Origin of the sequence: Vibrio sp. 10N.261.46.E11 (genome assembly GCF_041472735.1) — a bacterium.
Taxonomy (GTDB): domain Bacteria; phylum Pseudomonadota; class Gammaproteobacteria; order Enterobacterales; family Vibrionaceae; genus Vibrio.
On record NZ_JBFRQW010000060.1, the window covers coordinates 1 to 57,671 of the forward strand.

Consider the following 57,671-nt stretch of genomic DNA (forward strand, 5'->3'; position numbering starts at 1 on the left):
TTCTAACTGATCGGCATTACTCCTTGTGAGGCTCTTTTTGTATCGATTTATCAAATGACTATGGATTTACATTGCGGTTGATAGGGTTCTGCAATGAAATCAATGTCTCAGTTGATTGAACCTCGTCAATCGCCTGCAATTTATCAATCAGTACGAACTGCAACTCTTCGATTGATTTACACATCAGTTTAACGAAAATGTTGTAGGCGCCAGTGGTGTAGTAAGCCTCAACCACTTCATCTAATGCATTAAGCTTGGCAATGGCTGAATGGTAATCACGGGCTGCATTGAGGTTGATACCAATAAAACAACACACGTCGTAACCAAGCTTCTTGGTGTTTACCACAACCTCGGTTCGTTCAATGATGTCTGCCGATCTCATTTTTTCGATACGAACGTGAATCGTCGCGGGGCTGACATCAAATTTCTTTGCCATTTCAGCATAAGGTGTGCGCGCATCTTCCATCAAGGTTTTGAGAATGGCACGGTCTAGATCATCCAGACGAGCTGTAGTTGTGGACATGCATAATCCTTAGGGTGAATAAAAAACATACCGGCTTTAGTACACATCATAGCCAAGGGTGATAATATTAGCAGCAACTATAGTGTTAGGGTGAATTCAGTGCGATTTTCGTTGTTTTTGATAGTTATGTGTTGGAGTGTTTTCGTTTCAGCTCAAACAAAAGATGTGTTGGTTATTCACTCTTATCATCAAGGTTTTTTCTGGACTGATGATTTCCATAAAGGATTATCAGAAGAGCTGGACCGCGATGGGTTATCGTATCGAGTTGTTTATTTAGATAGTAAACGTACTCAAAATCCAGAATATTTAGAGCGCGTTTATCAGCTTTATCACACCAAGTTGATGCATGAAGAATTTGCAGCGGTTGTAGTGAGTGACAATAACGCCCTTAATTTAATGAAGCGCCTTGCGCCCGATCTCAAAGATACGCCAGTAATCTTTGGTGGCATCAACAATTTCTCCCCTGAAATGATTGAAGGTTTGAACGCGACAGGCATTACTGAAGATATTGATTTGCTGGGTAATATTGAGCTAATTAAGCGCCTTCAAACAAACGTAAAGAAGATATACATTGTTACCGACCATTCCGTAACGGGTGAGGCTATCCGCTCACAAATCGATCGTTCTATTGAGGCTCACCCCAACTTTTCTAATTTGGTGGAGCACTATGTTCCTGATTCTTACCAAGAGTTAATTGCGTTTTCTCAGCGAACCGATCTAGATCAGAGCTTACTCTTTTGGGCCTATTATCGCGATGCTAAAGGTAACGTGAGTAGCGTTGAAGACTGGCGACAATTGAACATTAAAACCCAAATGCCACTGTATATGGTGCACGATTTGGGGCTAGGGTTTGGGGCGATAGGCGGTGTGATTCAAAGTGGTGAAACGCAAGGTCGAGATACGGGACGTGTTTTACTAAAGGTATTAGCAAACCCAAATGAACCTCTGCCTTTAGTCGCTCCTGGCGCATCGGAAATTAAACTCGACTACCAACAGATGTCACGCTGGGGGCTGGGAACTGAGAATGAAGCTTCAATTACTTTTCTCAACAAGCCTCAGTCATTCTTGGTGCGTTATCACGATGAAATTCGAACAATAGGTTTGCTGTTTCTGGTTATGTCGTGTGTTATTGCGACCTTGGTTTACTACCTCAACCGCCTTAAGAAAAGTGAACGTGCTAGCCGACAAAGCCAGCTGTTACTGGAGTCAATATTCGATCAAAGTCTACAGTACATGGGTATTCTTGATAAAGACGGTGTACTGCTGTCGAGCAACAGTAAGCTGCATGAGCTTCTTTATAATCAAGGTTATAAATTGGGAACACCTCTCCAAGAATATTGGGATGATGCCGCGGGCGAAGTGCTAAAGGAGTATTTTGCTGAAAGAAATGATTATCCAACCCTACGATTTGAGGCTGAGGTATGGTGCCGTGATCGTGGTGGAATGGTGCTAGATATCTCTTTGAAGCCGATGCCGATCAGTGAAGAGGAAACCATTCAGTTCTTATTTGAAGCTCGTGATGTTACCTCGAGAAAGCTTGCTGAGAACAAGTTGTTCCAACGTGAAGCTAATCTCAAACTGTATTACGACAAGCAACCGGTGATGATGATTACACTGGATGTCAACAATCGTATTCAACAAGTGAACCAGTTTGCTGAAGAGCTACTAGGTTATCCACTTGATCAGCTGTTAGGGCATCGCCCTAGAGAATTTTATGTGGATGAGAACGCGATGATTCCTCGTCATATCTTGTTGCAACCACAGCACAAAATTCGCGGCGTGTGGCGTCGTGATATCGAGTATCGTCATGCGGACGGTAGAACGATCTGGATTCGTGAAAATATTCGTCCATTGGTCGACTCGGGTCAGCTGTTGATTGTGGGAGAGGATATTACTGAAACCCGCGAACTTTCTGAAAAGTTAGAATACCAAGCGCGTTATGACCTGCTTACAGACACTTTCAACCGCAACCACTTTGAGCAAGAGCTACAAAAGGCGCTGAAAGAGGTTGAGAGTCATATGAGAACTCATGCGATGTTGTTCTTAGATTTAGACCAATTGAAGGTACTGAATGATACTGCTGGGCATGAAGCGGGTGATGCCGCGATCTTATTTAGCGCTAATCTGATAGAAGATGTGCTTCCTTACAATGCTGTGTTAGCTCGGATGGGGGGAGACGAGTTTGCGGTACTCATCAAAGACTGTACTGAGCGAGATGCTGTCAATGTCTGTCACAGTATTATATCGATGATGAGTGAGAATCCATTCTTATGGGGTGATATTCACCTCAATCTTACTTGTTCTATCGGAATTCGATTGATTGACCATACTGCCGCTTCATCACAAATGGTGCATGCACAGGCGGATGCCGCTTGCCATGCCGCTAAAGAGGAAGGGCGAAATCGTTATCACCTTTATCATCTAGATGATGAAGATCTGCGCCGTCGCCATTTAGAAATGGAATGCGTTAACTTGGTACACGAAGCCTTAGCCAATGATCGCTTGGAGTTATTTGCCCAACGTATTCTTGGTCTAGAGGAAAATAGCAACAAAATGCACTTTGAGATACTGGTGCGGATCAAGAACGTCCAAGGTGAGTACATTTCACCGGGGATCTTCATGCCAGCCTCCGAGCGCTATAACATCGCGCATTTGATTGATCGCCAAGTCGTCAGTCAGACGTTGAATTGGTTGGAGCAACGCCCGCATCTCGTTGATGATTTGGGGATGTGTTCGATAAACCTTTCTGGTCACTCGATGGGTAACCGAGAGTTTGTAGAATTCTTGATTGAAAGTTTGGCGAACTCATCAGTGCCTTGCCATAAGATTTGTTTAGAGATCACTGAAACGGCCGCCATGAGTAATATGAAGCAGGCAATCAAGTTCTTTACTCGAATTAAAGAGCTCGGCTGTTTGATTGCTCTGGATGATTTTGGTTCAGGCTTATCGTCATTCGGATATCTGAAGGCATTGCCCGTTGATATTGTGAAAATTGATGGCCTGTTTGTGCGTGATATTGATGTTAACGAGATGGACTATGTGATGGTTCGTTCGATCAATGATTTAGCGAAGCAGATGGGTAAGCACACGGTAGCTGAGTTTGTTGAAAATACTCAGGTTCTCGATAAGTTGATTGAACTCGGTGTTAACTACGCTCAGGGCTATGTTATTGGCCGACCGAAGCCACTGGCCGAGCTTGTTGAAGAGTTAAGGCAAGAACGAGAGATAGAGTAATTGGTTTAGGTAAGAAGACTGAGCTGTGAATACTTTTCACCGCTAATATGTATTGTTGAGGCAATCAGGTAAACTGGTTGCCTCTTTTGTTTTGAATACTACTGTCTGTTGGAGACGACCTTGCAACTACAACTGATTTGCGAAGATGCTACCCAAATCGATCATTTGAATGACTTAGCGACCCGCTGGAACTTATCTCATGATGAAAGCAGTGATTTTGCTTTGGTACTGACTCGTGAGCGACTTGAGCTACGTAAAGTCGATGAACCTAAGCTTGGCGCTATTTTTGTTGATTTAGTCGGAGGCGCAGTCGGTCACAGACGTAAGTTTGGTGGTGGTAAAGGTCAGGCAATTGCTAAGGCGGCAGGTCTAAACAAAGGCGCAACGCCAACTATTCTTGATGGTACTGCAGGCTTAGGGCGTGACGCGTTTGTGCTGGCTTCGTTGGGCTGTAAAGTACAGATGGTAGAGCGACATCCAGTTGTGGCTGCATTATTGGATGACGGTCTGCAGAGAGCACAAAAAGACCCAGACATCGGCGGTTGGGTGAGCGAACGTATGAAGTTGATTCACGCATCCAGTCATGACGCGTTGGATAAGCTGAGCAACGATCCTGACTTCGAACAGCCAGACGTGGTGTATCTCGATCCTATGTACCCACACCCAGAGAACAAAAAGAAGTCGGCTTTGGTTAAGAAAGAGATGCGAGTATTCCAATCTTTGGTTGGCGCCGATCTGGATGCCGATGGCTTGTTTGAGCCTGCGATGAAGCTGGCAACGAAGCGCGTAGTGGTCAAAAGACCGGATTACGCAGCATGGTTAGACGAGCAAAAACCGAGCATGGCAATCGAAACTAAAAAGAACCGTTTTGACGTCTATGTGAAAGCATCAATGACTTAGCTTAAGCATCAATAACTTAGCTACACACTAAGAAAATTTCCTGTCATAAATACGATAAATCACCATTTAACACTTGCGATAGTCGCGTTACGGATGTATATCTAACTAAGAATCATTATTATTCTTAGCTGGAGTTGTAGCATGGCTAAACGCTTTTGTAAGTTAAACCGTCGAGATATCACCGAACACCTAGGAGAGATCCATAGCTTGGTTACTGAACCTAAGTTTGTGTGTCGTTCTTGTGCGCGTTCTTCGGCGGATCAAGCGAACCTATGCAAACCAACCGCAATTCCACCTCTTGGCTGTCAAAATAAACCCGTTGAAGAAAAAGCCGCATGCGGCCTGTTAGCGGAAACATTACCTGCACCCGAGCTATCACTTGCTGAAATCAACGAGACCCTTGAACCTGTTGTTCAAATGTTCGATCCAGCCGTTGCTGATATTGCCGCTGATGTTGTAGATAAAAAAGCATCACAGAAAAAAGCCAAACTGAAAAAACGAATCGCTAATGCGAGTGGTGATGAGAAAGCCGAGCTCAAGCGAGCGAAGAAAGCGGCCAAGAAACAAGAGAAGTACAACAAAAAACTCGCGAAGATGATTAAGAAGCAGCAAAAGCTGTTTAAGAAAAGTCAAAAACTTGAAAGTGATCTTGAACGTATTAACCTACAACTGGATGATGTAGCCTTCACTGAAACCAAGACTCAGGTAGTGAGCCACAGTCACATTCACTGAAACAGATACAAACAGCTTATCGCTACAACGATGATTTAAAAAGAGCGACCTTATAAGGTCGCTCTTTTGCTTTTTGGGGTTATCCGAGCCAATTCATTTAGCTCTGTTCATTTAGCTTAGTTTATTTCACTTAGCTCAGTGAAAGCGGTTAGGCGTTGCTTGTGGATCTCGCAACACGCTTTTTCACCCATGTTTCGTTGACGAACAGAGAGAACAAAATAACCGCGCCGCCAATAGCTAATCGAACTAAATCGACGTCTCTGTTCCAAATCAGGATGTTCACCACAAGGCCGGCTGGAACTAAGGCGTTGTTCATTACGGCCAGTGCACCCGCATTCACCATGCATGCACCTTTATTCCACATAAAGTAACCTAGCCCCGAAGCAATCAAGCCAAGGTAAATCAGGATGCCCCATTGAAGCGTGGTTGTTGGCAGCTTCTCAGGGTTACCTAAGAGTATGAAAGCAACCGAAGCGACGCATAACGCACCCAAATAGAAGTAACCAAATACTGTGCGCTGAGGTAACTCGGTCGATTCCTTCTCCATCACTACTTTGTAAGCAACTTGGCCGATAGCAAAGCACAGGTTCGCACCTTGGACTACGAGGAAACCGACTAAAAAGTTTTCGTTGATACCCGCGAATTTAATGAATACAGCGCCCAATACAGCAATCGCCGCTGTCACTAAATACCACGGAGAGAATTGTCCTTTGAGGAAGTCATAAATAAGCGTGACGTAAATTGGGGTAAAAACGGTAAACAGAAGGACTTCAGGAACGGATAGCAGCAAGAAAGACTGGTAATAGAAGCAGTACATCAGCCCAAGCTGGATACCACCAATCGCCATCAACTTAGCGATCAGCTTACGCGAGATACCTCGAAACTTCAGGAAAGGAAGAAATACAATGCCAGCAAGGGCAACACGCATTAATACAGAGAACCAAGAATCAACCTGACCAGCAAGGTAAACGCCGATCAGGCTAAAAGAGAAGGCCCATAAGAGGGTAACACTAGCTAAATAGCTCATATAAAAACTTCGTTAATAAGATATGAGCTGTATGTTACCTAACCTTAATTCATTAGTCTTCTGAATCTCTTAGAGGCACGACCAGCATATCAACCGGCGAGGCATTGATCAGTTGTCGTGTTGAAGAGAGCAACTTGCTCCAAAAATCTTGATGGTGCCCACAAACCACTAAATCAACATTGAATTCATTGATGGTGTCACACAGTTCATGACTCAGATCGCCGCTGCCCACTAAGGTGTGGGTAATAGGGTATTGAGCGTGTTCTGCAAAATTTTGTAGCTGAACTCGAGATGCTTCCATCGCGTTGTGCTGGGTTTCTGCCATGTTGATATCAATAAGGCCTGTATAGAGCTCTGCATAATTAATATCGATATGGATAAAAGAGACTTTGGCTTCCAATGGCTTAGCCAATGCTACCGCTTTATCCACAAGTAATTTGCTGTCATCTGATAAATCGACTGCGACCAAAATATGTTTGTAACTCATATCGCTACCTCTTCTATTCATTGCCTAACTAAAGACTAGCACTATGCAATGCCTTTTTTTGCTGAAGTGATCTCATATCCACTGTCTTGCGTAATGTTTGCACGAAATATTGGTTAACTAATGGCCTGCGAGATATTCATAAAATAGTGATATAGTAGAGAAAACTGAAGATGTAATTAGGAGTCTTAAATGCTATCAAAAACTATGGTAGAGCAACTGAACGATCAAATTAATCTAGAATTTTTCTCATCCAACCTATACTTACAAATGAGTGCTTGGTGTGAAGACAAAGGATTTGAAGGTGCAGCAGAGTTTCTGCGTGTTCATGCAGTAGAAGAAATGGAACACATGCAGCGTCTTTTTACTTACGTAAGTGAGACAGGTGCAATGCCAATTTTAGGTGCGATTGAAGCGCCAAAACATGAATTTGATAGCCTTGGGGCTGTGTTCCGTGAAACTTACGAACATGAGCAAATGATTACTCAAAAGATCAACAAACTGGCTCACGTTGCTTTCAGCACACAAGATTACTCAACCTTTAACTTCCTGCAATGGTACGTTGCAGAGCAACACGAAGAAGAGAAGTTGTTTAAAGGTGTATTGGATAAGCTAGAGCTTGTTGGTGAAGACGGTAAAGCATTGTTCTTTATTGATAAAGACCTAGCGCAATTGGCAAAAGATGGTTCATCTTCAATTATGGAAGCTCCTGCCGTTTAGGTAGTACGAGAAAGACACTGATTATCTTTTTCTTTTGAGTTTTCTTATGAAGATGTAAGGAGGAAAGGATGATCAGCGGCGACACTATTCTATTTGCACTAATGGTTGTGACTTGTGTGAACTGGGCGCGTTATTTTACTGCGCTAAGAACACTCATTTATATTATGCGAGAAGCACACCCTCTACTATATCAACAAGTAGATGGAGGCGGTTTTTTCACAACCCATGGCAATATGACCAAACAGGTTCGTCTGTTTAGTTACATCAAAAGCAAAGAGTATCACCACCATCACGACGAAGTTTTTACGTCGAAGTGCGATCGTGTAAGGCAGTTATTCATACTCTCTTCTGCTCTGTTAGGTGTAACCTTGCTGTCTTCTTTCATCGTCTAAGTCATTTACTACGATTGAAGTAGAGCTTAGATTTTTGGTGTAAAGCTTCGGTTGTTGGTTCGCCAAGCCAAACAGTGGCTTGCTGCTGTCTGCAAATCGTACAATTGAACATCAATTGCAAAGTTTAAAATTGCCGCTAAAATAGCGAGCAATTAGTAAGGATGTGCTGTTTATGCACATCCTTTTTTATTGATGGCATTTCGAGAACAGGGCGTACTCGGGCTGCACAAGTGAAGAAAAGCAGAACCACATGAGTGAAAAATTTGATGTAATCGTAATTGGTGCGGGCGCCGCGGGCTTAATGTGTGCTGCGGAAGCGGGCAAACGCGGCCGACGAGTGCTGGTGGTTGATCATGCAAAGAAACCGGGCAGAAAAATTTTAATCTCAGGCGGCGGTCGTTGTAACTTTACTAACTATGATGTTTCAGCCAACAATTTCCTGTGTAACAACCCTCACTTCGTGAAGTCAGCTTTATCTCAATACACCAACTGGGATTTTATCTCGATGGTGAGCAAGTACGGCATTGAGTTCGAAGAGCGCGATCACGGTCAGTTGTTCTGTGTGAATGACCACACAGCAAAAGACATCGTGAGCATGCTGCTTGACGAGTGTAAGCAAGCGAAAGTCGAACAACGCTACCGTTGTGATGTTCACTCCATCGAAAAGACCGATTCTGGCTTCAAGATGCACCTCAATACCGACGAAGTTGAGTGTGACTCACTCGTTGTAGCGACCGGTGGTTTATCAATGCCTAAGCTGGGCGCAACGCCATTTGGCTACAAGATTGCCGAGCAATTTGGTTTGTCTGTGATGCCAACTACCGCAGGCTTGGTGCCATTCACTCTGCATAAAGAAGATAAAGAAGCTTTCGCTGAGCTTTCTGGCATCGCAATTCCTGCCGAGATCACCGCGCAAGACGGAACCTTGTTCAAAGAAGCGTTGCTCTTTACCCACCGCGGCCTATCGGGTCCTTCAGTTCTGCAAATTTCTTCGTTCTGGAAAGCGGGTCAGTCGGTTTCGATTAATCTAGTACCTGAAGTCGATGTAGCTGAGTTGCTGGCGAATTCTCGCGAGAAGCACCCAAACCAGAGCCTGAAAAATACCTTGGCGAAAGCACTACCAAAGCGTTTTGTGGAAGTGTTGATTGATCGTAAAGAGATGGAAGACAAGCCGCTCAAGCAGTTCAATGAAAAACAGCTGAATGACATCGTAGAGCACTTAGAAAATTGGAAAATCGCGCCAAACGGTACCGAAGGCTACCGAACGGCCGAAGTAACTCTAGGCGGCGTGGACACCAATCACCTATCTTCAAAAACTATGGAATGTAAGAGCGTCTCTGGCCTCTACTTCATCGGTGAAGTGATGGACGTAACAGGCTGGCTTGGAGGTTATAACTTCCAATGGTGCTGGAGTTCTGGCTTTGCTGCAGGCCAGTGGGTTTAAGTTTTGTGTAGAAACAATAAAGTTCGCCCGTAAGCACTAAAGTTTGCCCGCAAGAGCATTTTGATACAATAAAGTTTGCCCGTAGTGGCTCTGCTTACTATGATTAGTTTAGGCGAACTTTATTGGATGTAGCATGGGACGTGGCCGAAAAATCGAGTCGTTGGATGATTATCAACGGCACTTAAAGAACAAATACGGTATAGGCCAAGGCGCTAACTATAAACCTTGGCTTAGGATTCAGGATGTAAAATCTAAAGGTATACGCTCACTGATTTATGGTAGGAAATCTCAAAGAGACCACCATATGATGTCCTCAATAGAAAGTGAGCACTTTTATCTTGCTGAGTTTTCGAACTGTGTAGTTGATATCAGAGAACAATTTCCTATCTTCCCTCTAAATTTTACGCAGAAAGTTGCTAAAATCCTTGGGGTTAAACACCCTACCCACCCTCATACGAAAGAACCTATTATCATGACAACGGATCAGTTGCTCACGATAGACTCTCCTCAAGGTATTATATATCGCGCTGTTTCTGCTAAATCAGAAGAGGATTCTAGTGATCTACGTGTACTGGGAAAAAATGACATCGAGAGGGTTTGTTGGGAGTTGCTTGGGGTTAAATTCAGTTACTTTACTGGGAATGAATTAACGAGAGTCCAAAGCAGCAACCTTCAATGGGCTACCTCACCTTTCCGTAAGAACCCTGTGGGGTTTTCATCCGAGCATGTTAATTGTGCGCTCTCTATCTTAACCGTTCGGCAGTACTTTATTGAAGACCTTTGTAATCAACTAATCTCATTGAATGTCACTACTCATGAAGATGCTCTATTACTAATTCGTTTCCTAATCGCTGATAGATACATTGAAGTGGATCTTTCTACAAATATGGTTGAATCAGGGCTTATTGACGTAACGTATGTGACTGAACAGCAAGGCGGTATTCTATATGGAGCTTCCTAGAAATAGTGTTTGGAGAGTGAATAATTCGGATCTGCTTGAAGATGGGCTTTATCGTTTGCTGGATATCATGCAAGTTGTTGAGTCTGTCATTTTATACTCGCTAGAGGTTACAACGGTAAGACCTATAGCAGTTTCTCTAGAAGGTTTCATTGAGCTCGTTTCTAGCCGTAAAGCTAAACAAGCTCAGTATGAATTGCCAGCTTATCTATTGGTTGATGAAGAAAACATCCCAGATGAGCACATTGGCCGTAGAGACAAGAATTATAACTTAATCAAAGGTGTTATATCAGATAGTACTTTTATTTTTGATTATGCCACTAAGAAGCGCTCACCTCTGCTTGCTGAATATGCGAAACAAGTTAATGTTGACCGTAAGTCTTTAGCCCGACTACTTTCTCAATATTGGCGAAATGGACAGGACAAAATGGCTCTGCTACCCGCATTTTCGAACAGTGGAGGTTCTGGGCTAGAGCGAATTCCAACAACGAAACCATTGGGAGCACCAAAACAACCAAGAACTCTAGCTGTCGATAGAGTGGCTAAGTATATCGTGAATGATGATGACAAAATTAAATTCAGAAAAGCGTTAAAAAAGTACTACCTTAGAGAGTCAGGTCTGACACTAGCAAAAACCTATGACAATTTACTCAAAGATAGCTATTCAAAAGAGATAAATTTGGCTGAGGCCTGTGGTAGACCTCCTTTAGTCCCAACCCCAAAGCAGTTTAGTTACTGGCGAACAAAGCTATTCAGTAAAGAACAAATAGTCAAACAACGAACCTCAGAGAACGATTACCTCAGAAATAAAAGAGCGGCGCTAGGCAGTATAACTGATCGAAGTTACTTACCTGGAGCTCACTTTGAAATTGATGCAACAGTTGCTGATGTGCATATCGTATCTGAGCTTGGGTCTCAGTATGTTTTAGGGCGTCCGACGATTTATATCGTTGCAGACAGAGCGAGTCGAATGATAGTTGGTATGCATGTATCGCTCTATCATGCTTCATGGCGAGCAGCTCGTCAGGCATTGACGAATAGTTTCTTACCTAAATCGACTTACAGTAAAAGCTTTGGCGTTGATATTGAAGATTCAGAATGGCCTTGTGCCCACATCCCCAATGAGCTGGTTTGTGACAATGGTGAAATGATAGGGGTGCATCCCAATAAAGCACTGACGCCAATGACGAAACTATCGTTTACTCCACCATATAGGCCAGACTGTAAAGGTGTGGTAGAGAAGCGCTTTGATATTCTCAATAAAGAAGTACTTCATGAGTTACTGGGTACAACGAGAGGTGGACAGGTTATACGAGGGAGTCGAGACCCACGAAAAGACGCGATCTATACGCTTAAGGAAGTTACCGCTGAAATAATAAAAGCGGTATTAGAGCATAATCGTTCGATTCTTGATGGTTTAGCTTTTTCTAGCCCTTTGCTTATCGAGAATGACCTATCTCCGACACCTCTTAACTATTGGAAAATACATATCGCAAAGCATCGTCATGAACTTCAATCAGCTAATGGTGATGAAGTTATAGCTAGGTTGTTGCCTTCAGCAGAAGTCAGTATGACTCGAAGCGGAATATATTTTAATGGTATGTATTACTCGTGTTCAGAAGTTGAAGAACTTAATTTGGCATCTGTCGCTAGGTCATCAGGGCGCTGGAGACTAGAGGCGCGTATTGATGAAAATACAACGAATTACATCTATGTTCGCTTAGATAAAAATCGAGAGTTCATTAGGTGTAACCTGCTACCTCGAAGTCGAATGTTGGGTGATAAGTCTATGTATGAATCTAACTTCATTCAGGACTGGCTCGATACCAAGAAAGAACTAACACCAATATCAACGACTTCAATTGATGATCATAAGCATCGCCAAGAAGTAACCCGACAAGCGAAGAAAAGAAGCAAAGATATAGAGAAGGTCTCTTTTAGGGATAATACTGCTAATACTCGTCAACGCCGAAAAGAAGAACTAGAAGCAACCACAAATATGATGGCATCCACCCCTGAGCCTTCAACCACTAATAAAGTGTCTGCTCCCTTATCTACTGGTAACAAAGTTATTCCGTTGCCAAAAGGAAGGAAAAGAAGAACTAGTGGAGGTGAGTCATGAGAATTGAACCTGCTACATATCAAGATGCAATTCTGCCTGAGCATCAAGATAACCCTCTTATAGAAGCGCTTCCAGCTAAGAAAACCTGGGAAAGTGTCATGGAGATTTTTAGCAATTATCCTGACTATTCAGAAGAAATTGCAGATCACCCAGATCCACTGGTACGCGATGAATATCTAAATCGTATTGAAGAAATTAGGCAGCCACTAACTGACTATGAAGAGTGCTTTAGAGCGGTAGAGCGAGCTATAAAAAAGGGTTATTCCGCAAAGAACCCGCTAAGCCCAACCACAGCACAGTATTTGCATTATCTTGTTGATGAAAGGCCTGATATAGAACCACGCACAGGCTTCTTTCGGCCTAAAGGTGACGGACTTACTCTGATTGGTGACAGTGGTGTTGGTAAAACTTCAATGGTGGAGCAAGTTTTAAATTACTTCCCGAATGTTATTGAGCATGAATTATATAAAGGTCAACCATTAGAGCTAAGGAAACAAGTTGTTTGGCTAAAAGTTGACTGTCCTAGTAATTCAAGCGTAAGGGACTTATGTGAAGAGATTTTATCGACATTAGATCTGACCCTTGATAGGGAAAAAACTAAGCCAGCAGGAACAATAGGTGCTTTAGTTCGCCAGTTAGAGCAGAGTATGAAATCAAGTTTTATTGGTATGCTCGTTATTGATGAAATGCAGAATCTAAAGTTCAAGCGAACAGGTGGAGAAAATAACTTATTAAGGTTTTTACACAGATTGATGAATAAACTAGGTGTTCCACTCTTTTTCGTAGCAAATCCTCCATTTGATGAATCATTATTTAAAGAACTTAAGGCGGCCCGCCGCGCTGAAAGTGGCTATCACCACACTATGTCTGTATTGGATCGGGACAGTGCTTCGTGGAATGCCTTTGTGGAGCAGCTATGGAATTACCAATGGACAAACGTTTATACAGAGCTTACAGAGGAGCTTAATGATGCACTTCATACACTTTCGGTTGGCAATATAGATATGGCGAGCCGTACTTACCGAGAAGCACAACGGTTAATTATTGGCGCTGATGATGAGCGAATTACTCCAGCAGCATTAGAGGCAGGCAATGCTGCGGCATGCGGTCTATCAAGACAAACCAGCGAAGTAAATATTCTGAAACGTGCAACATCTTTACCCAAAGGTAAGCAACGCAGCGTACAAAGAACAGAAAAGCCAACTATAAAGACTGTCGACAAAACCGGTGATATCACTAAGCCACAGCATCCGGAGTTTGCTTCTAAAGTTATTGAATTAGTTGACTCAGTTGATCTAAAAAGCCGAATTGATGACCCTGACCTGTTCCAGCAAGCTGCAGGGTTAGAGGACCCTATGCGTTACCTAAGATCCCGAGAAATCGTTATTGACGACCCACTCTCAGAACTCGCCTATAGTTAATTAATAGGTTTATCTAAACAGGAGGTTCATCATGCGGTTGCCTAAAGCACTACCTGATGAGTCTCTATTCAGCCGTATATGTCGTTATTTTGCTATTTGTGAATGTACCCTTGAACAAGCTTTGCAACAACTTGTAGGTGATGGGAGAGCTTCTATTCATCCTTACCTAACATCAAGCATACGTACCATTGCTCAGTTGACAGATGAACCGCCAGAGGTGCTTTTATCACGTCAAACTCTCCGCCCTCTATTTGCTTATTACTTACCACAATACTGTACCGTTATTGAGGAGGTCACTGCTGCTTCAAATGACATCATAAGAGCGAGTCAACTCTCTACATTTCGTGATAAAGAACCTTTATCTGTAAAGTACTGCCCTTTATGCGCTAAAGATGATGTATACAGTTTTGGTGTTGCTTATTGGCACCTAATTCACCAGGTTCCTGGTGTTGAGGCGTGCCCAAAACATGGTGTTTGGTTAGTTCACAATGAGCTTTCAGATCGTAGCCATGCTAATGGTCATTTACTTCCTGATACCGGAATACAACCTATTAGTTGTAATGAGCTAGCGAGGGCATTCTCACTGTTTGTATTCAACAAAGTAAAAAGTATTCAACGTGAGAAACGAAGCGATGAGGTTTGGTCTGATACTTACCTTCGAAATCTGCATTTCAATGGTGGTTTAACACAAAGTGGTCGAATCAAAAGGAAAAAGATAGTAAAAGAGTTATTTGAATTATCAGAAGAGTTGTTCCCCACTTATTCTGATTTCCCCCCAAAGTCATCAGAAGACTATCGTTTTGTTTCATCCCTGCTTTCTGGGCTGTACTCTCAACATCCATTTAAGCATCTATTGTTCGAGTTCTATTTATCTCGTTGTCAGCCTGAATCTAGTATCTTGAACGCTCAGGAAGTTCCAACAAACAAAGAGGAACAATGCTGTGATTTGTTGAAGTCTGGATTATCAATGGCAGCAGTAAGTCGAGAAATTGATAAAAGTAGGTGTTATGTGAAAAGTATCGCTTTGAAGAACAACATTCCTGTTAATTTGAAACCCAAGACAATCACTAAAACTTTAAAAGTTTCGGTAGTTAAGTTAGCCCAAAAAGGCTTTCATCGAGATATTTTAGCTAAGCGTCATGGTATTTCAACGGGAAGTGTAGAACTAATAATCTCTACGACTACAGGGTTGGTTGAATGGAGAAAACGATGCAAGGTAGAGTCGTTACGGCGTAGGTATCGTTGTCAAATAATGCGGTTTGTTGCTGAAAACCCGAGTGCTTATCGGCAACAAATTAAGATTGCTCATGAAGCCGCATTTTATTGGTTGTATATCCATGAGCATGAATGGCTCGAAAGCGTACTTCCAGAAGCAACTCGAACACAGCGTGTTGACAGGGTTGATTGGCATCAAAGAGATAATGTGCTTGTTGACACAATTAACCAGATGTTGCTCTTTTCAAGCGGTAAGCTATCTAGAACTGGACTGGATAAACGGTTAGGTGGGCATGGTTGGCTTATATCAAAGCTAGATAAATTGCCTAGAACAAAAAGGTTACTCATGAAATATAACCGGATTAATTGATGAACAATATATCTCGTTTTAAGTAACCCTATATTATGAATGGATCTTTGCAGAGTATTTTTCAATGTTCTTACAAAAAGATGAATCGCTTTACAGCTTTCTTTTTCGAGTGGCGGAAGTCTATGGTTTGGAACCTGAGCTGTCATGCCTGTTAGGAGCCAATGGTTATTGGCTCGGTTCCCCCAGATGGCCAGAATCCTATTGCTATCTATTAAGTAGTGTCCCCGATCTAGAACTAATTAGCTTAATATATCGTAGCGGATTAGGAAAACCGTTAGGCTTGTTTGAATCTCCGCAATATTTGCGATTTCCTATAGTTGATATTTTTGGTTCAAAGCCACCTGATTCTATCGTGTATAGAAAGGGAAAACATTCAATTCGATATTGTGAATTTTGTATAGAGGATTCGGTCATTAAAAATGGCTTTGGCTATTTAAAAGCTCACTGGATTAATGCTTTTCAATGTAGCATTCACGAGGCTGACTTATGTGTATTACCTGAATCGACCAGAAAAAAAAACAGCGGAGTCTCTAAGGTTATTACTAAGCGGGCGGAATGTGCCTAATTTACAAGGTGACTGTAACAATGTTGAAGATAACACTAGTGAAGAGCGTCACTTTTTCAAATATTTTCAATGGATTGAAGGGCCAATGATGCCATGCTTAAAGGAAGAGTTTAGGGCCTGGTTACGTAGATTTGCAAAACCATATAGGTACATAGACTCCGTAGAGGAGAGCAAACTTGATTTAAGTTATCTATACACCGACTCAGGGGTTTACATGGCATTTATCTATGGGGAAGAGTACTGGGAATTTGCTTTTGAAGAAATGTCCAAGCATTTACCAAATGAGTTAAGAAAATTTGTTGAAGTTAGTACACAGAGGTTTTCGATTTTTGTAGATGTCTTTTCTAAAAGAAAGGTGCCAATATCAGCATTGAAAGTTCAGGATAAAGATTGTTCACGATGCACTTTGCAAGGTGATTTCGGACTATATTGTGTTTCTAGCTCTGTTATTACTCATCGAGAGCTTTCATCTTTTAAGAGCCGATATGTCAATTATACCTTTTCTAAAACCTATTGTGACGTTACTTTAGAACTGCCCGATATCATAAACAAAAATCGGATGTTAGGTGTACTAATTCAGACCTGATCTGACAGTTACCCGCTTTTCGACTTGGTGCCTGTCAGATTATATCTGGGCTAGATTCTTTTCAGCCCAGATTGATTTTCCATCCTCTAATGTCTCGATTGGCGTTCGGCCGCAGCACATTTTTCCTTGATGGGTACGATGATTGTTGTAGTAGTCCATCCATTCGTCCAGATCTTTCTGCAACTCTTCCATTGATCCATACAGTTTCTTTCTGAATGTTACTTGGTAGAACTCATTTAATATAGTCTTGTGGAAGCGCTCGCAGATACCGTTTGTTTGTGGTGACATTGCTTTTGTTTTTGTGTGGTCGATATCATTAATGGCCAGATAGAGTTGATAGTCATGCTGATCAACACGGCCACAGTATTCAGTTCCTCGGTCTGTCAAGATTCTCAACACTGGAAGTTCATGATTCTCGAAGAACGGCAGAACTTTGTCATTCAACATATCTGCTGCGGTGATTGGTGTTTTTGTCGTGTAGAGCTTTGCGAAAGCTATTTTGCTGTAGGTATCAACGAACGTCTGCTGATAGATACGCCCAACACCTTTAAGGTTGCCAACATAGAATGTGTCTTGAGAGCCTAGATAGCCTGGGTGTGCGGTCTCACCACAAGCTTCATCATCATGCTTCTTGCGTTCGAGAGCAGCGACTTGCTCTTCCGTTAGAATGATACCGTTCTCAGCAACTTGTTTTTCTAAGGCTATGAGGCGTTTTTTGAAGTTTTCTAGGTCATTGCGAAGCCAGATTGAGCGCACGCCACTTGGAGAGATAAAGACCCCCAGTTTACGCAGTTCATTGCTTGTTCTAACTTGCCCATGAGCAGGAAAGTCGATGGCGTATTTTAGGACGGCTTGTTCAGTTTCACTATCGACTCGGTTCTTTAAGTTTGGTGTTCTTCTGCTCTGATTAATCAGAGCATCAATACCGCCAGTTTCAACTAACTCTTGATAGCGATAAAACGTGTCTCGAGAGACCCCCATAACCTTGCAGGCTCTAGATACATTACCAAGCTCTTCTGCAAGATTGAGAAGCCCAGCTTTGTGTTTAATGATTGGATTGCTAGTATGATGCATGAGAGTTACCTCTTATTTGTCTTTGATTGATGACTAAGCACCTTTAATCAAAGTGGGTAACTCTCTTCTTTTCAAATTGAAGTGTCAGATCTAGTCTGAACTAATACATGTTAGGTTATTTTTAGTGTCTCAAAAGCAGTATTAATCTTATCCACCTTAATAGGAAACCCTTGCTCTACGTGTTAATGGCGGTAGCGTATATAATGATGTAGCAGGCATGCTTTTACATGAGCGCTGACAAGGGTAATGAAGTCTGACTGAAACAATAAAGATTGATCATTTTTAGAGTCTATTGAGCCACTAAAGAGTTATCCATTAATTTGCTAATGTTCGATTTCTCGAAACTCATTTCTGTCCAAAATCGTCATAGGCTGAATTCTTATCCGTGGTTCTTTCTACCTCGAATGCCCCAAAATTTGTTTCAGCGAATTCGTTCTAACGGCAGTCTAGCTGATTTTGCTATACTGCAACTAAACTAAATATTCTGTCAGGTTGTAGCGATGAGCAAGAAAAAGTTGACCGAAAAAGAGCCTGATTGGGTGTCTTTCACCGACAAGGAAGAACGGGTTACTGATGATTTCATTGCTAATCGAAATGAGGTTAGCAATGAGCCTAGTTCAGATTTTGTGAACCCTGATATTTTTCTTTCAAACCTCAAGTTATCGTTTGATAGCCTTCCTGATGGGGATATTGAGCTTTGTGACTTGGGTAATGAAATTGGTCGGGTTATTGCTCATTTGAACTCACCCAATAAGACACTCTTACGTGAAGTAATTTATGGTATTGAACATGGTTTTGATTTGATTAGAAAAGAAAGAGGAGCTTTAAATGAGTAAGCTTGATGCATGGGTTGACAACAATATGACATTAACCAGTATCATTATAATGGTTGCGGGATTAATACTCGGATACATCCTTTTCTAACGTCGATTGCTAGGGGGTCGACGACAACCTGAGTTGTTGAAAAATTTATATTTTCAGCAACTTGTTGGCTAAATTGCAAAACAAGTTGTTTCGTAAATTATCTCTGCCCCAAAACGTGTTTGGGGCTGATAGTTCCCACAAAAATAGGACTTCTATTTATCTATGCTATGTGTCGTGTTCTTAGTCAATACGCCACGTCTGAACCGCTTGCTCAGCCATCCATTTTTGTTGTTCATTAACGGTGTCTAAATTCCATTCTGCGTATTCAGTGACTTTCTGAGCCAAATGGTATTGAGCTTTATCATAGGTATCTTTCTTTTGTTCAAAAGTTGCCCGTTTCAAGTCATCTTTATCAAGTAGGAGCATATTACCCAGACGATCTTTAACATCATTTATACCTTCACCGAAGCTGTCCACCCATTGCTGTTCTGGGTTATAAGGACAAATATGTTCCAACGTTGTTTTATTAAAGTCACAATGGAATCCAAGATGATTTTCAATCTCAGCAAGCAGGAACCTAATTTTCTTCGCTGTTTGCCTACTTGGCATTCGATGAAATTCAAAAGCATTAAAGAACGTATCGTCATTTGGGTATAATCTCTTGAACTCTTCACTATTCTTTATATGACTTGCTCTTTTATACTCTTTTCCTGATACTTTTATTGCTATTTGGTTATAGAGCGATTCTTGTTCACTTGGCGACAAATGACAAATCACGTTATATCGAATAGACAGAACGTATAAATATTTAACAGTTTTTACAAACTCTTCTGGTGTGAAGTGCTTAAATGCAGGGAGTAGAACAGCTAGTGGTTGTTTAATATTGAACAACCTAATACCAACTAAGAACTTAAGCGCATCTCTATACACTTGGGGTTGTTCAACCCACCATGAATCACTAGGGTTTATGAGTGACGCATAAATCGGGGCATACTCGATTAGCTCTTTAAGATAAGCGTAAGCCTCTGGAGGGTTAGTAACAACTCTACGCATAGATGAAAAAAGCTCTTTTTTAGTGACCATTTTTCTATGCGAGTTATGATGGTATCGGACAAAATCTGACACATTACTTTCACCTAACTGAGCAATTAGCTCAGACCAATTCTCATCCAAGTCGTCTAACTCTTCATCTTCAATGTCGCTGTTTTTAGTAACTATTGAAAACAAATAGTTTTTTAATAGATCTGGTGTTGAGAGTTGAACCCCACGCGCATTAAGAGTTTCAAAAACTTTGTATGCGTTTAAATCGTCTTGCACAATAATCTTTGTAAAGATCATTGCAGAGGAGAACTTCATTATGAACTGAGCAATGTCAGCACCAGTAGTGCCGAACTCTTTTGTGCTAAAGAAGTCAAAACATTTTCTAATTAGCTTATTTGTAGATGTGATCCCCCGATGGTTTGGAGCTTCGAGAGTCGAGCATATCTTCTGGAAGTATCTGTTATTATTTCGATTTAATTCTAGTTTACTGACAACTTTTAATGAAACTAGATTTTTATTACCAACAAACTTCTTGGTAAGTTCATCAAGTCTTTCCTTGTTATCAGCTTCATCTTCACCTCTATCAATCATATCTGAAAGAGCCTTCATTGCAGCGAGAACAATTAATGAAAGTGTCACTAACCTCTGCTGGCCGTCAATCACTTCAAACTGATACTGCTCTGTTTGTTGCAAAACTATATAGCCCATGTAATGGAAGCCTTCTTCGTCTAGGGCATTTATGTCATTCCAAAGATCTTCCCATTGTTCAATATCCCAAGCGTAATCACGTTGGAATCTAGGAACTAAGTATTTACTTGAGCCACCAATTAACTCATTAAAATTCTCATTTTTTGGTTCCATTAACATAAACTGCTTTGCCATACGAAGTTCCCATATAAGTCATTGATGTAAAGATATTATCCTATATATGAGTCACTATCATGTTTTATCTTTAATCCATATGACGAAATTGTATATTGAAACTAATTTATGTCCAAAACTACCAGTTTCAAGAGCAAAAGTGATCAATCTTTATTGTCTTTCGACATTGCGTAACCTTTTAGAGGGGAGGCTGTACCCGGAAATGATGTCCTGAATCCAAGTTTATTCTTAGTGAGGAACCCTAGATAGAGCCTTTGCTATTTCTGGGAAAAGGAAAAGAGAACTATATAATTTATATAAAAGGATTATGACAAGTAGAGTGATTGTAAATAGCTTTATAGAAGCAGATAGATATGAAATGGAGGCTAAAAATTGAAAGGACTTCTATTTTACGTTGTTAGGATTCTATGATGTTATCTCATTTTCCTTTCTCTACTTAATTATACTTCGATAAATTAACAATCTTCGCCCATGGTATACATTGATACCTCTCCAGAATAAGCTGAGAAAAAGTTGAATTTCCTGTTGTATATATTGCAGATTGTTAATGATGGCTTGTAAATTTTTTCATTTGGCTGATATCCACTTCCTGTATCAATGTTTAGGTTGAATCCATTGTAATTAGGTTTTTTTTGTGGTGTGTGTCCGGTAATTAGTAGGTCTAGTTCTGGTATTTTAGGTTGATCTGAATTTCTACCCCATAATATTCTTTTTGTGTCTATTTGGCTTTTGTTTATATTTGTTATAGGCCACGTTGAATGTGGGTAATTAGAATGAACTAACCCTACATTGCCAAAGTCAGATTGTACTTCGAGAGAGAAAGTAAAGTTATCATTAATTGTTTTCTTTAGATCTTTTTGTTTATTTTTATCTAAATCAAACCACCAATCTCCCCCATTCATGCGCCAGATTTTGTTTGCATAAATATTATCATTGTTAAAATCTAGAATAAAAGACTCATGATTTCCTATAACAGGAAAGAACCAGCTGGATCTTGATAGCTCAATGCACTCGATTGATTTTGGTCCTCTATCACATACATCGCCAACAGAAAATAATCTATCTTTGTTGGAATCAAAATTAATATGATTTAAAAGTAAAATTAATAAATCATACTCCCCATGAATGTCGCCCACAAAATAGTCGTTTCCAAGGCTGTTTTTATTAAACCGTTCATACATGCGTATATTGTGCAACTTGTTAATTTTATTCAACTTTAACAATCTCGTGGTAATTTTACCCTGAACACACTATAATAGAACATATAAAAATTTCGTCAATGACTTAAAAACACGATGAACATAGCGATATCTAAATGTAATAATAATAGTACCGAGCAATTTGTATCTCCGTTTGCAAGTGAGTTGGAGCTAGTTAAAGGCTTTGAGGAGCTTGTTCTGTCAAACAGTTCAAAAAATTTGAAGTTGGAGCTGGAGTTTGATTGTGGGTTTGGGGTCGCTGATGCTGTACTTTTTAAGTCTCGAGATGTTGAAGTGTATAGCTTGTCCAAGATAAACCCTAGTTGGGCTTATACACTAAAATCATTGCCTTACAGAAAGAATTTTTCTCTTGAAGATATTGTTGAGATCTCTGGTGCATCAACACAAGCTGCAAAAGCGGCATTAAAACAGTTTGTTGAAGCTGGCTATTGTGTAGAAAAAAGAGATAATCTTTTTGTTAAGTTAAAGCAACCTAAACCTGTAAGCAATAAGATAGTTGCTATTGAAGCAAAATTAAAAAATTGGAAGCGTGCTCTTTGGCAGGCTAGTCGGTATAAAACGTTTTCTCATGAGTCATGGGTGTTACTCGATAAAAAAAATGTAAAACCAGCATTAGCAAATATAGATATTTTTCAAAAGTTTAATATTGGTTTGGCAACATTTTCTACAGATACGTGTTATGAAGTGTTTTTTAGGCCTAAGATAGATATACATAAATCAGAGATCGCTTATTGGAAAGCTAATACTATTTTAGCTCAAAGAATAATTAATTAAAAACAAGCCATTGTTACCACAATGGCTTGTTTTAACTACTTGCTAAATAATTTAATTGAGTTTTTCCAAGGGAGGATATGTTTATCTGAGCTGTTATTATCAAGAATTAATATGTCGCTAATTCTGTTGTAGTAGTTAGTAGCATTATCTAACCAATGATTAAGAGTTATATTTCTTTGGTCTATTGTTAGGTTACTTAAATTGGCAACTTGTTCACTGAATGTTTTAAAATAATGCTTGTACAATGTAGGTGTATTAAATGCTGGATCTTTCGTTTTCGAGAACGCATCTCTTGAATATGCTGTTTCTGTATAGATATCATTCCATAAGCTTTCATCATATTGTTTAATTAGTTTTGCCTCTTCAAATAGAATCCAATTCATTAATTTTGGAATGTAGATTCTAGGCTTTGGTCCTCGTTTCCCCTCATCAGATACGACAAATTTATCTAATGAAAATATCCTTGTATTTTCAAACGCCCCCACAGTTAGAGATATCTCACCGCATAATGAATATAGCAAAGATTCAGTGTTTGTATATCCAACAGTTACCTTTAATCCCGTTTCACACGTTGATTCAATTATGTTCATGTAATTTACGAGAAATGACGTATCAAGAATTTGTTTTGTTTTTCTATCATGTTGGCAGATTAGATATATTCCGTCAATTTCTGGGTAACTAGTTATCCAGTTTAGAATGTTATTTTTATAGCTTTCAATATTAAGCATGTGTGATGTAATTGGAACTGTTAGAAATATTTCTTTCTTTCCAATCGCGTTATTTTCCGCAATGGCAGTAAGAAATGGATTTACAAAAGCTTCAGATTGACTTTCTATGTAATTAGGATCAAAGTGTTCGAATGCTCTTGTTGGAATAAGTAGCTTTCCGAAATCTTGTTCTAATTGAAATTTCACGCACCTTCTTGCTGACTCTAGAGCGACTACCGAATAGTCAATCGTTGAAAACCCGCTGCCTAGATGCTCGTTCATAATAGTATTTGGGAAGAAATCATAAGTTTTAAACTTGGGTTTTGCAGAGTTTGGTAAGTAAAATTGAGGGTCAAATAGAGATGTTGTCTTTAAGTTTTTGCTGAAACCATTAATTCTATTAAAATCATCATGGACAGGGCTATAAATGATGCCATCTCCAACATTATCTTTTGTGAAAGACTCTCTATTCCAATTAGAATTGTGTCCCGCTTGATGTAATAAGCTTATTGCCATGATTATTCCTTTATGCTTAATAGTTCGTTAATCAAAAGTTGCGGTGTTCTATGTCTTCTATAGGGTTCTTTACTAATCATTTTTTCAATGGTGTTAGCTAGGTCTAATGGAATACCTTTCGTTGATAAGTGCTCTGGGTCATGAGAGCATACCCGCTCAAAGATCTCATCTATTAAATTACTTCCATTAAGTTCAATAAATGGGTGGTATCCAGAAAGCATTTCATAAGCAATGATACCTAGTGAAAACATGTCACTTTTGAAGGAGATATTTCGTTTTTCGTTGAGGATTTGCTCCGGACTGCCATACGACGGAGTACAAGGTCCAAAAGCAGCAAAGCTATTTGTTACCCCCTTATCACCTTGCTCTCTCAATAAACCAAGATCTATGATAGATATGCTACTGTCATTTTTTATGAGAATATTATCTGGTTTTAAATCCCTATGAATGAGCTTTTGAGGGTGGAGCCACAAGCTTTTTAAAGAATTAGTACACTGAAGAAGGAAGTCAATGACTTTTGGAGCTGTGTTGTAGTGATGAATAATCTCAGTAAGGGGGACGCCTTGTATTCTCTCTTCTATGCTGATGTAAATAAGTGGAGATAGAGCTTCTTCGGTAAATGGGTCATGAGTTATAACTTCACCGTAAAGTGATTTGGGATAGGAAGAGCTGTTTAGCTGTGACAATATTTCTGTTTCTTTTTGAACATATGCAATTGCTGATCGTGTGTTCATTTCAGAAATTTTTAGTACGACTTCTCCCCATTGATTGGAATCGATTGGTAAGTCATCAGATGGTTTATCAACAGCTCCAAAGTATACAACTCTTTGCCCTGATTTCTTTTTTACAACGTTGTCTATTCTAAAACTTGGTAAGATCTCCGCTATAAAGAGGCGTAATGATTGCGAATCTTCTAACAAATCTATCTCCCTTTAATATGTGTGAGGTATTACATGCATTCATGATTATATATGTTTAGGTTTATCTCAAGATAATTAGTCGGTTATGGTCTTGGAGAATCAAACAAACTTGAAAGAAGTTGATGTACATCATGTTAGAGAGATGCTTGGATTGCTTAATCCATGTTCTTTGTTGCTGACTTAGGCGTTCATTAGAGCACTTTTAGCAAATGTCCCATCCTCTGGAATTTGAATGCTAATTTTTATTTTTCAGCCATGATGAATGTTAGCGAATAGAGGTAGTTCATTTAGCCAATACTTCTGCTAATCGAAACTCGTCTGGAGTGAAATTAACTACAAAAATTACCTTTTCTTTGGTCTATTAACGTTTTTATAACGGAGCGCTACGGGCAAACAGTATTGTCTCATGTTTCTCTTACGGGCAAACTCTATTGTTGCTGCACAAGTTTTCCCATAGATTTTAAATTACATAAAAATGGCGAGTCATACGACTCGCCATTTTTGTATCTAGCTTAGCGTTAAAAGTCATTCAATTGATGGTTTTCGCGATCAATCGAGTCTTTTCGCTCTTATTTACGCAGCTTTGTTTTTTGAAAACTTGATCTGTTGAATCACCAAACCAGCAATAATTAGCAGTAAACCAAACAGTGTCGCTGGGTGAATCTCTTCGCCAATAATGGTTGAAAGTAGCATTAGCGAGATAAATGGTGAGGCAAAAATTAGATTGCTGATACGTGCCGTATTGTTGGTTAGCTTGAGTGCTGATAGCCACAAGACAAAGGTAATTCCCATCTCGAACAGGCCAACATAAGTCACGGCCATCCAACCTTTCGCTGTGATTTGGCTAAAGCTCTCGCCTTCGTAAAGGGTTAAACCAATTGCGAATGGCAGTGCCACTAAGAAACCAAGCAGTACGCCAACAACCGGGTCAGCTTTATTTTTGGTATTGAGAATCCAGTAGCCTGCCCAAAGCAATGTTGAAAGCAGAGCCAAGGCCACACCGAGTGGGCTATCGAACTGCATGCCTAGCACATCGCCTTTGGTGGCAATAACTACCACACCCGCATAGCTGAAGGTACACGCCACCCAATCTTGTTTACGAATCTTTTGCCCTAGAAAAACCGCTGCCATTAGAGTCAGCGTGATCGCCCAACTGTAGTTGATGGCTTGTGCTTGAGATGCAGGCAACAAGTCGTAGGCTTTGAATAGAATCAGGTAGTAGGCTAGAGGATTCACCAAACCGAGCAGTAAGTAATACCAAGGGTTTGAAAGAAACGTGGTACTCAGTTGAGAAAGCTTACCTTGAAACGCGCAAACGGCGATCAGCGCAATCGACGACACAATGCTGGCGATGGTCAGCATTTGAATCGGTGAAAACTCAGCAAGGGTCAGCTTAAAAGCAGTAGCGACTGTTGACCACAGTAATACCGCAGCAAGGCCAAAGCCCAAGGCACGACGTTCGTTCATAGCAACTCATTCTAATTTGATGGGGCAGAATAGGGAGCGCTTAGTCTATCTGTCGAATTTTAATACGGCAAACTGGACATTTATCCAGTATCAAAATACCATTTAATGAGTTATTCCCAATTAGGCTAAATCATTATCATGCAATGGATTATCGAACATCAGGCAACGCTTATCGCTGCAATTTCTGGCGCGCTCGTCAGCGGCGGTGTCGTGGGTTGGTGGATCAAACAGAAGTTCTCTTTTCAGCAGCGATTGCTCGAGCAGCAACTAGAGTCCGATCGTTTGTTGCATGAATCTCAGCAAGCTCAGCTCAAATCATCACTCGCAGAGGCGCAACAAGAACTCAATGAGTTAGATGATGACCGAGACAAAGCGGCATTCGAGCTCAAGCAAGCACACGGTAAGGTGATGGCTGCGATGGAAAAGCTGCGCTACTTTGAGGCAGTAAAGCAAGAGCGCCAGCAGTACGCTGATGAGATCAATGTGCTTAAGGATCATAAGTCTGAATTAGAAGCCGAGCTGCGCGAACAAGAAGCAAGGCATGATCAAGAAAACCTCGCCAATAGCGAAAAGCTGCAGTTGCTAGAACAAGCTGAATCTCGACTTAAGCAGCAGTTTGAATTGTTAGCGAACCAACTTTTTGAGAGTAAAACCGCCAAGGTCGATCAGCAGAACAAGCAGAGCCTAGAAGGTTTGTTGTCTCCACTAAGAGAGCAGTTGGAAGGCTTTAAGAAACAGGTTAACGATAGCTTTAGCCAAGAAGCCAAAGAGCGCCACACCTTAGTGCATGAGCTTAAAAACCTGCAGCGCCTTAATGAAAGCATGACGCGTGAAGCGGTTAACCTGACTCAAGCACTAAAGGGCGATAACAAACAACAAGGTAACTGGGGTGAAGTGGTGCTGGCGCGTGTGCTTGCTGAATCAGGCTTGCGAGAAGGGCATGAATACCAAACGCAAGTGAACCTGCAAAACGATGCCGGCAAGCGTTATCAACCCGATGTGATTGTCCACTTACCACAAGATAAGCAAGTAGTAGTCGATTCGAAAATGGCGTTGGTCGCGTTTGAGCGCTACTTCAATGCTGAAACCGATCAACAGCGTGATGCAGCACTGCGTGATCACTTGGTGTCGCTGCGCGCTCATATTAAGGGTTTGAGTCAGAAAGATTACCATCAGCTCAAAGGCATCCAGAGCCTGGATTATGTGTTGATGTTTATCCCAGTTGAGCCTGCATTCCAAGTGGCGATTCAAGCCGATCCTAGCTTGGTTAAAGACGCGATGGAGCAAAACATTATCTTGGTTAGCCCAACCACTCTGCTGGTGGCACTGCGTACCATTGATAACCTGTGGCGCAACGAAAGACAGAACCAGAATGCACAAATCATTGCAGAGCGAGCGAGCAAACTTTACGACAAATTACGCTTGTTTGTGGATGATATGGAAGGTCTGGGTAGCTCATTAGACAGAGCCAACCAAAGCTACCAAGGTGCAATGAATAAGCTAGTCACAGGGCGTGGTAACGTGATTCGTCAGGCAGAAAGCTTTAAGCAATTGGGTGTTGAGGTGAAGAAACCTATCTCGGTTGGCTTGGCGGAAATCGCTCAAAATGAGGCTTTTTCAGAAAATGCCTCCTTAGTAGAAAGACAACCCGCTGAGGATAAAGTAAACTAATCGGCCGCAGCGCCTCTAAATACAAAGAGCGCTGTCGATGAGAACTTACCATGGTAGATAACAGCATTATGGACACAAGCGTGCAGACAAATTCAGCAGTAGAGTCAGAAACCACACACTTTGGTTTCGAAACAGTCGCAAAAGACGAAAAAGTCGCGAAAGTAGCAGAGGTATTTCACTCTGTAGCCGCTAAATACGACATCATGAATGACTTAATGTCGGGTGGTGTTCACCGCTTGTGGAAGCGATTCACGATTGATTGTAGTGGCGTACGCCCGGGTCAACGTATCCTAGACCTTGGTGGCGGTACTGGCGACCTTACTGCGAAATTCTCGCGTATCGTTGGTGAAAAAGGCCACGTGGTTCTTGCTGATATCAACAACTCAATGCTGAATGTTGGCCGTGATAAGCTGCGTGATAGTGGCATTGTTGGCAACGTACACTACGTACAAGCGAACGCTGAAGAGTTGCCATTCCCAGATAACTACTTCGATTGCATTACCATCAGCTTCTGTCTGCGTAACGTAACCGATAAAGACCAAGCGCTGCGTTCTATGTACCGCGTACTTAAGCCGGGTGGCCGTCTGTTGGTTCTTGAGTTTTCTAAGCCAGTGCTTGAGCCACTATCAAAGGTTTACGACGCATACTCTTTCCACCTATTGCCAAAAATGGGTGAGCTGATTGCTAACGACGCAGACAGCTACCGTTACCTTGCAGAGTCTATCCGCATGCACCCAAATCAAGAGACTTTGGAAGGCATGATGCAAGAAGCGGGTTTTGAAAATACTAAATACTTCAACCTAACGGGCGGCATTGTTGCGCTGCACCGCGGTTACAAGTTCTAGTCGAACTTGGTAGCAGGCTCACTGAGCGTGCTAAACAATAAGAATAAAGATAGAACGGATAGGTTAAGGCTTATCCGTTTTCAAAGGTAAGGACAGTCATGCCATTTGATCCATTGGTAACCGCGGTTATTGAAACCTCTTTAAATACTTTCGTGAACGATGATCCAGCTTTGGTTCGTCGTTTGTCTCGTTTAAAGGGGCAGATCATTCAAGTCAATTTGAAAGAGTTGAATAAAACACTCACTTTCGTTTTCAGCCAACAGATTGATGTGTTGTCAGAATACGAAGGGCAGCCTGATTGCTACCTATCTTTGAATTTATCAGTGTTACCGGAACTGCGTGAGCAATCGAACATCACCAAGCTGATCAAGCAAGATAAGCTGATCTTAGAGGGTGATATTCAACTGGCTCAGAAATTTGCTCAACTGATGACAGACTGCAAGCCTGACTTGGAAGAGTGGTTATCGCGCGTAACAGGTGATGTGGTTGCTCATACCTTGGTCCAAGGCGTTAAAAACGTCGGTGGTTTTGTGGCAAAGCAAGCCAGCAAACATCAAAGCCATGTTGCTCAAGTTCTGACTGAAGAGTGGAAGATCGCACCAGCGCCATTAGAAGTCGCGCACTTTTGCGATCAGGTTGATGACGTGAAAAGCTCTGCAGCACGTCTTGAAGCTAAGTTGAACGCTCTGTTGGAGAAAGCATGACCCCAACAGAACTGAAACGTCTTTATCATATTATCAAGGTACAGTTGGAATATGGCCTTGATGAGTTGATGCCAGAGCACCAATTGACCAAAGCCCCTTTGCTGGCGCGAAAGTCGCTGTTTTGGCTTAAGAACAAGCATCAAGATAAAGAGTTGGGTCATCGCTTACGTCTCGCGCTGCAAGAACTTGGGCCTGTGTGGATCAAGTTCGGACAGATGATGTCGACGCGTCGCGATTTGTTCCCTCCTCATATCGCCGATCAACTGGCACTGTTGCAAGACCAAGTTGCGCCATTCGATGGTCAATTGGCTAAACAAGATATGGAGAAGGCGCTCGGTGGCAGTTTAGATAACTGGTTTACCGACTTTGATATCGAGCCTCTGGCTTCTGCTTCTATCGCTCAGGTGCATACCGCAAAGCTTAAAGAGAGCGGTCGTGAGATTGTTCTCAAGGTAATTCGACCTGATATTCGCCCGGTGATTGACGCAGATCTAAAACTGATGCACCGAATGGCGCGTATAGTCGCTAAGTCGCTTCCTGAAGCACGTCGTTTGAAACCTGTTGAGGTGGTTCATGAGTACGAGAAAACCTTACTTGATGAACTAGACCTGCGCCGCGAGGCGGCCAATGCGATTCAACTTCGACGTAATTTTGAAGGCAGTGAAGAGCTGTATGTTCCAGAGGTTATCCCTGATTTAAGCAGTGAAACCTTGATGGTGTCAGAGCGAATCTATGGTATTCAGGTTTCAGATATTGAAACGCTAAACGCCAACGGCACCAACATGAAATTGCTCGCGGAACGTGGCGTGACGGTCTTCTTTACCCAAGTATTCCGAGACAGCTTTTTTCATGCAGACATGCACCCAGGCAACGTATTCGTTAACCCTGAAAATCCAGATAACCCTCAGTGGATTGGTTTGGATTGTGGCATTGTCGGCACACTCAACAGTGAAGATAAGCGTTATTTAGCAGAAAACCTGCTGGCTTTCTTCAACCGAGATTATCGTAAAGTCGCTGAGCTGCACGTGGATTCGGGGTGGGTGCCACACGACACCAACGTCAACGACTTTGAGTTCGCGATTCGCATGGTGTGTGAGCCAATTTTTGCAAAACCACTTGGCGAGATCTCATTTGGCCATGTGTTGCTAAACTTATTTAATACAGCAAGACGTTTCAACATGGAGGTTCAACCTCAGTTGGTGCTTCTGCAGAAGACCTTGTTGTATGTGGAAGGCCTAGGCCGCCAGTTGTATCCGCAGCTTGATTTGTGGGCAACCGCCAAGCCTTTCCTTGAAACCTGGATGATGAATCAGGTGGGGCCGCAAGCTGTGATTAACGCAGTAAAAGAGCGCGCGCCATTCTGGGCAGAAAAACTGCCAGAGCTGCCAGAGCTACTTTATGACAGCTTGCGCCAAGGTAAAGCGATGAACCACAGAATGGATCAGCTTTATCAAGGCTATAGAGATAGTAAGCGTCAGCAAGCAACTGGAAAGTTTTTGTTTGGCGTTGGAGCCACTTTAGTCGTATGCTCCGCAATATTAGTTTCAAGCCCTTATGAGCAGCTATCTATGGGCTGTGGCATCGCAGGTGTCACATTTTGGTTGCTTAGTTGGCGAGCTTACCGTCGTTAGACAGTAGACTCTCTTAATATTTTTTATGTGTAGACAGACCCGAGGACAATGACAATGGGTGGTATCAGTATTTGGCAACTTCTAATCATTGCTGTAATTGTAATTTTACTTTTCGGAACAAAGAAACTGCGCGGCATGGGTGGTGACTTAGGTTCAGCGGTGAAAGGCTTCAAAAAAGCAATGAGCGATGAAGATAAGCCTGCAGATAAGAAAGACGCAGACTTCGAACCAAAGAATATTGAACAGCAGAAGACAGAAGCTAGCGCTGAAACAACTGCTGAAACAAAGAAAGACAAAGAGCAGGCGTAAATCGTGTTTGATATCGGTTTTTGGGAACTGGTATTAATATCTGTCGTTGGGTTAGTGGTTTTAGGACCTGAGCGTTTGCCCGTGGCGATTCGTAGTATTTCCAAGTTTGTTGGACAAGCGAAAAGCATGGCAAACAGTGTGAAAGATGAACTTTCTCACGAGCTTAAGGTGCAAGAGCTGCAAGAAAACCTACGCAAGGCGGAAAAAATGGGTATGGAAGATTTATCTCCAGACCTAAAAGCGTCAGTCGATGAACTCAAGCAGGCCGCTGCTCAAGTTCAACGTCCGTACGCTAAGCCTGAGTCTGATAAGCCAAGTGAGACTGAACCTAGTGTCACGGAAACTGTGGAATCTGAAACCATTCAGGTCAACAGCGAAGCTTCAGCACCGTCAGATAAGAAAGCCGAATAGTCTCGCAAGGAGGAGTCGCCAGATGCTTGAGTCGCTAGATGTTTAAATCGATAGCTATTCAAGTAGATAACTATTCAAGTGGATACCAATTCAACTGGATAGATAGGTGCGCGGCTCCTTTTCGATCTTCCTGTTTAAGAGGTTTGACATGTCTTCGACTGAGCAGACACAGCCTTTAATTAGCCATCTTCTAGAATTACGTAATCGCCTACTACGCGCGATTGTCGCCGTTCTAGTGATATTTGTCGGGCTAATTTATTTTGCTAATGATATTTATGAATTCGTATCAGCACCTTTGGTAGATCGTCTGCCTGAAGGGGCGACGATGATCGCAACGGATGTTGCATCGCCATTTTTCACACCACTGAAATTAACCTTGATCGCGTCTATATTCCTCGCGGTTCCGTTTATTTTGTATCAGGTTTGGGCTTTTGTTGCTCCGGGTTTATACAAGCATGAAAAACGCTTGGTCATGCCGCTATTGGCTTCAAGTTCATTGCTGTTTTACTGTGGTGTGGCGTTCGCTTACTTCATTGTATTCCCGTTGGTATTTGGCTTTTTTACGGCCATATCATTAGGGGGGGTAGAGTTCGCAACCGACATCTCAAGCTATCTTGATTTTGTACTCGCGCTGTTCTTTGCTTTTGGTATTGCCTTTGAAGTGCCCGTTGCGATTATCTTGCTATGTTGGACGGGGGCGACAACGCCTCAATCTCTATCTGAAAAGCGTCCTTACATCGTCGTAGGTGCTTTCATCATCGGTATGATGTTGACACCACCAGATATGATCTCACAGACACTGTTGGCGATTCCAATGTGTATTCTGTTTGAGATTGGTCTGTTCTTCGCACGTTTTTATACGCGTAAGCCAGATGCGGATGAAGAGGAAGAAGCTGAGTCTTAATTCGGAATGCTTCAGTAAGAATCACATAATAAAAAAGCGGCCTAGGGCCGCTTTTTTATTATGTCTGTTTATCGAATCTTTAACTGATAGCCACAGTTCTGACATATATAGAGCTCTTTGATGCCCAAAATCTTATGCCATAGGGTTCGATGTTGACGTTGTAAGTGTTGTGAATGGTCACACATAATCAACTACCTCCATATGCAGGTGGTTGATACTATACATATCACTTAGCTTTCTCAAATAAATTCAGGATAAATCCGTAATAATTACTTATTAATAGATTCATCATAGATTAAACAATGCCTTAGCATTTGTGCTGGTTATGTTTTCGACTTCTTCAAGGGTAATTCCACGCAATTCGGCGATGCGCTTTGCTACTAACTCTGTGTATGCGGGTTCATTGCGTTTACCGCGATTTGGTGTTGGTGCTAAATAAGGGCAATCTGTCTCTAGGATGACGTAATTCATATCAAGATGTGGGATTACCTTGTCCATCCCTGAGTTCTTAAAGGTCGAAACGCCGCCTAAACCTAAGTGAAAACCTAACGCATTGATCGCTTGAGCTTCCTCTAAGCTGCTGCCAAAACAATGGAATACCCCACGTAAGCTGCCATCTTGTTCTTTGCGAAGTAGGGCAAGCGTCTCTTCAATGGAATCACGTGTGTGGATCACCACCGGTAGATCGAGCTCTTTTGCCCACTTTAGCTGAGTCACGAAAGCCATTTCTTGTTCGGCTTTGAAGGTTTTATCCCAGTACAGGTCGATACCAATCTCACCCACGGCGACGAAGTTATGCTTGTCGAACCAAGCGCGAATGGTCTTTAGTGTTTCTTCAATATTTCCATCCACATAACAAGGGTGTAAGCCCATCATTGAACGGCACACATTCGGAAACTGAGCTTCCGTCGCTAGCATTGGCTCGATAGATTCTAAGTCGATGTTCGGCAATAGAATAGTATCAATCCCTAGAGCCAGTGCGCGCTCTACAACTTGCTCGCGGTCTTCATCAAATTCGCTCGCGTAAATATGAGCATGGGTGTCGATCATTGTTTTGTCCTGAAAGCGGTCTTTACTGAGTTGTCATGAGTATACGGCAGTGTGAGGAGAAGGTCATTTTTTGCCATTTCTCCCTGTTTTTGAGTGGGTTTTATATTTTACTGCTAGCGTCCTGAGCCATCAGTGATATGCTTTTGCCTGTATTTAGCACTTTTCATATCTAAGTATTTCGGTGCTTAGACTAGGCAAGGAGAATCTAGTGTCTGTTTCAATTCAAGGTCAATTCCCAGGTCGTCGTATGCGCCGTATGCGTAAGCACGACTTTAGCCGTCGCCTAATGGCAGAAAATCAATTGTCTGTGGATGATCTAATCTACCCAATGTTTATCCTGATGGGTAAAGACCGCCGCGAGCCTGTAGAGTCAATGCCGGGTGTTGAACGCCTGTCGATCGACCTTATGCTTGAGGAAGCGGATTACCTGTCTAAACTGGGTGTTCCTGCGATTGCTCTATTTCCAGTCGTGAACCAAGATGCTAAAAGTTTATGTGCAGCTGAGGCCCATAACTCTGAAGGTTTGGTTCAGCGTGCAGTACGCTCTTTAAAAGAACATGTGCCAAACATTGGTGTTATCACTGATGTAGCACTAGACCCGTTCACCACACACGGCCAAGACGGTATCATCGATGAAAATGGCTACGTGATGAACGATGAGACCACTGAAGTCCTGATCAAGCAAGCGTTATCGCATGCTGAAGCCGGTGCAGATGTGGTTGCTCCGTCGGACATGATGGACGGTCGTATTGGTAAAATCCGTGAGGCGCTAGAAGAAGCCGGCCATATTCACACTCAGATTATGGCGTACTCTGCGAAATACGCATCGTGCTATTACGGTCCATTCCGCGACGCAGTCGGCAGTGCTTCGAACCTGAAAGGTGGTAACAAGAAGAACTACCAGATGGATCCTGCAAACAGCGATGAAGCAATTCACGAAGTGGCGATGGATCTTAATGAAGGTGCGGATATGGTGATGGTTAAGCCAGGCATGCCTTACTTAGACATCGTGCGTCGTGTGAAACATGAACTTCAAGCACCAACGTATGCTTACCAAGTGTCTGGTGAGTATGCGATGCACAAAGCAGCAATTCAAAACGGTTGGCTGAAAGAACGCGACACCGTCATGGAATCACTGTTGTGCTTTAAGCGTGCTGGTGCTGATGGCATTCTGACTTACTTTGCTAAAGATGTGGCAGAGTGGCTTGCTGAAGACAATGCACAAGCAGCCAAGCACTTAAAAGAAAAGTAACAACTTAACGTTAACTTAAGTGATATTCAGTAAAAGGGTTGGCCATTGTGTCAGCCCTTTTACTTATGAGGATGGAAGAAGATGTCAGTCATCGTACGTGAAGGTTCTCTGGAAGAGGTTGTGTCTGTTGTCGAGCAGATCTCTGAGTTTGCTAGAAAAGAGAGTGTCGCTTCACTGACAGCTCGGCTTGAAGGGAAAAATAGCCTGATCTTAGTGGCTGAAGAGGCGAACGTGTTACTCGGCTTTAAAATTGGTTATGAGATTAACTCAAATACTTTCTATAGTTGGTTTGGAGGTGTGTCACCGCTTGCAAGAAATAAGGGGGTCGCACAAGCTCAATTAGATGTTCAGGAGCTGTGGGCACAAGAGCGGGGTTATGAGCAGCTGAAAGTAAAATCTCGTAACCAGTTTCCCGCGATGCTGTGTTTACTATTGAAAAATGGATATCGAATAGAAAAACTGGAAGAAAAAGAAGATATTAATGAAAATCGAATCCATTTCGTGAAGCAATTATCAGCTTAATGATTTGCTTTATCGGGGGGATAAATCATTTAAAATGAATTTAATGAGATTTATTATCATTTAGTTGTTGACTATCAAATGAGAATCATTATTATTAAACCTGTCTTAGGGAATGAGGAAATGTTCACAAGGATGTTAAGTACTCAAGTATCAACTTGGTTACCCAACAGAATTCTCGCGAACTTGTACTAAGTTCTTTTTGACACGACATTGCTCACATTGCTTCCAGTGTAATTTATAGCTTTTAGGTAAAGCTGTGGTATTCAATTTGAATGGCTTTACCAGTTTTTGCTAGGCGACATCTTCGGGTGTCGCTTTTTTTATACCTCCAACTCAACAATATGCATATTTAGTGGCACGTTTTTTTATGAATAAAACGCCATCAGCATTCTTTTCCACAATGCAGGATCGTAAAAAGATCGTTGATCATATGTTCGATCTGTAAAATTACTCTTTATTTTCAGTGTTTTATTGTTGTTTTTTGATTTGTTAACCTTAGTTCTCAACAGGGTGGATAAATAATATAAACAGAGTTATCCACAGAACGCCTGCGTCTAAGAACAAAAAATAACAACAAATCGATTATAACGAATACAACCGAGTGAACGGATACAGATCGACAACATGGAATCCAACCAACAGACGTGGCATTCTTAACAGATAATTTCTGTACTTACTGGATACACAAACATTATGGCTCGTATTCCTGATAATCCATTGATTCTGATCGATGGCTCTTCTTACCTATATCGCGCGTTCCATGCTTACCCTGGCACAATGAGCAATGGTGATATCCCAACGAACGCCGTTTACGGTGTAGTTAACATGCTGCGTAGCATGATGCGTCAATTTGCTTCTGATCGTATTGCGGTTATTTTTGATGCGAAAGGAAAGACGTTCCGTGATGACATGTACCCAGAGTACAAAGCAAACCGTCCACCCATGCCTGACGATCTTCGTTGCCAGATCGAACCTTTGCACAATGTGATTCGTGCGATGGGCTTGCCACTTATCTCTATTCCCGGCGTTGAAGCGGATGACGTGATCGGTACGCTTGCTTCTCAAGCTTCTGCGATGGGTATGCCTGTGCTTATCAGTACTGGTGATAAAGATATGGCGCAGTTGGTTGATGATAACGTTACCCTGATCAACACCATGACTAACGTGGTGATGGATCGCGAAGGTGTTATTGAAAAGTTTGGTATCCCACCAGAGCTTATCATCGACTACCTTGCGCTGATGGGCGATAAAGTCGATAACATCCCTGGTGTTCCGGGTGTCGGTGACAAGACAGCGACTGCTTTGTTGCAAGGCATTGGTAGCATCGAAAAGCTGTACCAAAACCTTGATGATATCGCGACGCTTGGCTTTCGTGGTTCAAAGACCATGGCTAAGAAGCTGATTGATAATAAAGACAATGCTGAGATGTCTTACGAGCTTGCAACGATCAAACTGGACGTCGAGCTAGAAGAGACACCTGAGTCGCTTGTAAAAGCACAACCAAACACGGATGAGCTGATTAAGCTATACGGTCAACTGGTCTTTAAATCTTGGCTGAATGAGCTACTTGAAGGTGGCAGTGGTGTGGTTGAGGCGGATGAGAAGTCGGGTGCAGTACGCAGCAGCACAACATCAACTACTTCTACCGTAGAAATGAACACCTCTGCAGTGACAATTGATCGCAGCAACTACGAAACCATCTTAGATGAAGCCTCTTTTAATGCGTGGCTAGAGAAATTGAAAGCGTCAGAGGTGTTTGCCTTTGATACTGAAACAGACAGCTTAGATTACATGGTCGCGAACCTTGTTGGCTTGTCATTCGCAACCGAAGAAGGCGTTGCCGCTTACGTACCTGTTGCTCATGATTACCTAGATGCACCGCAACAGCTGGATCGTGATTGGGTACTTGAACAACTTAAGCCGATTCTTGAAGATGACGCACAAGCTAAAGTCGGTCAAAACCTGAAATACGATATGAGCGTTTTAGCGCGCTACGGTATCGAGATGAAAGGCATCAAACACGACACCATGCTAGCGTCTTACGTCTTCAATAGTGTTGGCGGCAAGCATGATATGGATAGCCTAGCGCTGCGCTTCCTACAACACAGCTGCATCTCATTCGAGCAAATCGCAGGTAAAGGTAAGAAGCAGCTTACTTTCAACCAGATTGAGCTGGGTGAGGCGTCTCCATACGCTGCAGAAGATGCTGACGTAACACTGCGTCTTCATAACCGCTTAATGGAAAACATCGAGCAAGATGAAAAACTAAAAACGATTTATGAAGAGATCGAAGTACCACTGATTCCAGTGATGTCTCGTATTGAACGCACTGGCGTATTCATCGACGACATGTTGCTAGGCGCTCAATCGCAAGAGATTGCTGTTCGTCTTGATGAGCTAGAACAGAAAGCTTACGAGATTGCAGAGCAAGAGTTCAATATGAACTCGCCAAAACAGCTGCAAGCGATCCTGTTTGAGAAAATGGGTCTGCCAGTTATCAAGAAAACGCCATCAGGTGCGCCTTCAACCAACGAAGAAGTGCTTCAAGAGCTGGCGCTTGATTACCCGCTACCTAAGCTGATCATTGAGTATCGTGGTCTTGCGAAGCTTAAGTCGACGTACACAGATAAACTGCCGAAGATGATCAACGCTGAAACTGGTCGTGTTCATACGTCTTACCACCAAGCGGTAACGGCGACGGGGCGTTTGTCTTCGACTGATCCAAACCTACAGAACATCCCAATTCGTAATGAAGAAGGTCGTCGTATCCGCCAAGCATTCGTTGCACAACATGGTTGGAAGATTCTAGCGGTCGATTACTCTCAAATTGAATTGCGTATCATGGCGCACCTATCGGGTGACAAAGCGCTGCTGGAAGCATTCCAACAAGGCAAAGATATCCACGCGGCAACGGCTGCGGAGATCATTGGCGTTGATATTGAGCAGGTAACCACTGAGCAACGTCGTCGTGCTAAAGCGGTTAACTTTGGTCTTATCTACGGCATGAGTGCTTTTGGTTTGGCTAAGCAGCTAGGTATTCCTCGTGGCGAAGCACAACACTACATGGATACTTACTTTGAGCGTTACCCAGGTGTGATGCAGTATATGGAAGACACACGCAGCGCGGCTTCAGAGCAAGGCTTTGTTGAAACCATTTACGGTCGTCGTCTGCACCTTCCTGAGATTCAATCTCGAAATGGCATGCGTCGTAAGGCTGCTGAACGTGCGGCAATCAACGCGCCAATGCAGGGCACAGCAGCAGATATCATTAAGAAAGCGATGCTGTTGGTTGATGAATGGATTCAAGCGGAAGGCGATGGTCGTGTGAAACTGCTTATGCAAGTACACGATGAATTGGTCTTCGAAGTGGAAGAGTCAGCTTTAGCCGAAATTGAAAGTAAAGTACAAGAATTGATGGAATCTGCTGCAGAGCTAGAAGTACCGCTTGTCGCGGAAGCTGGCCACGGTGACAACTGGGATCAAGCCCACTAATCAGTTTTTGACCTTATTGAGTAAATTAGTATGAGCCAGTGCACAAACACTGGCTTTTTTTTGTCTCGAATAAAGTTAACTCATAAGAAGATTTTGGGTGTTTTAATAAAACGTTCATGAAAAAAAACTACAAAAATGGTTTTCATTTCTGAGCAATTGTTGTACATTAAATCTTGTAGGGTACAGAGGTAAGATGTTCTATCTTTCAGACCTTTTGTTTCACGTTATTGGATTAGGCTGATTCAGCCGCCCCAGTCAGTATTTGACTGGGGCGTTTTTTCTTGTGCGAAAGAAAAATATTTCCAACCTATAATTCCCGCGTTAATCGGCTTCTTTTTAGTACCTTTTCTCTTCTTCTAGAAACTTTCTCTCTATCACTGGATTTGTCTTAAATCTGGAATTTGATCAGCAATTGGTAATTTAAATCCGTCTCTAAGTGGATTGTTTTATTCTTGGAAATAACTTTTATTTTACAAGTTACTCATAATGCATTGATCACTTACGTCTTACTTATCAGGACATTGAGTGGGTGAATGCTCAATGTAGTCCATGATTTCCTGTTGTTTCTCGGTGCTGTATTTCAGTGCTTCGGCAGTGATCTGGATGGATTGCGCCATAGAAGAGATATTGTTGGTGGCTTTAACTCTCGAACTTACAGACAAAAAAATACCCCACCTATACAAGGCGGGGTATTGATAAGGTGCGATCACTTGATAGTAGCGATCTAATCCCTCTATATAGAAGAGAGACTACTCTGAATCGTTGTGTTCTTCGTCTTCTGACTCATCGATAAGTTGATCTGCAAGCGCTGGCGCGAACCACTCATCCATCTTGGCACGCAGTTGGTCAACGCCGATGCCCTTCATTGAAGAGAAGACATCAACCGCTACATCACCACCGAAAGATTTCGCATCATTACGGATTTTCAGTAGCTGTGCTTTACGCGCGCCACTCTTCAGTTTGTCTGCTTTTGTTAACAAAACCTGTACTGGGATGCGGCTATCGATAGCCCAGTAGATCATTTGTTGGTCAAGGTCCTTCATTGGGTGACGGATATCCATCAATACCACTAAACCTTTTAGGCTTTCACGTCGTTGTAGGTATTCACCTAACGACTTCTGCCACTTTTTCTTCATCTCAAGCGGTACTTGAGCAAAGCCATATCCAGGCAAATCGACGATATGACAACCGTCTGTCACCTTAAATAGGTTAATTAGCTGAGTACGACCTGGTGTCTTACTGGTTTTAGCTAAGCTTTTTTGGTTGGTAACGCGGTTTAGTGCGCTAGATTTACCAGCATTGGAGCGTCCTGCAAACGCAATTTCGATCCCTTCGTCTTCTGGTAAATGACGAATATCAGGTGCACTGGTAATGAAATGCGTGTTTTGATAATGAATTTTTACGCTCACTGTTAACTCCATCTCGACTTTGTGTAGTCGATTGATTACTTTTTTGTGAATTTGTGTAAAATAACCGTGCTCGGCATAAGGTCGCCTATTGTACCATGAGTGGCAACATAGAGTGGTACTGGAAGCTTGATAATTATAATGGAATGTCATGAATAAATTAGCGCTAATTTTGAGTCTTTTAGCCAGCTGCTCAGTATGGGCTCAAGGTAGTATTGAAGCTGGTAAAGCCAAATCACAAACATGTGTTGCCTGCCACGGTGCTGACGGCAACAGTCTGATCACTCAGTACCCTAAGCTGGCTGGTCAACATGAGAAGTATCTAGAGAAGCAGTTAAAAGAGCTTAAGCTAGGTATGACGAGTGGTGGTAAACAAGGTCGTTACGAGCCTGTAATGGGTGCAATGGCGATGCCTTTATCTGAAGAAGATATGGCTGACCTAGCGGCATACTACGCATCTCTCCCTATCTCTAGTAACTCTACTCCTGAAAATGTAGTAGATGAAGGTAAGGTTCTTTACACGGCGGGTAATGCAGAACGCGGCCTAACGGCGTGTATTGCTTGTCACGGCCCTCGTGGTAATGGTACCGAACTTTCTGGTTTCCCTAAGATTTCAGGTCAGCACGCAGATTACATCAAGGCTCAACTTGAGAAATTCCGCGATGGTAGCCGTAATAACGACATGAATGCGATGATGCGTGATGTAGCTAAAAAGTTAACAGACGCAGATATTGATACCTTATCGAAGTACGTTGGTGGTTTACACTAATATGTCGGTTTCTTGCTCTTAGCCAGAGTAATGAAATGTACGTTCGAGCGAAATTGAAGAGACGCCCCGATCAGTAATGGTTGGGGCGTTTTCTTTTGTATTGATTTTATTTGTACGGTTTGTGTTAATGTCTAATTTATCAATGTGTGTTCGAATTGTGTACAAAAGTGTGAGCTCGCACTCTTGTAGTCTTTTTGTAAAAAGGTAAAGTAGCGGCCATCAGCTAGGAGCTGACTTAGATACGGATGATCATCTAGTCTAACGGTATAGACAGAAACGGATCAGGCTAGGACAGCCCAGCAACAAGGTGTTAGAAAAGGATAGCCAAAACTCATCAGGACGATGAACAACAAACAAATTTGGCATGGAAAGCACCAATAACAAATGGAGATTTGTGTACCAAGTTGAGTATGCAAATTTTGGCCGATATAGGCAGATTTAGAGAGCGATAGGTTTTCCTATCGCTTTTTTTATTGATTTGATGAAAAAACACCCAATACCTCTCCACTATAAACTCAGTTTCTGGTATGTTTCGCATCCCTGTTTAAGGATGTGCTATGTATACTTGTCCCTTATGCCATCACCAAGGCGTGAATCACTATTTTGAAGACAAACGCAGAGCCTATCTGCAGTGTCAGCAATGTGAACTGGTATTTGTTAAACCAGAACAAAGGTTAGAAGCAAAAGAAGAAAAAGCACACTATGATCTCCATGAGAACGATCCTAGTGATGCAGGCTATCGCCGTTTTCTATCTCGCATCGCGGATCCACTAACAGACAAAATTTCATCTAACTCACAAGGGTTGGATTTTGGTTGTGGCCCAGGCCCTACGCTATCTATTATGTTAGAAGAAGCCGGACACACCATGGAGTTGTACGATATCTATTACCACCCAGAAGTTTCTGTGTTGGAAAAAACGTATGACTTTATGACTGCCACGGAGGTGATAGAGCATCTTTATCACCCAGACAAAGTGTGGCAGCAATGGTTGAATTTAGTTAAACCCAAGGGCTGGATTGGTCTTATGACTAAGCTAGTAATAGACGTAGACGCGTTTGCTGGTTGGCACTACAAGAATGACCCGACACATGTCGTCTTCTTTAGTCGTCAAACATTCCAGTTTTTGGCAGAGCGGGATAAGCTCGAACTAGAATTTTTTGGAAATGATGTAATTTTACTGAGGAAAGTGCAGTAATGGGTCGTAGTAAGAAATCAAGAAAACCGGGAGCACTTGGCGCTCCGGAACCTATGGTTACTCGTAACCGTAGTGAATCTGATGTTGAAGGTCGTGAACGTAAGCGTGTTAAAAAGCGTAAAGGCCTTAAGTCTGGCAGCCGTCACTCTGATGGTAGCGAAGCAAAACAGCGTAAAGCTGCACTAGCTCGCGACCCTCGTTTAGGCAGCAAGAAAAAAATCCCGTTGATTGTAGAACCAGCGAAGAAGCCGACGAAACAAGAGCGTAAGCTATCTAACGAACAAGAGTTAGAGATGCTTGAGAATGATGCTCAACTGAACACGCTGCTAGATCGCCTTGAAAATGGTGAAAACCTAGGTGCAGGTCTACAGAAGTTCGTTGACGAGAAACTTGATCGTATCGAACACCTAATGGGCCGCTTAGGTCTGTTAGAGCCAGAAGAAGATGAAGAAGAGATCTTCGAAGAAGCACCAGTTGCCTCTAAGAAGAAAGCAAGCTCTGACGAAGATTTGCTATCTCAATTCGAAGACTTCGACTTAGACAGCTTTAAAGGTTAATAGCCAATGAACGTAACCTTATTAGCAATTGCTGGTGGAATTATCATTCTCGGCTTGGGCTCTTACGCAGGTTACCTTCTACTTCAAGTGAAGAAGCAGACGGAGTTGCAAAAGCAGCATCAAGCACTAGCCATTGAAAAACGTAACGCGACGATTTACGACAACGTAAATACTTTGTGTCTAGCGGGCATTCAAGGGCAGTGTGATTTACCTGAGATCAGTATCCGAGTGTGTATCATTATGGATAACGTTCAGGGTGATGAGCGTGTTGATTTTGATTCTGAATATCCTGCTCTTTCTGAGCTGTACCATATCGTAAAAGATATGGCTCGCGGAGATGCAAGACAGGAACTGACGAAGAAAGATCGCATGCAGCAGAATCTCACGCGCCATAAGGCAGAGACTCGCTTGAATGATGCGGTCATCGAAGATTTGAAAAGGTTGCAGGAGAAGGTTAAGCCTCTCAACAACCAAATCAACATTCAGATGATCTAGTCACTAAGACTATTTAATGTAGAGGCTTGTTTAATACTCTATTTTTAAGACGTGCTGCTTTTAATACCTATGCCTTTAAGACGCTTTGTCTTAAAGGCATATTGTTTTTAAGTCGCCTCGCCTTTTAATAGACAATGTTAAATGAGCCTTCTTACCTTTTGCGTCTCGTTAATCCCGACGCTTTGTTAGTGATCAAGCTAGCAGTTCTGAGTTTTTGTCTGAAAAATTGATTTTGTCTTGGAACGACCTTACTGGTCGTGTGGCAAAATAACCCGTCTATATTTTAATGTATGTAAAATGATTTGAGAGACCTTAGGTTCTCGCGGATCTAAATTGGAAGTACCGCTATGTCGAGCAAGCCAGTAACAACGAATCAGCAAATCGTTTGGGATCAAGAAATCTTAAACAAGTACAACTATTCGGGACCTCGTTACACCTCATACCCAACTGCGTTGGAGTTTCATGAAGCGTTTACTGTCGCTGATTACGACATGGCGTGTACTCAATATCCTGATCGTCCACTCTCTCTTTACGTGCATATCCCATTTTGTCACAAGCTTTGTTACTACTGTGGTTGTAATAAAGTCATTACTCGTCACTCGCATAAAGCGGATGAGTACTTGGATGTGATTGAACATGAAATCCGCCAGCGCGCCTCTTTATTGAATGGCCGTAAAGTGACTCAACTGCACTTCGGTGGTGGTACACCAACGTTCTTGACCAAAACACAAATCACTCGTTTGATGGGCATTTTGCGTGAAGAGTTTAACTTCACCTCTGACGCTGAAATCAGTATTGAAGTTGACCCGCGTGAGATTGAGCTAGACGTACTTGACCACCTTCGAAATGAAGGCTTCAACCGTCTGAGCATTGGCGTGCAAGACTTTAATAAAGAAGTACAGAAGCTGGTTAACCGTGAGCAAGATGAAGAGTTCATTATTGCAATGGTTCAACGTGCGACAGAGCTAGGCTTCCGTTCAACTAACCTGGATTTGATCTACGGCCTACCAAAGCAGACTCAAGCTTTGTTCGCTGAAACATTGAAGCAAGTGTTAGAAATGAAGCCGGGCCGTTTATCTGTATTTAACTACGCACACATGCCGCAACTGTTTGCTGCGCAGCGTAAGATAAAAGATGAAGACCTACCTGAAGCGAAAGAGAAGATGGCTATCTTACAAGATACTATCGAGACGCTAACCGGTGCGGGTTATCAGTTCATTGGTATGGATCATTTCGCACTACCTGAAGATGAGCTAGCCGTAGCACAACGTGAAGGTATTCTGCATCGTAACTTCCAAGGCTACACGACCCAAGGTGAAGCTGACTTAATTGGTTTCGGTGTTTCTGCTATCTCAATGGTCGGTGATGCTTACGCTCAAAACCAGAAAGAGCTGAAGAAGTACTACGCTCAGGTGAATGACCTGCGTCATGCACTTTGGAAAGGTGTAGCTCTAGACAGTGACGACCTTCTACGTCGAGAAGTGATCAAGCAGCTGATTTGTAACTTCAAGCTTGATAAAACAATGATCGAATCTGAGTTCTCGGTTAACTTTAATCGCTACTTCAAAGAAGACTTAGAGCTTCTACAAACCTTTATCAACGATGAGTTGGTTGAAGTCGATGACAAAGAAATCCGCGTAACTTTGCGTGGCCGTTTGCTGATCCGTAACATCTGTATGTGTTTTGATAAATACCTACGTGCCAAGGCTCGCCAACAGCAATTTTCTCGCGTCATCTAATAAATCGATAGAGAATAGAAACATAAAAAATGCCAGCATCATGTTGGCATTTTTGTATCTGACTCATTCGGTTTCTGCCTGATTTAGGCGAGGTTCTCTTTGACCTTTGTATTCTGTTCAACATTGATGAGATCGGTAGGCCATTGGTCAAACGGAACGGGACGACAGTATAAGAAACCTTGAGCTAAAGGACATTGAAGCTGCTTGAGTAGCTCAGCTTGCTGTTGTGTTTCAACGCCTTCTGCCACCAAACTCACTTTGAAACCCTTGGTAATGTTGACGATGGCCGCGACGATGGAGCTGTCTAGGTTCTCTTTTTCCAACTTACTGACGAAGCTACGATCGATCTTTAAGCAATCAAATGGCAGTTTGTGTAAGTAAGCCAGTGACGAATAGCCGGTACCAAAGTCATCAATTGCAATCGAGATGCCTAGTGCTTTTAGCGTCAGCATATTATCGATGATGGTTTGGTCATTGTCGACGATGCGTGATTCAGTGATCTCTAGCGTCAGGTTTTGGGCCGGTAATTTGGTGTCACGCAGCGTGGTTTTAACCAATTCAATAAATCCGCTTTCACTCAGTTGGTCGACAGATAAGTTAACGTGAATAGAGAAGTCTTTATTCCATTTTCCAGATTCAATCGCAATTGCGGTATCTCGACATGACTTGTGCAAAATCTGCTTACCAATGTCGTAGATCAATCCTGTTTCTTCTGCTAAAGGAATGAACTCCAAAGGTGAGATTATACCCTCGTCCGTTACCCAACGAGCCAAAGCCTCGGCACCTATGGTAGCTCCGGATTCCAGGTCGATTATAGGCTGATAGAAGGGCTCGAACTGCTGAAGCTCAATTGCCTTGTTAAGACGTGCCAGCATCTTGGTACGATATCTCGATGCTTTGCCCATCTCTGGGTTGTAAATACTGACACTGGTTTTGTCTTGCTTTGCGTTGCTCAAGGCTATACTGCTGTTGCGTAGCAGCAGTGTAATGTCGTTGACGTTCGAGACATTCACGACACCCATTGATACTTTGATGACCACGCTTTCTGATTCCATGGCAAATGGGGAGGTAAAGATTCGAAGTAAGCGGCTCGTCAGTAGCTGGACGTCATCTATTTGATTGATGTTAGGAGCATAAATCGCAAATTCATCCCCGCCAGTTCGAGCTAACAGGAAGTTCGATGGCAGCGTACCTCTTAAACGAGCAGCCGCAATGATAAGCAGTTGGTCACCATTGTAATGGCCGAGGCTATCATTAATATCTCGAAAGCGGTCAATACCAATTAAGTAAAGTGTACCTTTTTCGTTTTCAGGGTTTTTCTTGGCTGTATCAATAAAGCCTTCACGACTATACAGTTTAGTTAATGAGTCATAGGTAAGTTGAGCCTGTAACGCCTGAAAAGAAGCCTTTAAATTGTTGGTCATTTCATTAAATGACGCAGTTAACATGCTAATTTCATAGATATTGCCCGTTTTTGGCATGCTCGTATCCCAGTCACCTTTGGCGAGGCGCTTTGCTGCCCCTGCTGTTGAGGTGATGGGTTGAGTTACGCGATTAAAGGCAATTAATCCAGCGATAATACCAATGCAACTGAGCGTTAGACCGAGTAACCAGCTGTTTCTTTGGTTTTTTGGTAATTCACCAAGTAGGCTACTTTCTGGGATCGACATACCAATAATCCAAGTGATGCCGTACTCATCTTCATAAGGGGTAAGTTGATTGAAATATCGTTCGTTATCTAAATTAAAACTAAAGCGCTGCACATTTAAATCATCGATTAGATGAAACTTATCTACATAACGGGCACTTTCACGTATTACCGCGTTAGCACTCTCTGTTGCTAACAAGCGCTGACCTTTATCTGTTTTTCCCGTTCCCCAAGATACCACGCTGCCTCCGCCCGAATGAGCGATTAAGCGCTGTTGCTTATCAATAATATAGACAGAGGCATCCGTTTTATCTTTGAGATCCTTGAGAAAAGCATTAAAGGTGTTGATTTTGATATCACTGGCGAGGACACCTTTGAGCTCGTTATCACTATAGATAGGAGCGAGAGCCGATAAAGTGATCTCTTGTCGTTCATCTGCATTGGCATAAATTGATGACCATACAGCCTTGTTCTGTGTCACTACTGGAGTGTACCAAGGGCGAATTCTAGGGTCATAACCTGAAATTATGGTTCGAATGTCTCCGCTAATCGTATTACCACGATAAATCACAAGTTTGCCTTGAGTTCGATCATCCCGGGCCATTAAAGTTAAGCCATGGTTCGTTTCTTTGCGAAAGCCGACATAGTTACCATCTTTAGAACCAAAGCCGATCACATCAAGCTGAGGGATAGCTTGAAAATGCGCAGAAAACTTATAAAGAATATAGTCTTGAACCTGACTAAGATTACTCTCTTTATAAAGGTTGTGATAACCGATGTTATGACTTAGTGAAAGGTTAGCGTGAAATGGCTTTTCTAAAAAATCGGCAAGGCTTTGATGAACGTTATCAGTGAGTGATGCTAGTTGGCGTGCACTAATATCACTCACCATCTCCTTGTAGCTTTGCTTTTGAGTGAAAATCATTACGCCCATAGTGAAGAGAAATATCATCACGAATGGCAGAACCACTGCGGTTCTCAAGGTAATTTGTGTTTTCAAAGACATCTTTAGCTACAGTTTGGATAGATAGTGTACTGTAATTGTACCGATACTATTCAAAGCAAGCGACACTTTTTTAGTATTGAAAAATATGTATCTAGAGGCATATAAGGATCAGTACAACTCTTTGAGTTTACGAGTAAGGGTATTTCTTCCCCATCCTAAAACTTTCGCTGCATCTTGTTTATGGCCATTAGTATGGTTGAGTGCGGCCTCTAATAATATACGTTCAAACTCGGGTAGAGCATAAGTCAGCAGCTCTTTTTCGCCGGAATCAAGTGCACTCTTGGCCCAATTAGCCAGCAGTTGTTGCCAATTACCATCAGTACCTTCGCTGATCATAACCTTCTCTTCCAACAACTCAGGAGGAAGATCGGAAGGGAGTATTTCGCTGCCGCTCGCCATTACTGTTAACCAACGACAAATGTTCTCAAGCTGACGTACATTACCCGGCCAATTGAGCTGATTGAGCTTCAGAATAGTCTCTGGGTGTAGTGTCTTCACTTCAACACCGAGCTCTTCAGCGGCTGATGCTAGGAAGTGGTGAGTCAGCTTTTCAATGTCCTGTTTACGTTCGCGCAGTGCCGGAATATGGATTCGGATAACGTTGAGTCGATGGAAAAGGTCTTCACGGAAACCACCGTCATGTACTAAGCGCTCAAGATCTTGGTGGGTTGCGGCAACGATACGAACATCGACCTTAACCGCAGAATGTCCACCTACGCGATAAAACTGTCCATCAGACAGCACGCGCAGTAGTCGAGTCTGAATATCGAGTGGCATGTCGCCGATCTCATCAAGAAACAGAGTCCCCCCGTTGGCTTGCTCGAAGCGTCCTTGGCGAACGCTGTTGGCTCCAGTAAAGGCTCCTTTCTCATGGCCAAACAGCTCTGATTCAATCAGGTCTTTAGGAATAGCTGCCATGTTCAGGGCGATAAAGGGCTTTTTCGCTCTTGGGCTGTGACGATGTAAGGCGTGTGCGACTAGTTCTTTACCTGTACCTGATTCACCATTGATTAGCACGGAAATGGATGACCGAGACAAACGACCAATGGCGCGGAAGACTTCCTGCATCGCAGGCGCTTCGCCAATGATTTCTGGCGCGTTGGTGTCTTCTACTGCTTCGCTGGCTTGTTCTCGCTTTTGCTCTTGGCTGTGGGCGATTGCTCGCTCTACTAAAGTCAGTGTCTCATCGATATCAAACGGCTTAGGCAGATACTCAAAAGCGCCTTTTTGATAAGCATTTACCGCCGCATCAAGGTCTGAGTGCGCGGTCATAATGATCACTGGCAGGTCGGGAGAGCGCTGATGAACCTGATGCAAAAGCTCAATACCGTCAATGCCGGGCATGCGAATATCAGATACCAATACATCTGGCGTCTCGCGCTCAAGAGCAAGTAATACGCTCTCTGCATCAGCAAATGTTTCACACTTTATATCCGCAGATGAAAGTGTTTTCTCTACTACCCAGCGGATAGAGCTGTCGTCATCGACGACCCAAACGTATCCCTTACTCATAATTCAATTCCTTTGCAGCGAAATCTATTGTGATAATCATTGTTGTTTTTATTGTTCGGTATTTAGTGTTGCCAATGAAACGTTGTTTCCAGTGGGAGACACAGCTTTGCTTATATCGGCAAATAAATCGTGAATGTGGTGTTGCCCGGCCAGCTTTCAACATCAATTTTCCCATTGTGTTGATCGATCAGGTTTTGAGATATCGATAGCCCTAGCCCTGTGCCTCCTTCTCGTCCGCTGACCATTGGGTAAAACAGGGTGTCTTTTAAATCATCGGGGATGCCCGGGCCGTTATCGCAGATCTCAATTCGAGCAGCGAGCTTGTGTCGCTGCCCATGAATGTTTGCTTGATGCACCGTTCTGGTGCGAATGGTGATTTTCCCTGATTCCTGAGTCTTTAGAATCTGCGCCGCATTGCTCACGATATTGAGCATCGCCTGTTCAACTTGCGCAGAGTCCATCAAAATCGCAGGGAGGCTTGGATCGTAATCTCGCTCGATAGCGAGCGTCGAACCCGATTCGAGCTCAACCAACTGCCTTACTTTTTCGAGAATTTGGTGAAGGTTCTCTTCTGATTTGGTTCCCGGCTTTTGCGGGCCAAGTAGGCGATCGACTAAAGCGCGTAAGCGGTCGGCTTGCTCAATAATGATTTGGGTGTACTCATTCAGAGACTGATCAGGGAGCATCTTTCCAAGCAGCTGCGCAGCACCTCTTAAACCACCTAGCGGGTTCTTAATTTCATGGGCTAATCCACGTACCAGTAGCTTAGCTGCTTGCTGTTGTGCGTGTTGGTTAAGCTCTTGGCTGAGTCTTCTTTGCTGGTCTATCTTGCGCATCTCAACCAATAGCAGCGTCTCACGTTGCCACGAGATTGGACTAACCGTTACTTCAAGCATCAGAGGGCGGTTATCAACAACGAAGGTCACATCGCTATCGGTAATGCTTTGGCCACTTTGTAGCGGTTGGGTCAGCAGTGCCAAGTCAAGAGAGGCGTGTTGGATAAGCTGACTCAGTGGATGATCAACAATGCGTCGCGCACTCTGTGAAAAGAGTTGTTCAGCCGCCGGATTGGCGTATCGGACATACAGTTGCTCATCGAGCATCAATGTTGAGGTCACCATATTGTCGAGAATGGCGCTGGAAAGATGATGTGTATCTATGCTGTCGCTTTTGGCTGATCGATTCACTATTTCGTCCTTGAACTGGTGTTTTTCTCACTGCACCAAATTGGTGCGAAGCTAAGTTCAAGTATGGCGCATATCAACCAGAAGCTAAAGATAATTCATTAGAGTCGCTGAAAGCTGCTTCGATCAGGTGAAAAGTAGAGGTAATTTGGCCTCTTTTAACACATTGGCTTACTTGAGCGTCGCTCGATGTAAATACACGGTGACTGGACTAGTAGATGCAATAAGCTTGCCGCTTCTATGTGCTTGAATTGCAATGGTGTGAGTGCCTCGATCGATGCCTTTCAATTCCCAAGTTGGCTGGGTTTGTGGAGCACCATAACGACGGCCATCGAGCATTAATTGCAACTGCTCACCAATACCTAATTTCCGGTTGAGTTCGATCTGAATGGGGATTAAGCCACGGTTGCTGCGGATGGTTTGATCATGAACTGGAGTCAGCATGCTGAGGGCTAACTGAGCGGGTACCTCTCGTTTCGTGTTATCCGTTTTTTCCTGAGCTTGAGCTGGTGTTGCCGTTTTAGTTGTAGAGGGATCTGCAGCGTCAACAGGCGTTGAGGCCTCAAATTTAGGGGCTGGCGCAGAAGCTTGTACGTCAGGTAGGCGAAGAGCCTCCGCACCTTGATCGGTAGGGGTATCACTAAAGTGAAGCACACCATCCTCATCTTCCCAGGTGTACACCGTTTGAGCAGAGCACGAGAATGCGACTGTTAATCCGATTAGGAACAGTATGTTTTTCATATCGTTAGCCTCTTTCCACCGTTAGGTGTTTTCACGTTTGACGTTAGTTTTGTTATTGATTTTATTGTATTTATAGCAACAGCCTCTGAGGGCTTTTGTTTAATACCAATCACAGTAAGTTAATGTTCACAAATAGCACAGGAAAAAGGCTTGAGAACGAGACAGCCCTGCTCGGCAAAAAAAATAGTTTCGATAAGTAGTTATTCTACAATCAAAAAAACCTAACGATGTTATCGAGTGTTTTAACAAGCTAGGCTGAGTAGTCATTTACTACGATTGGTATCTAGTATGGTACGAGGAAGCTGAGGGAGGGAGAATATAAAAAAGGCCCGCCTGCGAGGCGAGCCTAATATTTAGTTAGCGATTCTTACAGGTTGCAGTAAGAAATGGCTTATCTCTACTGGAGATTAAACTGAGTAGTACAGTTCAAACTCAAGTGGGTGTGTAGCCATGTTCACGCGTTGTACGTCGTCAGATTTCAGAGTGATGTAAGAATCGATGAAGTCGTCAGAGAATACGCCGCCAGCGGTTAGGAATTCACGGTCTTCGCTAAGCGCTGCTAGAGCTTCTTGTAGAGATTCAGCAACGGTTGGGATTTCAGCCGCTTCTTCTGCTGGAAGGTCGTATAGATCTTTATCCATAGCTTCGCCTGGGTGGATCTTGTTTTTGATACCGTCAAGGCCAGCCATCAGCATTGCTGAGTAGCATAGGTATGGGTTAGCTGCTGGGTCACCAAAACGTAGCTCGATACGACGTGCTTTCGGGCTTGGTACTACTGGGATACGGATAGAAGCAGAACGGTTACGTGCTGAGTAAGCAAGCATTACTGGAGCTTCAAAACCAGGCACAAGACGCTTGTACGAGTTTGTTGATGGGTTAGCAAATGCGTTGATTGCACGAGCGTGTTTGATTACACCACCGATGTAGTAAAGCGCCATTTCAGATAGACCGCCGTACTTATCACCAGCAAACAGGTTAACGCCGTCTTTTGCTAGAGATTGGTGAACGTGCATACCAGAACCGTTATCACCAACGAGTGGCTTAGGCATGAATGTCGCTGTTTTACCAAATGCGTGAGCAACGTTGTGTACAACGTACTTGTAGATTTGAGTCTCATCCGCTTTTGTTGTTAGCGTGTTGAAGCGAGTTGCGATTTCGTTTTGACCCGCAGTTGCTACTTCGTGGTGGTGAGCTTCAACAACTAGACCCATCTCTTCCATTACTAGACACATTGCAGAACGGATGTCTTGAGAAGAATCTACAGGAGCTACTGGGAAGTAACCGCCTTTAACGCCAGGACGGTGACCTTTGTTACCGCCTTCGATGTCAGAACCTGTGTTCCAAGCTGCTTCTACGTCATCAATCTTGAAGAAAGAACCAGACATGTCATTTGAGAATTTAACATCATCAAATAGGAAGAATTCTGGCTCAGGACCGACTAGAACTGTATCTGCGATACCAGTAGAGCGTAGGTATTCTTCAGAACGTTTAGCGATTGAGCGAGGGTCACGGTCGTAGCCTTGCATTGTTGCAGGCTCAAGAATGTCACAACGGATGTTTAGCGTTGCGTCTTCTGTGAATGGGTCAAGAACTGCAGATGATGCGTCAGGCATCATTACCATGTCAGATTCGTTAATGCCTTTCCAACCTGCTACTGAAGAGCCGTCGAACATTTTACCTTCTTCAAAGAAGTCAGCGTCAACTTGGTGAGAAGGAATAGAGATATGCTGCTCTTTACCTTTTGTATCAGTAAAACGTAAGTCGATAAATTTAACTTCGTTCTCTTGGATCAGGGATAGTACATTTTCTACTGACATCTTGGATAACCTCCAGTGTTATTAATTCGGTATTAGCTCGATTCGGTTGAAACCAGCATTGATTAATGTCTGTATGTGCATTAATCGATGCTGATTTGTCTATTGCCAAAAGCGTGCCAAAAAAATTATTCCATTAATTTCAATTGCTTAGTTGTTTTTGTTTGCGTTTACTTTTGAATTTTGCACCAAAATGATCTCTGCGTGCACCGTGTTGGTGCAATGCGCTTGGTGTGCACCAATATGATGAATCACAAACGAATACCATTCAGCAACGAATTGAGTACGTTGTCAATCCACTTTTCTTTTTCGGGGTAGATTTGGCTCGAAGTTAGCGCGCAATGATTTTAAAAATCGTACGAATTTAGCTGTTCTATACCGTATTGAATCGATGTTAAGCGAATATGAATCGCTAATAGAGAAAAAAGCCTTGGTTCAGATCACATATTTCTGGGTTTTTTTCTAAAATCTGGTATATTATTGACCGTTTTTTAAATCAAGCTAGCGGTTATTATCCAAACAATTGAGATAATTGACGGCTACCTTTTATGAGTGAATCGAGAATCCATGTCTACTCCACAGATTGATAAGTTAAGAAATATCGCGATCATCGCGCACGTTGACCACGGTAAAACGACTTTGGTTGATAAACTGCTACAACAGTCAGGCACTCTTGAGTCTCGTGGTGAAGCTGAAGAGCGTGTCATGGATTCGAATGACATCGAAAAAGAGCGTGGCATTACCATTCTTGCTAAGAACACAGCAATCAACTGGAATGATTACCGCATCAACATCGTAGATACTCCGGGACACGCGGACTTCGGCGGTGAAGTTGAGCGTATCATGTCTATGGTTGATTCTGTTCTGCTTATCGTTGACGCAGTTGATGGCCCAATGCCTCAAACTCGTTTCGTAACGCAAAAAGCATTCGCACACGGTCTTAAGCCAATCGTTGTAATCAACAAGATTGACCGCCCAGGCGCTCGTCCTGATTGGGTTATGGATCAAGTATTCGACCTTTTCGACAACCTAGGTGCTACTGATGAGCAACTAGACTTTACTGTTGTTTACGCTTCAGCTCTAAACGGTTGGGCAACAATGACTGAAGGCGAAACTGGCGAGAACATGGAACCATTGTTCCAAGCTGTTGTTGATACAGTAGACGCGCCTGCAGTTGACCTTGACGGTCCACTACAAATGCAAATTTCGCAACTTGATTACAGCTCTTACGTAGGTGTTATCGGTGTTGCTCGTGTTACTCGTGGTTCTGTTAAGCCAAACCAACAAGTAACTATCGTAAATGCAGAAGGCAAAAAACGTAACGGTAAAGTAGGTACAGTTCTTGGTTACCTAGGTCTTGACCGTCACGAAGTTGAGCAAGCTAACGCTGGCGACATCATTGCAATCACTGGTCTTGGTGAGCTGAAAATTTCAGACACTATCTGTGACGTAAACAATGTTGAAGCAATGACTCCGCTTTCTGTTGATGAACCAACAGTAACAATGACGTTCCAAGTAAACACTTCTCCGTTCGCGGGTAAAGAAGGTAAGTTCGTTACTTCACGTAACATCCTTGAGCGTCTAGAGAAAGAACTAGTACACAACGTTGCACTACGTGTTGAAGAAACTGATAACCCAGATCGTTTCCGTGTTTCAGGTCGTGGTGAACTTCACCTATCTATCCTGATCGAAAACATGCGTCGTGAAGGTTTCGAGCTAGCTGTCTCTCGTCCAGAAGTTATCATCAAGAAAGACGAAGATGGCAACCTAACTGAACCGTTTGAAACTGTGACTATCGACGTGCTTGAAGAGCACCAAGGTGGCATCATGGAAAACATCGGTCTACGTAAAGGTGAGCTAACTGATATGTCTCCAGATGGCAAAGGCCGTGTTCGCATGGACTTCATGATGCCTTCTCGTGGTCTTATCGGTTTCCAAACTGAGTTCCTAACGCTAACGTCTGGTTCTGGTCTTCTTTACCACTCATTTGATCACTACGGTCCTCACAAAGGCGGCGTAATTGGTCAACGTAACAACGGTGTTCTAATCTCGAACGCGACTGGTAAAGCTCTGACTTACGCACTATTCAACCTACAAGAACGTGGTCGTCTATTTGCTGAGCACGCGGATGAAGTATATGAAGGTCAAATTATCGGTATTCATAACCGTTCAAACGACCTAACAGTAAACTGTCTGAAAGGTAAGCAGCTAACGAACGTTCGTGCATCAGGTACTGATGAAGCACAGGTTCTTTCGCCACCTATCCGTCACACTCTAGAGCAAGCTCTTGAGTTCATCGACGAAGACGAACTAGTAGAAGTAACGCCAGTAAGCATTCGTATCCGTAAGAAGCTTCTTACTGAAAACGAACGTAAGCGTGCAGCACGTCCAGCTAAGGCTTAATTGCCAGCTGACTAGCTTCTAGCTAATTAAGAAAGCCCTGAGTAGCCTAGCTGCTCGGGGCTTTTGTTTTATATGGCATTAGGATAGATACGGGTAAACGAGATGCGGGATACGAAGAGCGTGTTCCATGCCTATTCATCGAATCGTCATTCCAGAATCGAGGGACGAGATATCTGGAATCTAGCTTTTGATTCCTAGATGACTTTCAACGAATTGAACTCGCTCAGCTACCGATATAAATGGCACTTCAACGATCTCATAACCTAGCTCTTGATAGACGTTGACCAGCGCGTGGTGAATCTCTAATGCTTCTTCAAAGGGGTAAGGGCGCACTTCATCTTGAACATAAATCGAAGCCTCTGGGCGGCAGAACAAAACTTGGGGGTGATAACCTTGGCTCGCTTCTCGGTAGGTTGTGTTTATCTCTAGTTTCGCCTGAGCCAAATAGCCACAAATGTCTGGAATGGCACGATCGAGAAAGGCAATTGGATGCTGACGGGCTTGGTCTTTTTGTTCGCTCATGACGGTTAAACATAGACGAGCAAATCCCGGAAGGTCTAACCAAGGTAAGATACCGTTCTCAAGTTGGCTCTGTTGTTCTATCAACTGACGAGAAGATTCCGCGAAGGTTGGGTAACCCATGTCACCCAAGGCATTAATCAGTGTTGTTTTTCCGGCTCCGGGACCGCCAGTAATAATGATAGGCTGCATGATGTTGCTTCTCTGAAGCGCTACTTTTGATTCAGTTGAGCTAAGAATTTATCCGATTCTGCTATCGCCGCATTCATTTGTTCTATTGCGTAGGCGATGTCTTTTTCTAAGCTCATAAACTCGCCCTGCAACGAACCAACGGCACTTGCATTGAGGTTATGCTTGAGATAAAGCGTGTTGTCGCGAAGAGTGTTGAGTACCGGATCCATTTTCTTTTCAGCCCGTTTCATCGCTGACAGCATGGTTTGGTAAGACGATTTAGTCTCACGCAGTTTTTGCTCACTTGAACGACGCAGTGAGTCGCTAGTGTAAAGGTCTAATTCTCCCTGCCACTCTGCAAACAACGCATCCGACACATCTTCAATTGCAGCAATACGATCACTGACATTTTGAGCGGCTTTTTCGCTGTCTTGGTATTTGTCGTTGATTTGGTTGTACATGTCTTCAAGGTCGCCGCCACTAAAATTAGTCAGGCTACTCAAGGCTTCGAGTGCGCTAGTAAACTCTTCTTGGGCGTCCTGTTGCGACTCTTTAGCGTCTTCTACTCTATCAAGCATAATGTCACGCTTGTGGTAGCCCACTTGCTCCATGGCGGAGTAATAAGCTGATTGGCATCCAGTAAGAGTAAAAATAGAGAGGACTATAACTATTAAATAAGGCATCCTAGTTTCCTATAGTTAAATAATATCAATCGTAGTAAATAACTGCTCAACCTAGCTTGTTAAAATGCTCGATAACGGCGTTAGAGTTTTTGATTGTAGAATAACTACTTATCACAAAACTCTGCCTTGTTCTCAAGCCTTTTTCCTACGCTATTTTTGAACATTTACTTACTGTGATTAATATAACGGAATATTAATTAGGACTATGAACGAGTTACCAGGGAGTTACAAGTTGAAGATAAAAAAGGCAGCTACAGGAAGCATCCAGTTTTCCCGCTATCTTCTTACGCGGATGACGCACGATAGAGTTAATGTGAATGCAGGGTACTTGGCGTACATTACTTTGCTCTCGATCGTACCGATGTTGACGGTTTTGCTCTCTATTTTGTCGTCATTTTCAGTTTTTGCTGATGTTGGTTTAGTGATTCAAAACTTCGTTATTACCAACTTTGTTCCCGCTTCCGGGGATGCGGTGCATGGTGCTTTACTGGAGTTTGTTGCTAATACCGGCAAGATGACGGCGGTGGGCAGTGTGTTCTTGTTCATTGCCGCTCTGATGCTGATCTCCAATATTGATAAAAACCTAAACTACATCTGGCGAGTAACGGAAAAGCGACGTGCTGTGTTGTCTTTTTCGATGTATTGGATGGTGCTAACTCTTGGGCCTATTTTGATCGGAGCGAGCATTGCTGCAACGTCGTATGTGACATCATTAAACTTGTTACAAAACGAAGTCGTGTCGAGTGCTTTTAATACAGTGATTCGCAAGCTCCCTTTGATTACCTCATTCTTTGCGTTTTTTGGTCTGTATCTGTTGGTTCCCAACAAAAAGATACACTTTTCTCATGCGGCAGCGGGTTCTCTGGTCGCGGCTCTGTT

At 42.7% G+C, this 57,671-nt stretch carries 49 protein-coding genes and 1 pseudogene (1 of these 50 running past the window's edge); 31 read left to right on the forward strand and 19 right to left on the reverse strand.

Annotated features, from left to right (window positions below; all coding sequences use genetic code 11):
- Nucleotides 1–58: 58 nt before the first annotated feature.
- Nucleotides 59–523 (reverse strand): transcriptional regulator AsnC, encoded by a 465-nt coding sequence (gene asnC, locus AB4407_RS17670; protein WP_009848066.1) that lies wholly within the window; start codon nucleotides 521–523, stop codon nucleotides 59–61.
- Nucleotides 524–649: 126 nt separating this feature from the next.
- Here asnC and AB4407_RS17675 point away from each other — a divergent pair, with 126 nt between their 5' ends.
- The 3 genes from AB4407_RS17675 to AB4407_RS17685 all read left to right on the forward strand — a co-directional run bounded on the left by AB4407_RS17675 (nucleotide 650) and on the right by AB4407_RS17685 (nucleotide 5,389).
- Nucleotides 650–3,757 (forward strand): EAL domain-containing protein, encoded by a 3,108-nt coding sequence (locus AB4407_RS17675; protein WP_372121475.1) that lies wholly within the window; start codon nucleotides 650–652, stop codon nucleotides 3,755–3,757.
- A 120-nt stretch (nucleotides 3,758–3,877) separates the two neighbouring features.
- A complete protein-coding gene (locus tag AB4407_RS17680; protein ID WP_372121476.1) occupies nucleotides 3,878–4,657 on the forward strand; it encodes a class I SAM-dependent methyltransferase in 780 nt (259 codons plus the stop codon).
- Nucleotides 4,658–4,798: 141 nt separating this feature from the next.
- Nucleotides 4,799–5,389, forward strand: a complete 591-nt coding sequence (locus AB4407_RS17685) for a hypothetical protein (protein WP_372121477.1) — start codon at nucleotides 4,799–4,801, stop codon at nucleotides 5,387–5,389.
- 148 nt (nucleotides 5,390–5,537) lie between these two features.
- Here AB4407_RS17685 and AB4407_RS17690 read toward each other — a convergent pair whose 3' ends face one another.
- Together AB4407_RS17690 and uspA are read right to left on the reverse strand one after the other, a co-directional pair.
- Nucleotides 5,538–6,416, reverse strand: a complete 879-nt coding sequence (locus tag AB4407_RS17690; RefSeq protein ID WP_086050313.1) for a carboxylate/amino acid/amine transporter — start codon at nucleotides 6,414–6,416, stop codon at nucleotides 5,538–5,540.
- A gap of 52 nt (nucleotides 6,417–6,468) precedes the next feature.
- Nucleotides 6,469–6,903 carry a universal stress protein UspA gene (gene uspA, locus AB4407_RS17695; protein WP_009848061.1) on the reverse strand — a complete coding sequence of 145 codons (435 nt, stop codon included), beginning with the start codon at nucleotides 6,901–6,903 and terminating at the stop codon, nucleotides 6,469–6,471.
- Nucleotides 6,904–7,092: 189 nt separating this feature from the next.
- Between uspA and ftnA the strand changes: the two genes are divergently transcribed.
- The 9 genes from ftnA to AB4407_RS17740 all read left to right on the forward strand — a co-directional run bounded on the left by ftnA (nucleotide 7,093) and on the right by AB4407_RS17740 (nucleotide 16,693).
- Nucleotides 7,093–7,620 carry a non-heme ferritin gene (ftnA, locus tag AB4407_RS17700; RefSeq protein ID WP_004735556.1) on the forward strand — a complete coding sequence of 176 codons (528 nt, stop codon included), beginning with the start codon at nucleotides 7,093–7,095 and terminating at the stop codon, nucleotides 7,618–7,620.
- Between the two features lie 68 nt (nucleotides 7,621–7,688).
- Nucleotides 7,689–8,012 (forward strand): universal stress protein UspB, encoded by a 324-nt coding sequence (gene uspB, locus AB4407_RS17705; RefSeq protein WP_009848060.1) that lies wholly within the window; start codon nucleotides 7,689–7,691, stop codon nucleotides 8,010–8,012.
- Nucleotides 8,013–8,262: 250 nt separating this feature from the next.
- Nucleotides 8,263–9,456, forward strand: coding sequence for an NAD(P)/FAD-dependent oxidoreductase (locus AB4407_RS17710; RefSeq protein WP_372121478.1), 1,194 nt, complete (start codon nucleotides 8,263–8,265; stop codon nucleotides 9,454–9,456).
- A gap of 133 nt (nucleotides 9,457–9,589) precedes the next feature.
- Nucleotides 9,590–10,417 carry a TnsA endonuclease N-terminal domain-containing protein gene (locus AB4407_RS17715; protein WP_372121479.1) on the forward strand — a complete coding sequence of 276 codons (828 nt, stop codon included), beginning with the start codon at nucleotides 9,590–9,592 and terminating at the stop codon, nucleotides 10,415–10,417.
- Nucleotides 10,404–12,536 (forward strand): transposase, encoded by a 2,133-nt coding sequence (locus tag AB4407_RS17720; RefSeq protein ID WP_372121480.1) that lies wholly within the window; start codon nucleotides 10,404–10,406, stop codon nucleotides 12,534–12,536. Before AB4407_RS17715 ends, AB4407_RS17720 begins: the two co-directional genes overlap by 14 nt.
- On the forward strand, nucleotides 12,533–13,957 hold the full coding sequence (locus AB4407_RS17725; RefSeq protein WP_372121481.1) for an ATP-binding protein: 1,425 nt from the start codon (nucleotides 12,533–12,535) through the stop codon (nucleotides 13,955–13,957). The genes AB4407_RS17720 and AB4407_RS17725 overlap by 4 nt, the downstream gene beginning before the upstream one ends.
- 31 nt (nucleotides 13,958–13,988) lie before the next feature.
- Entirely contained in the window at nucleotides 13,989–15,542 is a 1,554-nt protein-coding gene (locus AB4407_RS17730; RefSeq protein WP_372121482.1) for a TnsD family Tn7-like transposition protein, read from the forward strand.
- Nucleotides 15,543–15,606: 64 nt separating this feature from the next.
- Nucleotides 15,607–16,107 carry a hypothetical protein gene (locus AB4407_RS17735; RefSeq protein WP_372121483.1) on the forward strand — a complete coding sequence of 167 codons (501 nt, stop codon included), beginning with the start codon at nucleotides 15,607–15,609 and terminating at the stop codon, nucleotides 16,105–16,107.
- Entirely contained in the window at nucleotides 16,100–16,693 is a 594-nt protein-coding gene (locus tag AB4407_RS17740) for a hypothetical protein (protein WP_372121484.1), read from the forward strand. Before AB4407_RS17735 ends, AB4407_RS17740 begins: the two co-directional genes overlap by 8 nt.
- 39 nt (nucleotides 16,694–16,732) lie before the next feature.
- Here the strand turns inward: AB4407_RS17740 and AB4407_RS17745 are convergent, their stop codons facing one another.
- Entirely contained in the window at nucleotides 16,733–17,767 is a 1,035-nt protein-coding gene (locus tag AB4407_RS17745; protein WP_372121485.1) for an IS481 family transposase, read from the reverse strand.
- 500 nt (nucleotides 17,768–18,267) lie between these two features.
- On the opposite strand from AB4407_RS17745, the gene AB4407_RS17750 reads away from it, so the two are divergent.
- Entirely contained in the window at nucleotides 18,268–18,603 is a 336-nt protein-coding gene (locus AB4407_RS17750) for a hypothetical protein (RefSeq protein WP_372121486.1), read from the forward strand.
- 268 nt (nucleotides 18,604–18,871) lie between these two features.
- Here the strand turns inward: AB4407_RS17750 and AB4407_RS17755 are convergent, their stop codons facing one another.
- Together AB4407_RS17755 and AB4407_RS17760 are read right to left on the reverse strand one after the other, a co-directional pair.
- A complete protein-coding gene (locus AB4407_RS17755) occupies nucleotides 18,872–20,554 on the reverse strand; it encodes a DUF262 domain-containing protein (protein ID WP_193846805.1) in 1,683 nt (560 codons plus the stop codon).
- Nucleotides 20,555–21,009: 455 nt separating this feature from the next.
- Complete coding sequence (locus tag AB4407_RS17760; protein WP_372121487.1) at nucleotides 21,010–21,768, reverse strand: metallophosphoesterase; 759 nt, start codon at nucleotides 21,766–21,768, stop codon at nucleotides 21,010–21,012.
- A gap of 81 nt (nucleotides 21,769–21,849) precedes the next feature.
- Between AB4407_RS17760 and AB4407_RS17765 the strand changes: the two genes are divergently transcribed.
- Nucleotides 21,850–22,548, forward strand: coding sequence for a hypothetical protein (locus AB4407_RS17765; protein WP_193846803.1), 699 nt, complete (start codon nucleotides 21,850–21,852; stop codon nucleotides 22,546–22,548).
- Between the two features lie 35 nt (nucleotides 22,549–22,583).
- Here the strand turns inward: AB4407_RS17765 and AB4407_RS17770 are convergent, their stop codons facing one another.
- From AB4407_RS17770 to AB4407_RS17780, 3 genes are all read right to left on the reverse strand, one after another.
- A complete protein-coding gene (locus tag AB4407_RS17770; protein ID WP_372121488.1) occupies nucleotides 22,584–23,771 on the reverse strand; it encodes a hypothetical protein in 1,188 nt (395 codons plus the stop codon).
- Nucleotides 23,772–23,773: 2 nt separating this feature from the next.
- On the reverse strand, nucleotides 23,774–24,691 hold the full coding sequence (locus AB4407_RS17775) for a serine/threonine protein kinase (protein WP_372121489.1): 918 nt from the start codon (nucleotides 24,689–24,691) through the stop codon (nucleotides 23,774–23,776).
- Nucleotides 24,692–25,264: 573 nt separating this feature from the next.
- Nucleotides 25,265–26,158 carry a DMT family transporter gene (locus AB4407_RS17780; protein WP_372121490.1) on the reverse strand — a complete coding sequence of 298 codons (894 nt, stop codon included), beginning with the start codon at nucleotides 26,156–26,158 and terminating at the stop codon, nucleotides 25,265–25,267.
- A 138-nt stretch (nucleotides 26,159–26,296) separates the two neighbouring features.
- Here AB4407_RS17780 and rmuC point away from each other — a divergent pair, with 138 nt between their 5' ends.
- The 7 genes from rmuC to tatC all read left to right on the forward strand — a co-directional run bounded on the left by rmuC (nucleotide 26,297) and on the right by tatC (nucleotide 32,633).
- Nucleotides 26,297–27,829 (forward strand): DNA recombination protein RmuC, encoded by a 1,533-nt coding sequence (gene rmuC / locus AB4407_RS17785; protein WP_372121491.1) that lies wholly within the window; start codon nucleotides 26,297–26,299, stop codon nucleotides 27,827–27,829.
- A 65-nt stretch (nucleotides 27,830–27,894) separates the two neighbouring features.
- On the forward strand, nucleotides 27,895–28,674 hold the full coding sequence (gene ubiE / locus AB4407_RS17790; RefSeq protein ID WP_026012235.1) for a bifunctional demethylmenaquinone methyltransferase/2-methoxy-6-polyprenyl-1,4-benzoquinol methylase UbiE: 780 nt from the start codon (nucleotides 27,895–27,897) through the stop codon (nucleotides 28,672–28,674).
- A gap of 98 nt (nucleotides 28,675–28,772) precedes the next feature.
- Nucleotides 28,773–29,378 carry an SCP2 domain-containing protein gene (locus tag AB4407_RS17795; protein WP_102432214.1) on the forward strand — a complete coding sequence of 202 codons (606 nt, stop codon included), beginning with the start codon at nucleotides 28,773–28,775 and terminating at the stop codon, nucleotides 29,376–29,378.
- Complete coding sequence (gene ubiB, locus AB4407_RS17800) at nucleotides 29,375–31,009, forward strand: ubiquinone biosynthesis regulatory protein kinase UbiB (protein WP_048661277.1); 1,635 nt, start codon at nucleotides 29,375–29,377, stop codon at nucleotides 31,007–31,009. The genes AB4407_RS17795 and ubiB overlap by 4 nt, the downstream gene beginning before the upstream one ends.
- A 54-nt stretch (nucleotides 31,010–31,063) precedes the next feature.
- Nucleotides 31,064–31,318 carry a Sec-independent protein translocase subunit TatA gene (gene tatA, locus AB4407_RS17805; protein WP_009848052.1) on the forward strand — a complete coding sequence of 85 codons (255 nt, stop codon included), beginning with the start codon at nucleotides 31,064–31,066 and terminating at the stop codon, nucleotides 31,316–31,318.
- A gap of 3 nt (nucleotides 31,319–31,321) precedes the next feature.
- Nucleotides 31,322–31,729, forward strand: coding sequence for a Sec-independent protein translocase protein TatB (gene tatB, locus AB4407_RS17810; RefSeq protein WP_004735566.1), 408 nt, complete (start codon nucleotides 31,322–31,324; stop codon nucleotides 31,727–31,729).
- Between the two features lie 148 nt (nucleotides 31,730–31,877).
- On the forward strand, nucleotides 31,878–32,633 hold the full coding sequence (gene tatC, locus AB4407_RS17815) for a twin-arginine translocase subunit TatC (RefSeq protein WP_372121492.1): 756 nt from the start codon (nucleotides 31,878–31,880) through the stop codon (nucleotides 32,631–32,633).
- Between the two features lie 288 nt (nucleotides 32,634–32,921).
- Here the strand turns inward: tatC and AB4407_RS17820 are convergent, their stop codons facing one another.
- Nucleotides 32,922–33,683: a TatD family hydrolase gene (locus AB4407_RS17820; protein ID WP_372121493.1), complete on the reverse strand. Its 762-nt coding sequence runs from the start codon at nucleotides 33,681–33,683 to the stop codon at nucleotides 32,922–32,924.
- A 208-nt stretch (nucleotides 33,684–33,891) separates the two neighbouring features.
- Here AB4407_RS17820 and hemB point away from each other — a divergent pair, with 208 nt between their 5' ends.
- From hemB to polA, 3 genes are all read left to right on the forward strand, one after another.
- Nucleotides 33,892–34,935 (forward strand): porphobilinogen synthase, encoded by a 1,044-nt coding sequence (hemB, locus tag AB4407_RS17825; protein WP_372121494.1) that lies wholly within the window; start codon nucleotides 33,892–33,894, stop codon nucleotides 34,933–34,935.
- A gap of 81 nt (nucleotides 34,936–35,016) precedes the next feature.
- A complete protein-coding gene (locus AB4407_RS17830) occupies nucleotides 35,017–35,457 on the forward strand; it encodes a GNAT family N-acetyltransferase (RefSeq protein WP_372121495.1) in 441 nt (146 codons plus the stop codon).
- A 693-nt stretch (nucleotides 35,458–36,150) separates the two neighbouring features.
- Nucleotides 36,151–38,949, forward strand: coding sequence for a DNA polymerase I (gene polA / locus AB4407_RS17835; RefSeq protein ID WP_372121496.1), 2,799 nt, complete (start codon nucleotides 36,151–36,153; stop codon nucleotides 38,947–38,949).
- 506 nt (nucleotides 38,950–39,455) lie between these two features.
- Here polA and AB4407_RS17840 read toward each other — a convergent pair.
- A pseudogene (locus AB4407_RS17840) lies at nucleotides 39,456–39,593 on the reverse strand (GTP-binding protein); the annotation flags it as partial.
- A 105-nt stretch (nucleotides 39,594–39,698) separates the two neighbouring features.
- Nucleotides 39,699–40,358 (reverse strand): ribosome biogenesis GTP-binding protein YihA/YsxC, encoded by a 660-nt coding sequence (gene yihA, locus AB4407_RS17845; protein ID WP_372121497.1) that lies wholly within the window; start codon nucleotides 40,356–40,358, stop codon nucleotides 39,699–39,701.
- Nucleotides 40,359–40,506: 148 nt separating this feature from the next.
- On the opposite strand from yihA, the gene AB4407_RS17850 reads away from it, so the two are divergent.
- From AB4407_RS17850 to hemN, 5 genes are all read left to right on the forward strand, one after another.
- Nucleotides 40,507–41,124: a cytochrome c gene (locus AB4407_RS17850; protein WP_372121498.1), complete on the forward strand. Its 618-nt coding sequence runs from the start codon at nucleotides 40,507–40,509 to the stop codon at nucleotides 41,122–41,124.
- A 557-nt stretch (nucleotides 41,125–41,681) separates the two neighbouring features.
- Nucleotides 41,682–42,320, forward strand: coding sequence for a class I SAM-dependent methyltransferase (locus tag AB4407_RS17855; RefSeq protein WP_372121499.1), 639 nt, complete (start codon nucleotides 41,682–41,684; stop codon nucleotides 42,318–42,320).
- Nucleotides 42,320–42,877, forward strand: a complete 558-nt coding sequence (gene yihI / locus AB4407_RS17860; RefSeq protein WP_372121500.1) for a Der GTPase-activating protein YihI — start codon at nucleotides 42,320–42,322, stop codon at nucleotides 42,875–42,877. The genes AB4407_RS17855 and yihI overlap by 1 nt, the downstream gene beginning before the upstream one ends.
- Nucleotides 42,878–42,883: 6 nt before the next feature.
- Entirely contained in the window at nucleotides 42,884–43,372 is a 489-nt protein-coding gene (locus AB4407_RS17865) for a DUF2489 domain-containing protein (RefSeq protein ID WP_102572531.1), read from the forward strand.
- Between the two features lie 347 nt (nucleotides 43,373–43,719).
- Entirely contained in the window at nucleotides 43,720–45,111 is a 1,392-nt protein-coding gene (gene hemN, locus AB4407_RS17870) for an oxygen-independent coproporphyrinogen III oxidase (protein ID WP_371707180.1), read from the forward strand.
- 83 nt (nucleotides 45,112–45,194) lie between these two features.
- Here hemN and AB4407_RS17875 read toward each other — a convergent pair whose 3' ends face one another.
- The 5 genes from AB4407_RS17875 to glnA all read right to left on the reverse strand — a co-directional run bounded on the left by AB4407_RS17875 (nucleotide 45,195) and on the right by glnA (nucleotide 53,019).
- On the reverse strand, nucleotides 45,195–47,765 hold the full coding sequence (locus AB4407_RS17875) for an EAL domain-containing protein (protein ID WP_372121501.1): 2,571 nt from the start codon (nucleotides 47,763–47,765) through the stop codon (nucleotides 45,195–45,197).
- A gap of 108 nt (nucleotides 47,766–47,873) precedes the next feature.
- Nucleotides 47,874–49,277 (reverse strand): nitrogen regulation protein NR(I), encoded by a 1,404-nt coding sequence (glnG, locus tag AB4407_RS17880; RefSeq protein ID WP_372121502.1) that lies wholly within the window; start codon nucleotides 49,275–49,277, stop codon nucleotides 47,874–47,876.
- A gap of 110 nt (nucleotides 49,278–49,387) precedes the next feature.
- Nucleotides 49,388–50,464, reverse strand: coding sequence for a nitrogen regulation protein NR(II) (gene glnL / locus AB4407_RS17885; RefSeq protein WP_372121503.1), 1,077 nt, complete (start codon nucleotides 50,462–50,464; stop codon nucleotides 49,388–49,390).
- 168 nt (nucleotides 50,465–50,632) lie between these two features.
- A complete protein-coding gene (locus tag AB4407_RS17890) occupies nucleotides 50,633–51,202 on the reverse strand; it encodes a DUF4124 domain-containing protein (RefSeq protein WP_372121504.1) in 570 nt (189 codons plus the stop codon).
- 407 nt (nucleotides 51,203–51,609) lie between these two features.
- The gene (gene glnA, locus AB4407_RS17895) at nucleotides 51,610–53,019 is read right to left on the reverse strand and encodes a glutamate--ammonia ligase (protein ID WP_372121505.1); all 1,410 of its coding nucleotides are present in this window, start codon (nucleotides 53,017–53,019) and stop codon (nucleotides 51,610–51,612) included.
- A 564-nt stretch (nucleotides 53,020–53,583) separates the two neighbouring features.
- Here glnA and typA point away from each other — a divergent pair.
- On the forward strand, nucleotides 53,584–55,419 hold the full coding sequence (gene typA, locus AB4407_RS17900) for a translational GTPase TypA (protein ID WP_017059220.1): 1,836 nt from the start codon (nucleotides 53,584–53,586) through the stop codon (nucleotides 55,417–55,419).
- Nucleotides 55,420–55,599: 180 nt separating this feature from the next.
- On the opposite strand, the gene AB4407_RS17905 is transcribed toward typA, so the two are convergent.
- Both AB4407_RS17905 and AB4407_RS17910 read right to left on the reverse strand, forming a co-directional pair.
- Entirely contained in the window at nucleotides 55,600–56,130 is a 531-nt protein-coding gene (locus tag AB4407_RS17905; protein WP_372121506.1) for an AAA family ATPase, read from the reverse strand.
- Nucleotides 56,131–56,150: 20 nt separating this feature from the next.
- Complete coding sequence (locus tag AB4407_RS17910) at nucleotides 56,151–56,792, reverse strand: DUF2959 domain-containing protein (RefSeq protein ID WP_372121507.1); 642 nt, start codon at nucleotides 56,790–56,792, stop codon at nucleotides 56,151–56,153.
- A 205-nt stretch (nucleotides 56,793–56,997) separates the two neighbouring features.
- Between AB4407_RS17910 and AB4407_RS17915 the strand changes: the two genes are divergently transcribed.
- Nucleotides 56,998–57,671, forward strand: the 5' portion of a protein-coding gene (locus tag AB4407_RS17915; protein WP_012603002.1) for a virulence factor BrkB family protein. Its footprint extends 268 nt past the window's final position; 674 of the gene's 942 nt are visible here — the first part of the coding sequence; it begins with the start codon at nucleotides 56,998–57,000; the stop codon falls past the right edge of the window.

Coding starts and splice junctions, on each gene's coding strand:
- asnC (WP_009848066.1), bottom strand. CDS start 523: ATGTCCACAACTACAGCTCGTCTGGATGATCTAGACCGTGCCATTCTC.
- AB4407_RS17675 (WP_372121475.1), top strand. CDS start 650: ATGTGTTGGAGTGTTTTCGTTTCAGCTCAAACAAAAGATGTGTTGGTT.
- AB4407_RS17685 (WP_372121477.1), top strand. CDS start 4,799: ATGGCTAAACGCTTTTGTAAGTTAAACCGTCGAGATATCACCGAACAC.
- AB4407_RS17690 (WP_086050313.1), bottom strand. CDS start 6,416: ATGAGCTATTTAGCTAGTGTTACCCTCTTATGGGCCTTCTCTTTTAGC.
- uspA (WP_009848061.1), bottom strand. CDS start 6,903: ATGAGTTACAAACATATTTTGGTCGCAGTCGATTTATCAGATGACAGC.
- ftnA (WP_004735556.1), top strand. CDS start 7,093: ATGCTATCAAAAACTATGGTAGAGCAACTGAACGATCAAATTAATCTA.
- uspB (WP_009848060.1), top strand. CDS start 7,689: ATGATCAGCGGCGACACTATTCTATTTGCACTAATGGTTGTGACTTGT.
- AB4407_RS17710 (WP_372121478.1), top strand. CDS start 8,263: ATGAGTGAAAAATTTGATGTAATCGTAATTGGTGCGGGCGCCGCGGGC.
- AB4407_RS17715 (WP_372121479.1), top strand. CDS start 9,590: ATGGGACGTGGCCGAAAAATCGAGTCGTTGGATGATTATCAACGGCAC.
- AB4407_RS17720 (WP_372121480.1), top strand. CDS start 10,404: ATGGAGCTTCCTAGAAATAGTGTTTGGAGAGTGAATAATTCGGATCTG.
- AB4407_RS17725 (WP_372121481.1), top strand. CDS start 12,533: ATGAGAATTGAACCTGCTACATATCAAGATGCAATTCTGCCTGAGCAT.
- AB4407_RS17730 (WP_372121482.1), top strand. CDS start 13,989: ATGCGGTTGCCTAAAGCACTACCTGATGAGTCTCTATTCAGCCGTATA.
- AB4407_RS17735 (WP_372121483.1), top strand. CDS start 15,607: ATGTTCTTACAAAAAGATGAATCGCTTTACAGCTTTCTTTTTCGAGTG.
- AB4407_RS17745 (WP_372121485.1), bottom strand. CDS start 17,767: ATGCATCATACTAGCAATCCAATCATTAAACACAAAGCTGGGCTTCTC.
- AB4407_RS17750 (WP_372121486.1), top strand. CDS start 18,268: ATGAGCAAGAAAAAGTTGACCGAAAAAGAGCCTGATTGGGTGTCTTTC.
- AB4407_RS17755 (WP_193846805.1), bottom strand. CDS start 20,554: ATGGCAAAGCAGTTTATGTTAATGGAACCAAAAAATGAGAATTTTAAT.
- AB4407_RS17765 (WP_193846803.1), top strand. CDS start 21,850: ATGAACATAGCGATATCTAAATGTAATAATAATAGTACCGAGCAATTT.
- AB4407_RS17770 (WP_372121488.1), bottom strand. CDS start 23,771: ATGGCAATAAGCTTATTACATCAAGCGGGACACAATTCTAATTGGAAT.
- AB4407_RS17780 (WP_372121490.1), bottom strand. CDS start 26,158: ATGAACGAACGTCGTGCCTTGGGCTTTGGCCTTGCTGCGGTATTACTG.
- rmuC (WP_372121491.1), top strand. CDS start 26,297: ATGCAATGGATTATCGAACATCAGGCAACGCTTATCGCTGCAATTTCT.
- AB4407_RS17795 (WP_102432214.1), top strand. CDS start 28,773: ATGCCATTTGATCCATTGGTAACCGCGGTTATTGAAACCTCTTTAAAT.
- ubiB (WP_048661277.1), top strand. CDS start 29,375: ATGACCCCAACAGAACTGAAACGTCTTTATCATATTATCAAGGTACAG.
- tatA (WP_009848052.1), top strand. CDS start 31,064: ATGGGTGGTATCAGTATTTGGCAACTTCTAATCATTGCTGTAATTGTA.
- tatC (WP_372121492.1), top strand. CDS start 31,878: ATGTCTTCGACTGAGCAGACACAGCCTTTAATTAGCCATCTTCTAGAA.
- AB4407_RS17820 (WP_372121493.1), bottom strand. CDS start 33,683: ATGATCGACACCCATGCTCATATTTACGCGAGCGAATTTGATGAAGAC.
- AB4407_RS17830 (WP_372121495.1), top strand. CDS start 35,017: ATGTCAGTCATCGTACGTGAAGGTTCTCTGGAAGAGGTTGTGTCTGTT.
- polA (WP_372121496.1), top strand. CDS start 36,151: ATGGCTCGTATTCCTGATAATCCATTGATTCTGATCGATGGCTCTTCT.
- AB4407_RS17850 (WP_372121498.1), top strand. CDS start 40,507: ATGAATAAATTAGCGCTAATTTTGAGTCTTTTAGCCAGCTGCTCAGTA.
- AB4407_RS17855 (WP_372121499.1), top strand. CDS start 41,682: ATGTATACTTGTCCCTTATGCCATCACCAAGGCGTGAATCACTATTTT.
- yihI (WP_372121500.1), top strand. CDS start 42,320: ATGGGTCGTAGTAAGAAATCAAGAAAACCGGGAGCACTTGGCGCTCCG.
- AB4407_RS17865 (WP_102572531.1), top strand. CDS start 42,884: ATGAACGTAACCTTATTAGCAATTGCTGGTGGAATTATCATTCTCGGC.
- hemN (WP_371707180.1), top strand. CDS start 43,720: ATGTCGAGCAAGCCAGTAACAACGAATCAGCAAATCGTTTGGGATCAA.
- AB4407_RS17875 (WP_372121501.1), bottom strand. CDS start 47,765: ATGTCTTTGAAAACACAAATTACCTTGAGAACCGCAGTGGTTCTGCCA.
- glnG (WP_372121502.1), bottom strand. CDS start 49,277: ATGAGTAAGGGATACGTTTGGGTCGTCGATGACGACAGCTCTATCCGC.
- AB4407_RS17890 (WP_372121504.1), bottom strand. CDS start 51,202: ATGAAAAACATACTGTTCCTAATCGGATTAACAGTCGCATTCTCGTGC.
- glnA (WP_372121505.1), bottom strand. CDS start 53,019: ATGTCAGTAGAAAATGTACTATCCCTGATCCAAGAGAACGAAGTTAAA.
- typA (WP_017059220.1), top strand. CDS start 53,584: ATGTCTACTCCACAGATTGATAAGTTAAGAAATATCGCGATCATCGCG.
- AB4407_RS17905 (WP_372121506.1), bottom strand. CDS start 56,130: ATGCAGCCTATCATTATTACTGGCGGTCCCGGAGCCGGAAAAACAACA.
- AB4407_RS17910 (WP_372121507.1), bottom strand. CDS start 56,792: ATGCCTTATTTAATAGTTATAGTCCTCTCTATTTTTACTCTTACTGGA.